Raw genomic sequence first — 56,450 nt, 5'->3', positions numbered from 1 at the left:
ACGGTTTCCTGCAGGGCAGCTGTCCCAACTCGGTGCACCCCTCGCTGTGGCGGCAGTCGCAGCTGGTGGTGAAACAGGGCCTCTACGAAGTGGTTCCGGGCATCTACCAGATCCGCGGCCTGGACCTGTCGAACATGACGATCATCGAGGGCGCCACCGGCGTCATCGTCATCGACCCGCTGATCTCCACCGAGACCGCCAAGGCGGGCATGGACCTGTACTTCGCCAACCGCGGGCACAAACCCGTCACCGGCATGATCTACACCCACTCGCACGTCGACCACTTCGGCGGCGCGCTGGGCGTCATCACCGCCGAAGACGCTGCCTCGGGCCGCATTCCGGTGCTCGCCCCGCAGGGCTTCGTCGAACACGCGGTCGCGGAGAACATCTTCGCGGGCACCGCCATGGCGCGCCGCTCGGCCTACATGTACGGCGCGGCCCTGCCGCGCGGGGACAAGGGCCAGGTCGGCGCGGGCCTGGGCATGACCACCTCCACCGGCACCGTGAGCCTGGTCCCGCCCAACCGCGACATCACCCGCACCGGGCAGGAGGAGACCATCGACGGGGTGCGCATGGTCTTCCAGATCACGCCCGGCACCGAGGCCCCCTCGGAGATGAACTTCTACTTCCCGGACTTCCGGGCTATGTGCATGGCCGAGAACGCCACCCACACCCTGCACAACCTGCTCACCCTGCGCGGCGCGCTGGTTCGCGACGCGCACGTGTGGTCGCAGTACCTGACCGAGACCATCACCATGTTCGCGGGCGTCTCCGATGTCGCCTTCGCCTCGCACCACTGGCCCACCTGGGGTTCGGACAAGCTCACCGAATGGCTGTCGCTGCAACGCGATACCTACGCCTACCTGCACGACCAGACCCTGCGCATGCTCAATCAGGGCTACACCGGCATCGAGATCGCCGAGCAGATCCAGATGCCGCCCGCCATCGAGCAGAAGTGGTACAACCACGGCTATTACGGGTCGGTCAGCCACGACGTGAAAGCCGTGTACCAGCGCTACATGGGCTGGTTCGACGGCAATCCCGCGCATCTGTGGGAGCACCCGCCGGTCGAGTCGGGCAAGCGGCACGTGGACGCCATGGGCGGCGCGAGCGGCGTGCTGAAGGTGGCTCGCAAGGCCTACTCCGACGGCGACTACCGCTGGTGCGTCCAGGTGCTCAACTACCTGATCTTCGCCGAGCCCGACAATCAGAAGGCGAAGATGTTGCAGGCCAGCGCCTTCGAGCAGCTCGGCTACGGCTCCGAGAACGGCACCTGGCGCAACTTCTTCCTCTCCGGCGCCTACGAGTTGCGCAACGGCAACTTCGGCACCCCGACCAAGGCCAACTCGGCGTCGATGATCAGCGCGCTGAGCGTGGACCAGGTCTTCGACGCCGCGGCCTTCCAGATCAACGGGCCCAAGGCGTGGGACCTGCACCTGGTCAACGACTGGGTGATCCCGGAGGAGAACAAGACCTACCGCACCGAACTGCGCAACGGCGTGCTCATCCACTACGTGGTGCCGCCGGACTTCAAGGGCCCGGCCGCCGACGCCACCTTCACCCTGCCGCGCCTCGAACTCATCGCGGTGATGACGCGCAGCAAGGACTTCGTGAAGGAGGTCGCCTCCGGGGCGATCAAGGCCACCGGTGATCCGGCCAAGCTGAAGCAGCTCGTGGACGTGATGGACAAGCCCGACCCCAACTTCAACATCGTCACGCCCTGATCGCGGGCGGATATGGCAGAGTCCCTCTCACTGCTCGACGAGAGTGGGAGTGGCTGTGCGGAATCGACTGCGGGACGCGGTGGTCGTCGGCTGTCTGGCGATCGCCGCGACCGTGCCGGGGGCGGCGGGCGCGGAGCCCGATGCGGCCGGTGGCGCCATCGCCGACACCGCGGCGCAGCTGACCGCCGCGACCACCGTCGACGCGTCGAAAGTGGTGAGCGCGGACATCGTCGACGACCGCAACCTGTCGCTCGAGGTGTACTCGGCGGCCATGGACAAGACGGTGCACCTGGACGCCTGATCTACGACGGCACCATCGAGGCCGCCACCGGTTACTGCACCCGCAACCTCGCCGCCAAGCTCACCGAACTCGGCATTCCGGCCACCGTGGACCTGCCGGCCAACGGCACCCACTCCTGGGGCGTATTCCGCGACGAACTGCTGAAGTCCTGGCCGGTGCCGGCCAAGGGACTGGACCTGCCCGCCTGATCAGGACCGCTGTGGGGCACCGGCCTTCGCGGCGTGCGGGTCGGATTCGGCTGCGACGGCGGCGCGTTCGACGGTCATCAGACTCTCGGAGTGGTGCTCGGCGTAGTACTTGGCCGCGCCGCCGTTCAGGCCGAACAGGGACTTGCTCCACAGCAGCCAGATCACCGCGGCCAGGTTCACCAGCAGCGCGGCCACCCGCAGGAAGGTGACCTTCTCGGTCAACTCGTACACCTCGAGCGGCAGGAACAGGCTGGTGGCCACCACCGCGAAGTACTCGCCCCAGCGCTTGACCAGCCACAGGCCCACGGCCTCGACGAGCTGGATGGTGGCGTAGGCGAACAGCGCGACCGCGATCCAGATCAGAATCGTCGGCGAGAGCGTGAAGGCGGTGTCGATGCCCCGGATGATCTTGGAATGGTCGGGGTTGAAACCGATCTGGTCGGCCAGCTGGCGGATGAGCGGAAGGTCCTTGTCCCAGCTGGCCTTCCAGTGCTCACGTGAACCGCGCAGCTTCAGCACGCCCGCGCCGAGCAGGATCAGCACCAGCGCGCGGCCGACCCGCTCGGCCGCCAGCAGTCGCATGATGATGCGGTCGCGCAGCAGGTGCCCGCGCGGCACCTCCGGCGCGTCGTCGGCGGGACCGCTGCGGCGCGGCTCGCCCGGCACGAAATCGCCGCAGCGCAGACAGCGCCAGGACTCGCCCGCCGGGGTGGCGACGTGGAGTCGTGCCTTCAGCTCGGGCTCGGTCGGGGCGTAGGTCTCGTGCCCTCGGGCAGCGCAGGTCCAGAGACTGAAGTCCATGCGCTGGAGCGTACCCAGGCCCCGCGACAGCCGCCGTGGAACACGGCCGGGGCGCGCGGTCAGCCCGCGAGCGAGCGCAGCTGGTCGAGATAGGTTCTGGTGCGCGGATCTCCGGGGAAGCGCGCGACCATCTCCCGCGCCGCCTCGCCCGCGATCCACATGAGCGAGGGCAGCGAGCGCCGCTTGCCGGTGAAGGCGCGCATGCCCTCGTCCACCGCGAGCTCCAGATTGCGATCGCGCACCGCGACCACGGCCAGGGTCAGATGCGCCTCGGACACCCGCATGGGTTTGCGGATACTGCCGTCGGGGCGGGTGGAGGTCGCGATCACCTGGCGGGCATAGGTTTCCGCGAGCCGGTCGTCCCCGGCGACCCGGCAGCAGTCCATGGCGTAGAAGTCGAACTTCTGCGGATCCACCACGAAGTGGTTCTCCAGATTGGCCGGGTGCTCGATCGCCTCGAGGATCGAACGGCCCTGGGTGAGCGCCTTTTCCACCTCGCGGCGGTCACCCAGGCGGGCCCAGGCCTTGGCGCGCTGGGCGGCCAGCTGGACACCCACGCCCAGGTGGCCGGTGGTGGCGTACGCGGCCTCGGCCGCGTCGATGGCGCCCTTGTAGTTGGCCTGGGTGAGGGCGAACCAGGCGGCCATTTCCGCTCCCCAGCCGATGATCTCGGCGTGGTCGGCCTCCTGGCCCAGCGACAGCGCGGCGCGGCGGGTGGCCTCGGCGGCGGTGCGCCAGCCCAGGTCGTAGTCGACACAGCCGACCAGCAGGGCGACCCATCCGGCCAGCACCAGCACCTCGCGGTGTTGGGCCAGTGTGAGTCTGCCGTCCAGCAGCGAGGTGATGCGGCGCAGCCAGGCGGTGCCCTCGGCGTGCAGTTCGTGCGGATCGGCGCACGGGTAGTCCGAGCAGAGCCGGTCGGCGGTGATGCGGATGGCGTCCAGTGTGGAAGCCGACACATCGGACATTCGTAGCCGCCCAATGAATTCCAGGGTGTCCAGTCCGGTTGCCGAGAGCATCTCGTCGTCCCGATTGGGCCGGGTCTTGGGGAAGAACGCCGCCGTCACAGTGTCGAAAGAGGCGGCGATGATCGGGGCGTAGAAATCGTCGGGCCGCGATTCGCCGGATTCCCAACGCCGCCAGTTACGTAACAGTGTGCTGTCGGTGGGGAGGTTGTGGCTCGACTTGGCGCGCATCGCGCGCACCGCGTCGGCTTGTGACCACCCCCGAGCATCACGTTCGGCACGCATTCGGACAGCCCAGACAGGTCGATCGTCACCGGCGGACACGAGTTGTAGTATCTCACCAGTTAACGGCGGATGGACCCGGATAGGGCATCTGGATGTCAGTGGGTTGACATCTGCAATTGCATTCGCAAAAACGCCAAACTGTTTACCAGGGCACACATCAGGACAGCGATCCCCAATCCAACGGAGGTTCGGGTGGAAGCGTTGATCTATGGGTACGTGCGTGACGATTTGGCCGACGGCCGCAGCGACGAGCTGGAGAACGCCATGTGCGGGCTCGCTCAGTCCGCGGGCCTCTGCTTCGCCGCGACCTTCCATGAATCGACCGCCGGCGATGGCACCGCGTTCGCGGAGCTGACCGCCGAACTCAAGCGGGCCGACGCGCACCACGTGGTGGTGCCATCGCTCGAACACCTTGCGGGGCAGACCATTCCGCGTGACTTATTGATCGCGAAACTGGCCCACGAGGCTTCCGCTCAGGTCTGGACCGTCGAGCACTAGCTCGGCACACCGCCCGAAACGCCGCCGCACCCGCGTCGAGAACGCGGGTGCGGCAATGATTTTCGAGCTATTTCGGGACATTCACCCTGAAGCGGACATAGTGGGATGAAGGGGTCAGAGGCCGAAGCCACCCCGACCACGACGGCGCAGGTACTTCTCGAACTCGGCGGCGATCGCGTCGCCGTCGATCTTGGCCATCGCGTCGTTGATGTCGACCTCGGCGTCGCCGCGCTCCTCGAGTGAGCGCACGTACTCCGCGATCTCCTCGTCGCCCGCGGTCATCTCGTTGACCGCGACCTCCCACTCCTCGGACTGCTCGGGCAGCGCGCCCAGTGGCACCTCCACATCGAGCACGTCCTCGACCCGGTGCAGCAGCGCGATGATCGCCTTCGGGTTGGGCGGCTGCGACACATAGTGCGGCACCGCGGCCCAGAAGGAGATGGCCGGCACACCCGCGCGCACGCAGGCGTCCTGCAGCACCCCGGTGATACCGGTCGGTCCCTCGTAGCGGGTCTGCTCGAGGTTGAAGCGCTCCGCGGCTTCCTTGTTATAGGCGGTCCCCGTGACCGGAACCGGCCGCGTGTGCGGGGTATCGGCCAGTAATGCGCCGAGGATCACCACCGTGGACACCCCGAGCTGTTCCACGAACTCGAGAATGTCATTGCAGAAGCTGCGCCACCGCATATTCGGTTCCACCCCGCGCAGCAGCACCACGTCCCGGTCACTGCCGGGGGGAGAGCAGACCGAGAGCATGGCCGAGGGCCAGACGATCTCGCGCGTCACACCGTCGACCTGGCGCACGGTCGGGCGGTTGACCTGATAGTCGTAGTAGTCCTCGGAATCGAGCTCGGCCAGCGGCTGGGAGTCCCAGATCAGTTCCAGATGTTCGACCGCGCCACTGGCGGCGTCGGCGGCATCGTTCCAGCCTTCGAAGGCGGCCACGAGCACCGGATCCCGCAGCGTGGGCAGGTCCGATTCGGGTGGCACCGGGGATTCACTGGCGTTCACCCGGTCAGCCTAATGTGTGGCAGGACCCCGTGTGCATGCGACGCACGGAGTTCGATCGCCCTCCGCCACGCTCCGGGCGGTTCGCGGCCCCGAACGTGTGAGTCGCGCCGCGACACCACACCGACGCGGGGATTGTCGCTGCTTCCCACTACTCTTGAGTACATGTCTGTACGCAGCCGCGCCGAATTCGACACCACCTTCTTGGACACGCTCAGACGGCGTGTCGTTATCGGGGACGGTGCGATGGGCACGATGCTACAGGCCGCGGATCTCACCCTCGACGATTTCCGCGGCCTCGAGGGTTGCAACGAAATTCTCAACGAAACCCGCCCCGACGTGCTGCGACACATCCACCGCGCCTACTTCGAGGCCGGTGCCGACGCCGTCGAGACGAACACCTTCGGCTGCAATCTGCCCAACCTCGCCGACTACGACATCGCCGACCGGATCCGCGATCTGTCCGAGCGCGGCACCCGCCTGGCCCGCGAGGTCGCCGACGAGATGGGCCCCTCCGGCGACGGCACCCCGCGCTACGTGCTGGGCTCCATGGGCCCGGGCACCAAGCTGCCCACCCTGGGTCACGCGCCTTACGTCTCGCTGCGTGACGCCTACACCGAGGCCGCGCTCGGCATGCTCGACGGCGGCGCCGACGCCATTCTCATCGAGACCTGCCAGGACCTGCTGCAGGTCAAGGCCGCGGTCACCGGTAGCCACAACGCCATGCTGAAGGCCGGTCGCCGGATTCCGATCATCACGCACGTGACGATGGAGACCACCGGCACCATGCTGGTCGGTTCCGAGATCGGGGCGGCGCTGACCGCGCTCGAGAAGCTCGGCATCGACATGATCGGGCTGAACTGCGCCACCGGTCCGGACGAGATGAGCGAGCACCTGCGCCATCTGTCCAAGCACGCGCAGCTGCCGGTGTCGGTGATGCCGAACGCCGGTCTGCCGGTGCTGGGCGCCAAGGGCGCGGAGTACCCGCTGAGCGCCGAGGATCTGGCCGTCTCGATGACCCAGTTCGTGTCCGAGTTCGGACTGTCGCTGGTCGGCGGCTGCTGCGGCACCACGCCCGAGCACATCCGGCAGATGGCCGAGGCGGTCCGCGAGGTCGAGCAGGCCAAGCGGAACCCGGTCCACGAGCCGAGCGTGTCCTCGATCTACTCCGCGGTCCCGTTCGAGCAGGACGCCTCGATTCTGATGATCGGTGAGCGCACCAATGCCAACGGCTCCAAGGCTTTCCGTGACGCCATGCTGGCCGGCGACTGGCAGAAGTGCCTCGACATCGCCAAGGACCAGACTCGCGACGGCGCGCACATGCTCGACCTGTGCGTGGACTACGTGGGCCGTGACGGCGCCGCCGACATGACCGAGCTGGCCTCCCGGCTGGCGACCTCCTCGACGCTGCCGATCATGCTGGACTCCACCGAAACCCCGGTGCTGAAGGCCGGTTTGGAGCATCTGGGTGGCCGCTGCGCCATCAACTCGGTCAACTACGAGGACGGCGCGCGACCGGATTCGCGGTTCCAGCAGACCATGGCGCTGGTCGCCGAGCACGGTGCGGCCGTGGTCGCGCTGACCATCGACGAAGAGGGCCAGGCGCGCACCGCCGAGCACAAGGTGGCCATCGCCGAGCGGCTGATCGAGGACATCACCCACAACTGGGGCCTCGAAGCGTCCGACATCATCATCGACACGCTGACCTTCACCCTGGGCACCGGTCAGGAGGAGTCGCGCCGCGACGGCATCGAAACCATCGAAGCCATTCGCGAACTCAAGAAGCGGCACCCGGATGTGCAGACCACGCTGGGTCTTTCGAACATCTCCTTCGGCCTGAACCCGGCCGCACGGCAGGTGCTGAACTCGGTGTTCATGCACGAGTGCGTCCAGGCCGGTCTGGATTCGGCGATCGTGCACGCCTCCAAGATCCTGCCGATGGCGCGGATTCCCGAGGAGCAGCGGCAGGTCGCGCTCGATCTGGTCTACGACCGCCGCACCGAGGACTACGACCCGCTGCAGAAGCTGATGGCGCTGTTCGAAGGCGTGTCGACCGCCTCCTCCAAGGCGTCACGCGCCGAGGAGCTGGCGGCGCTGCCGCTGTTCGAGCGGCTCGCGCGGCGCATCGTCGATGGCGAGAAGGCCGGGATGGAAGCCGATCTCGACGAGGCGATGGCGCAGGTGCCACCGCTGCAGATCATCAACGAGACGCTGCTGTCGGGCATGAAGACCGTCGGTGAGCTGTTCGGTTCGGGTCAGATGCAGCTGCCCTTCGTGCTGCAGTCCGCCGAGACCATGAAGACCGCGGTCGCCTACCTGGAACCGCACATGGAGGCCACCGACGACTCCGGCAAGGGCCGCATCGTGCTCGCCACTGTCAAGGGCGACGTGCACGACATCGGCAAGAACCTGGTCGACATCATCCTGTCCAACAATGGCTACGAGGTCGTCAATCTCGGCATCAAGCAGCCGATCTCGACCATCCTCGACGCCGCCGTGGACAAGAAGGCCGATGTGATCGGCATGTCCGGGCTGCTGGTGAAGTCCACCGTGGTGATGAAGGAGAACCTCGAGGAGCTCAACTCGCGCGGTGTCGCCGAGCAGTTCCCGGTGCTCCTCGGTGGTGCGGCGCTGACCCGCGCGTACGTGGAGAACGATCTCACCGAGGTCTACGCCGGCGACGTGCACTACGCGCGTGACGCCTTCGAGGGCCTGCACCTGATGGACGAGATCATGACTCGCAAGCGGGGCGGCGGGCTGGATCCGAACTCGCCCGAGGCCATCGCCGAACGGGAGAAGGCCGCCGAACGCAAGGCGCGGCACGAGCGTTCCAAGCGCATCGCCGCCGAACGCAAGGCCGCCGAGGCGCCGGTTGTGGTGCCCGAGCGCTCCGATGTGGCCGCGGACCTGCCGGTGCCGACGCCGCCGTTCTGGGGCTCGCGCATCATCAAGGGTTTGTCGCTGAGCGAGTACTCCGGCCTGCTCGACGAGCGGGCGCTGTTCCTGGGGCAGTGGGGCCTGCGCGGGCAGCGCGGCGTCGAGGGCCAGTCCTACGAGGACCTGGTGGAGACCGAAGGCCGTCCGCGCCTGCGGTATTGGCTGGACCGGCTGATCGCCGAGGGTGTGCTGCAACACGCCGCGGTGGTGTACGGGTACTTCCCGGCGGTGTCCGAGGGCGACGATGTGATTGTTCTCACCGAGCCGAAACCCGATGCGCCGGAACGCTTCCGGTTCACATTCCCGCGTCAGCAACGCGACCGGTTCCTCTGCATCGCCGACTTCATCCGCTCGCGTGAGCGCGCGCTGGAGACCGGCCAGGTCGATGTGATGCCGTTCCAGCTGGTCACCATGGGCCAGCCCATCGCGGACTTCGCCAATGTCCTGTTCAAGGAGGACAACTACCGCGACTACCTCGAGGTGCACGGCATCGGCGTGCAGCTCACCGAGGCGCTCGCGGAGTTTTGGCACCGCCGCATCCGGGAAGAACTGACTCTGGACGGACATTCCGTCGCGGACGAGGACCCCGCCGATGTACTCGACTACTTCAAACTCGGCTACCGTGGCGCACGGTACTCGTTCGGTTACGGGGCCTGCCCGGAACTGGAGGATCGGGCCAAGCTCGTGGAGTTGTTGGACGCCAACCGAATCGGCGTGATTCTCTCCGAGGAGCTGCAGCTGCATCCGGAGCAGTCGACCGACGCGTTCGTGCTGCTGCATCCGGAAGCCAAGTACTTCAACGCTTAATATCTTCACCAGGTTTCGGGCTTTCGCGCAGGGTGGCAGGGCGCCCGGCGCGACAGCCAGCAGGAGGGGTACAACCACATGAGCTCAGACCGGCTGATTGCGGGGCGGTACCGACTAACGGATCCGATCGGCACCGGTGCGATGGGGGTCGTGTGGCGCGCGACCGACGTTCGGCTGCGACGCACCGTCGCGGTCAAGCAGCTGCTGCTGACGCCGGGCCTGACCCGGTCGCAGGCCGTCGAGGCCAGGATGCGGGCGATGCGTGAGGGGCGCATCGCCGCGCGCCTGCACCACCCCAACGCCGTCACCGTGTTCGACGTGGCCGAGGAGGACGGCCAGCCCTGGCTGGTCATGGAGTACGTGAACGCGGCCAGCCTGGCCGCGCGCATGCGGGAGAAGGGGCAGCTGCCGCCGGTCGAGGTCGCGCGGATCGGGGCCAAGGTCGCCGAGGCGCTGGCCGCGGCCCACAAGGCCGGCATCGTGCACCGCGATGTGAAGCCCGCCAATATCCTTGTCGCCGACGACGGGACGGTGAAGATCACCGACTTCGGCATCTCCCGGGCCACCGGCGACGTGACCGTCACCTCGACGGGGTTCCTGGCGGGCACTCCCGCCTACCTCTCGCCCGAGGTGGCGCGCGGGGAGAACCCGGAACCGACCTCCGACGTCTTCGCCCTGGGCTCGACGCTGTACGCGGCCGTGGAAGGCAAGCCGCCCTTCGGCGAGGGCGACAACCCCCTCGCGGTACTGCATTCGGTGGCGCGGGCGCAGGTGCCGCGGCCCGCGCACGCCGCGACCCTCGCGCCGGTGTTGATGGATCTGCTCGCCGCCGACGGGGCCGACCGGCCCACCATGGAGCAGGCCGCCGAACGGCTGCACGCGGTCGCCGACGGGCGGGCTCCGGCGGTTCCGGTCCAGCCGACCAAGGTGCTGCCGTCGGTGAATGCCGTTGCCGCCGTGGACGCTTCGGCGGCCACGACCGTGCTGCCGGGCTCGCGGACGGGTGCGCCGAGCAATGCGGCCGACCCCACCATGCACGTCGACATGTCGACGGGTGGGCGTGGCACCGTGCCACCGCCGGGAATCGGCTCGGGTGTGCGGAGCGTTGGCGGGGAACGCAATCCGCGTCAGCTGGTGTTGGTGGCGGTCGGCGTCGTCGGCGCGATCGTGCTGGCCGTCGTGATCGCCCTGGCGGTCAACAACGGTGGTGGCGGCGGCACGCCGCAGGCGGACCAGGGCGGTTCGGCCCCGGCGTCGATCCCGGCCACCTCGCCGGAGAACCTGGGCCCGGCCGACGGCGGGCAGCAGCCCACCCGCAACAGCGGTGCGGCCACCCAGGCCCCGGCCACCACGCCCGCCGCGTCCTCGTCCGCGGCCCCGAGTTCCTCGGCGCATCCGACGACGACCCCGCCCACTACGACGCCGGCCGGTCCGCCGTCCGCCGCCTCGGTCGCCTCGTTCATCCAGGGCTACTACGGCATGCTGCCCGGCAATGTCAGCGGCGCGTGGTCGATGCTGTCGCCCGGCTATCAGGCGTCGACCGGCGGCTACAACAGCTACGCGCAGTTCTGGGGCGGCATTCGCGCGGTGAGCGTGGGCGCGGTGACGCCGCAGGGCGACAATCGCGCGGTGGTCGCGCTCACTTATGTGTCGAAGTCGGGGCAGGTGTCCTCCGAGAATCGCTGGATCCAGACCGACTCCTCGGGCGGGCATCTGACGATCGCGGCGTCGGGCCTGTAGACCGCGGGCCCGGGGCTGGTGATCGAGCCCCGATAGGCTGGACCGGCTCCGCGCGCGGCGGGGCCGGTGCGCCGCGTTCCGCGGTCGCTCCTGGATGTGGGTGTGCGGAAGGAGCTCGGGTCGGTGGCGCGGTTGGACGCGGTGTTGTGGGATATGGACGGAACGCTGCTGGACTCGGAGAAGCTCTGGGACATGGCACTGCGGGAGCTGGCGGGGGAGTACGGGCGCGAGCTGACCGACGCGGTGCGGCACGCGCTGATCGGGGCGTCCGGCCCGAACGCGTACCGCATCTTGTTCGAGGGGCTGGGCATCGAGCACACCCCCGAGGCGGTCGAACGGGCCTCGGAGTGGATGGAAGCGCGGGTGACCGAGCTGTTCCAGGGGCCGGTGCCGTGGCGGCCGGGTGCGCGGGAAGCCCTCGATCTGCTGCGGGCGGCCGGGGTGCCGATGGCCTTGGTGACCAATACCAAGCGGTCGCTGGCGGAGTACGGGCTCGACACCATCGGTCGTGAGTACTTCGGGGCCACCGTGTGCGCCGACGAGGTGCCGCACGGCAAACCCGCGCCGGACGTGTACCTGCGGGCCGCGCAACTGCTGAGTGTCACACCGGAATTCACCGTGGCCATCGAGGATTCGCCGACCGGATCGATCGCCGCGCAGGAAGCCGGATGTGCGCTGCTGGTGGTGCCGTGCGAGGTCCCGGTCCCGGACGCGCCCGGCCGCACCTTCCGCGACAGCCTGGTCGGGCTCGAACTCGCGCACCTGAAGGACCTCGTGCGCGCGAATTCCTGACCCGTTCCCATTCGTCCAAGGCGGGCCGGGCCGGGTCGCCTACCCTGCGGATATGGACAGGGTGCTGGAATCGCTGCGCGGCGTGTGCGCCGGGCTGCCCGAGGTGAGCGAACGCGTCAGCCACGGCGAACCCGCGTGGTTCGCGGGCGGGAAGAAGCTGTTCGTCATGTTCGCCGACCACCACCACGACGAACGGGTCGGATTCTGGTGCGCCGCACCGGCCGGGGTGCAGGCGGAACTGGTGGCGGCCGGGCCCGGACGGTTCTACCGGCCGCCGTACGTGGGCCATCGCGGATGGCTCGGGGTGTATCTGGACGTCGACGTGGACTGGGACGAGATCACCGAGATCGTCGATGACGCCTACCGGATGGTGGCGGCGAAACGCCTGATCGCGGAACTGGATCGGCGCATCGCCGCCACCTGAGCGGGCTCAGCGCAAGGGGCCGAAGAAGGCCTGGAGATCGGTGGCCAGGCCGGCCGGGTCCTCCATGGCCGGGAAGTGCAGGCCGCGTTCGAATTCCGACCAGTGGGCATCGGCCGGGGCCGGGACGACCCGGCGCACGGTCTCGTCCGCGCCGAAGATGGCGAAGCCCTGCGGCACCGCGGGCGGCGCACCCCACTCCGAGGAATGCGCCTGCTCGTAGAGCGTGTGCGCGGCCGAGACGCCCGAACCGGTGAACCAGTACAGGCTGATCGTGGTCAGCAGCTGATCGCGGTCGATCGGCAGATCGGTCCACGCCTCGAACTTCTCGGCGATCCAAGCCAATTGCAGCAGCGGCGAATCCACCAGGCCGTACCCGATGGTCTGCGGGCGGGAGTTCTGGATCGCCAGATAGCCCGAGCCCTCCCGGCGGAAGGCGTCCATCCGATCCAGGACCACCTTGTCCACCGGATCGTTCGGGTCCAGGCCCTCCGCCATGCCCGGCAGGAAGGTGGCGACATTCGCGGCGGTGAGCGGATCGGTGACCACGTGCACGCCGGTCACATGCTCGCCGTCCAGCGCCGCGACCAGACCCGACACCCCGCTGCCCACATCGCCGCCGTGCACCCCGTAGCGGTCGTAACCCAGGCGGGCCATCAGCTCGATCCACGCGCGGGCGGTGCGCGCCATGGTCCAGCCGGTTCCCGACAGCGGAGTGGACAGGGCGTATCCGGGCAGCGAGGGGGCGATCACGTGGAAGGCCGGGCCCTCGGCCGGATCGGTGAGCAGGCCGATCAGGCTCAGGAATTCGGCGACCGAGCTCGGGAATCCGTGGGTGATCAGCAGTGGGCGGGCATCCGGGCGCGGCGAGCGGACGTGCAGGAAGTGGATGTTCTGGCCGTCGATCTCGGTGGTGAACTGGGGGAAGGCGTTGAGCTTCGCTTCCTGTGCCCGCCAATCGAATTCGGTGCGCCAGTACCGGGCGAGCTCACGCAGCCGGGCCTCGGGGATGCCGCGCTCCCCGCCGGTGCCGGGCAGCTGGGCGGCCCAGCGGGCGCGATCCAGACGATCGTGCAGATAGTCGATCTCGGACTGGGGGACATCGAGGTGGAAGGGGTGAATCTCGGTGCTCATAAAGGTGTTCCGATCACTGGGAAGATCTCTTCCGAGGCTCTTCATCTTGCGCTTGGCACCCACGGTAGGAGCAATTGAGGAACGGTTCGTTCCGCAATAGGCGGATAGGATCGGCGCATGTTGGAAACCTCCGCCCGCCTGCTGCGACTGCTCTCGCTGCTGCAATCCCGCCGGGACTGGACCGGGTCCGAACTCGCCGCCCGCCTCGAGGTCACCGCGCGCACCATCCGCAAGGACATGGACCGGTTGCGCGAACTCGGGTATCCGGTGGAGGCGCGGCCCGGCGTGGACGGCGGCTACCGCCTCGGGCACGACGGGGCGCTGCCGCCGCTGCTGCTCGACGATGACGAGGCCGTCGCCGTGGCGATCGGATTACGCACCGCGGCAAGCGGTTCCATCCTCGGTATCGAGGAGATCTCACTGCGGGCGCTGACCAAACTCCAGCAGATCCTCCCGTCGCGACTGCGTCACCGTGTGAGCGCCTTCCAGCACGCCCTGTCCGTCCCGCTGCGCGGTCCGCGCGTGAGCCCCGACGCGCTCACCACGATCGCCGCCGCCTGCCGCGACCACGAACGCCTCCGCTTCGACTACCGCACCCACGGCGGCGCCGCCTCCCGCCGTTCGGTCGAGCCCTACCGCCTGGTCAACCACCGCCAGCGCTGGTACCTGCTGGCCTGGGACCTCGACCGCGACGACTGGCGCACCTTCCGTGTCGATCGCATGGACCCCCGCACCCCCGCGGGCCCCCGCTTCACCCCGCGCCCGCTGCCGCCCGATCCGGAGATCGCCGCCTTCGTCGAACGCGGAATCGGCTCCGCCACCTGGCATTTCCGTGCCCGTGTCATCGTGCACGCGCCCGCCGCCCACGTCCGCGCCCGCATCCCGATCCCCATCGACATCGAGGAACTCGACGAGCGGCGCTGCGCCTTCGAGCCCGGCTCCGACCACCCCGAGATGCTCGCCCTCTACCTGGGCCTGCTGGACGCCGACTTCGACATCGTCGACTCCCCGGAACTGGTCACCGCCCTGCGCACCCTGATCACCCGCTACCAGCGCGCCGTCACCACCGCCGGCTGACTCACTCCCCGCGAAAATGCGCGTCCAGCACCGGAACCGGATCCAACTCCGACACCAGATGCCCCGCATTGCAGTGATCGGTCAGATCCTTCCCGTCCCGCGCCTGCACCACGCGCACCCGGGCCACCGCATCGACCAGCGACTCCGCCACGCGCGCCGCGTGCCGATACCCGGGCGCATCGCGATCCGCCACCACCCACACCCGGCGCGCGCCCCGCAGCCACTCCGCGTGCTCCCGATACCACCCGCTCGCACCCCCGGCATTGCAGGTGGCCGTCAACCCCGCCCGCGTCGCGGTCAACACATCCGCCTCGCCCTCGCACACGAAGATGTCCCGCCCCTCCGCCACCGCCTCGATCACCTCCGGCAGATGGAACGGCAGCCGCGCGAAACCTCCGAATTCCCATCCGTTCTCGGTCAGCCGCCGCTGATAGAACGACTTCACATACCCCTGCCGATGCAACGTCCGCACCCGCACGACGCACCCGGCGGCACTCCCGTCCGGCCACCGATACACGTACGCCGCCATTCGCCGCGGCCTCCCGATCGGCGGCCCGACGTCCTTCCGATGCACCGAAAGCGCCAGCCCCGCAGCGAGAATCGCCCGATCCGCCACGGCCGGCTCCGGTGCGCTCCGCCGCTGTCCCGTCCTCGGCTCCGGGGGCGCGTCGAACAGATCCCGCACCCGCAATCCGATGCGCGCCAGCACCTCCACATCCGAGCATCCGGCGAAGCACCGCACGACCGTCCGTTGCCTCGACAGGTTGTAGACCACCCCCAGCGAGGCCCGATGCCGACGCCCGTCCGCCTCGTGCACCGGGCACAGATAGGTCGTCCACTCGGTCCCGCGCTTCCCCGGCCCGGACACCCGATTCAGTGCCCGGTTGACGGTCTCCCACGATCCGTGACTGCCCATGCGACCGGTCCTCTCACTAACCGGTGTACCCCTCTGAACGCGGTTGTCAAACGGTGTGCGACACGTTGCCCTGCGGTGCCAATACCACATCAAAACTGGTGGGGCGCAGGAAAAGTGGCAATTCACAATCGAGGAGCTTTTCGGGCGTGTCGGGCGGTCGGTTCGTAAGAATGGGCCCATGGTTGCGGTTGGGCAGGGGAGCGTACCGGGGGTGGATGTCGGGCGGTATCCACTGGATTCGCCGGGGAGTGACGGGTGGCTGCGGGCGGTGGAGGGGGCGCGGGCCGAGCTGGCGGCGGGGGGATGTTGCGTCCTGCGCGGGTTCATCCGGCCCGACCTGGTGGAGACGCTGCGGAGCGAAGGGGAGGAGCTGGCTCCGCGGGCGCACTACACCGTCGAGAACGTCAACGCGTACAACATTCCCTTCGACGCGGGGCTGCCCACCGATCATCCGGGGCGGATCGTGCTGCAGCGTGGAAACGCTTTCGTCGCACGGGATCTCATTCCGCGTGAGGCGCTGATCCATCGGCTCTACGTCGACACCCGGTTCCAGCGGTTCGTGGCCGACTGCTTCGGGCTGGCCGAACTACACGAGTACAGCGATCCGCTGGCGGGACTGTGCCTCAATGTGGTCGCGCCGGGCCAGTCGCATCCGTGGCACTTCGACACCAACGAATTCACCGTCAGCATGCTCACCCAGGAGCCGGAAGACGGTGGGGTGTTCGAGTACTGCCCGGGCATCCGGTCGCGGGAGGCGGAGAACTTCGCCGACGTGCGCGCCGTGCTCACCGGCGACGGGGAACGGTTCATCCGCCGGCTGGCCCTGCGGCCCGGCGACCTGCAGTTGTTCCAGGGAAGGTTCTCGTTGCACCGGGTCGCACCGGTACACGGTGCGGTGCAACGGCATTCGGCGATCTTCGCCTACAGCGACAGTCCGGGACTGATCGGCACCGCCGAACGGACCCGGCAGCTGTTCGGGCGGGTGACGCCGGATCATCTGGCGGTCGGCGAGATCCGCGGCGACCGATTGCTCGACTGAGAGGGGACCAGCGCGTGCCGGTTTCGTTGCACAGTTCCACCGGAAAAGCCTCCTTCGACGACATCTACGATCGGCCCGATCCCCGCCAGTACTACGCCCGCATGGCCGAATTGGACTACCAGATACCGGAATTGGCGAAGCCGCACTTCCAGAAACTGCTCGACGAATACCGGTCCGCCACCGGCATCGCAGCCCCCGCGGTCCTCGACCTCGGCTGCTCCTACGGCGTCAACGCGGCCCTGCTGCGTCTCGACACCACCATGACCGAACTGTCCGGGCACTACCGCGGCCGCGACGGCGACGACACCGCCGCCCTGATCGACCGGGACCGCACCCTGCTGCGCTCCGGCGACCGGCTGCCCGGAGTCCGCTTCATCGGCATGGACGCCTCCCGCCCCGCCCTCGACTACGGCCACGCCGCGGGCTTCCTCGACGAGGTCGTGCACGCCGACCTGGAATCGGCCGAACCCACCGAAGCCCAGCGGCAGACGCTGGCCGGGGCCGACCTGATCATCTCCACCGGCTGCGTCGGCTACATCACCGAGCACACCCTGCTGCGGGTGGCCCGCGCCCACGGCGGGAAACTCCCGTGGATGGCGCATTTCGTGCTGCGGATGTTCGCCTTCGACCCGATCGCCGCCCACCTGGAGACCCTCGGCTACCACACCGAACGGGCCCCCGGCGCGTACCGGCAGCGCCGCTTCGCCTCCCCGGACGAACAGGCGCGGGTGCTGAACGCCCTGGCGGACAAGGGAATCGACACCGCCGACGCCGAATCCGACGGCTGGCTCTACGCCCAGCTGTACCTGTCGCGGCCGAAACCCGGTACCGAGCGCGAAGACTGATCCCGCGGACCCGGAAATCGCGGGATTCACCTCGAAACGGGCGGGGCGAGCTACGGTGAAGTCGTGGCACCAGCGAAGATCGTGATCATCGGCGGTGGATTCGCGGGCGTGGAATGCGCCCGCTATCTGGAGCGACGCCTCCGGCCCGAGGAGGCGTTCGTCCAACTCGTCTCGCCGGACGCCGGACTGCTGTATCTGCCGCTGCTGCCGCAGGTCGCCTCCGGCACCCTCAACCCGCGCTCGGTGTCGGTGCCGCTGCGCCGGCTGCTGCGCCGCACCGAAGTGGTGCCCGGCATGGCCGTCGGCGTGGAGCCCGGCACCCGGCGGGTGGTGGTGCGCCGCACCCGCACCTCCGGTGTCGAAACCGCCCTCGAATACGACCATCTCGTCCTGGCGCCCGGCTCCATCACCCGCGTCATGGACGTTCCGGGGTTGCAGGAGCACGGGTTCGGCATGAAGACCTTGGCCGAGGCCATGTACCTGCGCGACCACGTACTGCGGCAGCTGGATATCGCCGCCATGCGCGGCGGCCTCGACGAGGACCAGGAACGGCTGAACTTCGTCACCATCGGCGCGGGCTACGCCGGAACCGAGACCGCCGCCGTCCTCAACAAGGTCTGCCGCGCCGCCGCCGGACGCTTCTTCCCCGAGGTCGAGTCGGGGATGGTGCGCTGGCACCTGGTCACCCGCGGCGACCGCATCATGCCCGAACTCGGCGACAAGCTCGGCGCGGAGGCGAAAAGGATTCTGGCCGAACGCGGCATCGAACTCATCACCGGCGCCTCCGCCGCGGAAGTCACCGCCAATGGCGTGAAACTCACCAACGGCCGATTCATCCCGTCCCGCACGGTGCTGTGGACCGCCGGGGTCGCGCCCAGCCCGCTGGCCGCGCATCTGGGCGCGGAAACCGACAAGGGCCGCATCGTCGCCCAGGCCGACCTGACGGTCCCGGGCCTGCCCGGCGTATGGGCGATGGGTGATGCGGCCGCCGTCCCCGACACCGTCGAAGGCGACGGTCAGGTCTGCGCGCCGACCGCGCAGCACGCCATGCGCCAAGGACGGCACCTGGGCAAGAACCTGGTCGCCACGCTGCGCGGCGAAACGCCCTCGCCCTACCGTCATCCGGACCTGGGCATGGTGGTCGATCTGGGCGGGCGCGACGCGCTGGCCCGGCCGCTCGGCCTCGGATTGCGTGGCGTGCCGGCACAATTCGTGGCGCGCGGCTACCACCTCATGGCGCTGCGCACCATCGTCGCCCGCGCCCGGGTGGCCTTCGACTGGGCCGTGCACGGTCTGGCCGGTGACGACTTCCTGCGCATCGGGTACGCCGACCACAAGGTCCACACCATCGGCGGCTTCGAACAATCCGGGTGCTACCTGCCCGCCGACGAGGTGCCGCGGGTGGTGAAGGAACTGGGCGACCCGGTGTGAACGAGACCGGTCGGTTCGGACGAACCGGATAGCCGCATGAAAACTGTTGTCGCGCAGTAAAACCACATCCTGGTCGGTCCGTGGCGGTTTCGCGCGAAAATGTGGCGCCCGGACGGCAACGATGGCAAGAATGGTGGCGTGACCGCCGGGGGACGGTGACACGTGTGCACAGCCAGGCTGCCCCAACCCCATCGACCATGAGGACACCCCTTGAGCGACAGCACCTTCGCCTTCGACGAGCAGCTGCCCCGCGTCCCGCTGCCCACCCTGGAGGAGAGCTGCACCCGCTTCCTGCACTGGTGCGCGCCGCTGCTGACCTCCGACGAGTACGCGGCCACCGCCGCCACCGTCGAGGACCTGCTGCGCCCCGAGGGCCCCGCCCGCACCCTGCACGCGGACCTGGAGCGCTTCGACGCCACCCCGGGCGTCGGCAGCTGGCTCGACGAGTTCTGGCCCTCCCGCTATCTGGGCCGCCGCGACCGAATCGCGTTGAACGCCAACTTCTTCTTCCTGTTCCGCGATGACACCGCGCTGGCCAGCTCCACCGGCGCCGAGCAGAGCGAACGAGCCGCGGCCCTGATCTCGGCGGCGGTGAACTACAAGCTGCGCCTGGACGCCGAGGAGATCCCGCCCGCCACCCAGCGCGGCACGCGACTCAATATGGCGCAGAACAAGTTCCTGTTCTCTGAAACGCGCATCCCCGGCGCACCGCAGGACACCGTGCGCGTGCCCTACAGCGACGACTGGCCCGGACACTCCGAAGCGCGCCACATCGTGGTCTTCTACCGCGGCAACATGTTCCGGATGGACGTCATCGGCGCCGGCGGCGTCCCGCACACCCCCGAGGACCTCACCGACGGCCTGCGCGCGGTCATGAAGGCCGGGGCGCGGCGGGCCGCCACCAACTCCGCCGCCGGGCACCTCACCACCATGGCGCGCGCCGACTGGGCCCCGCTGTACACCGCCCTGCGCCCCGCCAATGCCGCGGCCTTCGAGACCATCGAGACCGCGCTATTCTGCGTCTGCCTCGAGGACTTCGCGCCCCGCGACACCCTGCACGCCTGCGACCAGCTGCTGCACGGCGACAGCGGCAACCGCTGGTTCGACAAGGCGGTGTCGTTCATCGTCTTCGCCGACGGCGAGGCCGGCATCAATGTCGAGCACTGCGGCCTGGACGGCACCACCATCCTGTCCTTCGTCGACACCCTGCTCGAAGCGCCCGTCGGCGACCACGCCGCGCAATCCGGGGCGCAGGCGCAGGGTCTGCCCGCCGTCGAACCCGTCGAGTTCACCTTCGGCCCCGAGGCCCGCACCGAGATCGCCTCGGCCGCCGCCTCGTTCGCCCAGTTCGCCGCCGACACCGCCACCTCCACGGTGTCGTTCGACTTCGGCACCCAGCGCGCCAAGAAGCTCGGCATCTCCCCGGACGCGCTGGCCCAGCTGAGCTACCAGCTCGCGCACCGCCGCAGCAAGGGCCTCAACGGGGCGACCTACGAGTCCATCGCCACCCGCCAGTTCCGCAACGGCCGCACCGAGGCCATGCGCGTCATCACCCACGAGATGCTGGATTTCGTTGCCGCCATGGAGGATCCGTCCGTGGACCGGGACCGCAAACTGGTGGCCCTGCGCACCGCCGCCGAGGCGCACGTGCGCCGCGCTCAGGAATGCCAGCGCGGCGAGGCCCCCGAACAGCACCTGTGGGAGCTGCAGTGGATCCAGCGCCGCCGCGGCGAACAGCTCGGCGCGACCGAGGCGATGCCGTTCTTCGACAGCCCCGGCTGGACCATCACCCGCGACGACTACCTGAGCACCAGCTCCGCGCCGTCGGTGAACATCCAGTACTTCGGTTTCGGCTCCACCAGCCCCAAGTGCATCGGCATCGCCTACGTGCTGCTGCCCGACCGCTGGAACCTCTACCTGGCCACGCCCAAGCACGTCGCGCGGCAGATGCACGAGTTCGCCGACCAGCTGCGGGTGGCCGTGGCCGAACTCACCGAACTGCTCACCGTATAACCGATTGCGGGGAGTGTGCGCTCGTCTGAGAGAATCACTCCCCGTGAAATCTTTCGAAGCCCTGTTCGCCGAGCTGCAGGATCGTGCCGCCAACCGCCCCGAGGGGTCGGGCACCGTCGCCGCCCTGGACGCCGGCGTGCATGCGCAGGGCAAGAAGGTGCTCGAGGAAGCCGGCGAGGTCTGGATCGCGGCCGAGTACCAGAGCGACGACGAGCTCTCCGAGGAGATCTCGCAGCTGCTGTATTGGGTGCAGGTGCTGATGGTGGGCCGCGGGCTGCGGCTCGAGGACGTGTACCGACATCTGTGACGCACCGGTCGCTCCGCACACCCCGTGCGGAGCGACCGTTCCGTCCCCCGTCGGCCCCGTCTTCCCTTCCCATTCCGAAAGGACCTCCCCAATGCTTCGCGTCGCAGTCCCGAACAAGGGCGCCCTGTCCGAATCCGCCGTCGGCATCCTCACCGAGGCGGGCTACCGCAAGCGCACCGACTCCCGTGAACTGAGCGTGCTCGACCCGGTCAACCAGGTCGAGTTCTACTTCCTGCGGCCCAAGGACATCGCCATCTACGTCGGCTCCGGCGAGCTCGACCTCGGCATCACCGGCCGTGACCTGGCCCTGGATTCCGGTGCCCCGGTGCAGGAGCGCCTCGCCCTGGGCTTCGGCCGCTCCACCTTCCGCTACGCCGCCCCCGCCGGGCGCGAATGGAAGGTCGAGGACCTGCAGGGCAAGCGCATCGCCGCCTCCTACCCGAACCTGGTCCGGGGCGATCTGAAGGCGCGCGGCCTCGAGGCCGAGGTCATCCGCCTCGACGGCGCGGTCGAGATCTCCATCCAGCTCGGCGTCGCCGACGCCATCGCCGACGTGGTCGGCTCCGGCCGCACCCTGCGCCAGCACAACCTGGTCGCCTTCGGCGAGTCGCTGTGCGACTCCGAGGGCGTGCTGATCGAGGCCGAGGGCGCGGACCAGGACGACAAGGCCCGCAACCAGCTCGTCGCCCGCATCCAGGGCGTGGTCTTCGCCCAGCAGTACCTGATGCTGGACTACGACTGCCCCAAGGCGCTGCTGGACCGGGCCGTCGAGATCACCCCCGGCCTGGAGTCGCCGACCGTGTCCCCGCTCACCGACCCCGACTGGGTCGCGGTGCGCGCGCTGGTGCCGCGCAAGAACGGCAACGAGCTCATGGACCGGCTCGCCGACCTGGGCGCCAAGGCCATCCTGGCCACCGACATCCGGTCCTGCCGCGCCTTCTGATCCCGCAGCCGGGTCAGGCCGGGCCGGGTTCCGGCTCGTCCTGACCGGACGGGAAAGGCGGTGGCGTGCCGCCGAATTCGGGGCATAGTCGCTTGAAATCGCAGTACTGGCACATCCAGCCCGGGCTGGGCGGGAACTCGCCGGTCTCGGCGGCGGTGACGATGGCCGCCCACAGCGCCGACAGGATCCGCTCGAAGCGCAGCAGCTCCTCCGGATCCGGGGCGTAGGTCAGGGTGACGCCGTCGGCCAGGTACATCAGCCGCAGCTGCGCCGGGGCCCGGCCCTGGGTGCGGAGCAGGACCAGGGCGTAGAACTTCAGCTGGAACAGCGCCCGGGTCTCGTACGCCAGGCCCGGGGCGCGGCCGGTCTTGTAGTCGATGACGTGCAGCTCACCGTCGGCCGAGCGGTCGATGCGGTCCACGATGCCGCGCAGCGGGGTGCCGTCGGGCAGATCGGCCTCGATGAAGGTCTCGCAGGACTCGGGCTCGAACCCGGCCGGATCCTCCAGCCGGAAGTACACGTCCACCAGCTTGCGCACCTCGGCCAGGAACCCGGGCAGCTCCTCGTCCGGGATCAGCGACTCCACCTCGGGCCGGGACTGGCGCACCCCGGTCCAGGCGGGTTCGACGAGCGCGGCCGCGGCCGCCACGTCCCGCTCGGTGGAGGGCAGCCCGAACAGCGCCTCGAGCACGGCGTGCACCACCGTGCCGCGCACCGCCGCCCGCGAGGGCGGCTCGGGGATCTGATCGATCACCCGCAGCCGGTACTTGAGCGGGCACTGCTTGAAATCGATTGCGCGCGAAGGGGACAGCGCGGGTCCCCGCGGCGCGAACCGCTCTGTCTCCGGGGTACTGATCGCGTCGACCGACATACCTGGCAGGCTAAACGCAGGCACCGACAAGGTGCGCACGAATTCGCCGCAGCACAATCGCAGCGACGCACGTTTCACGACAACACGCAGAACGGAGTTTCATGACGGCCAGACGGACCGGCCCTTTCCAGATCGGTGACCGGGTACAGCTGACCGACGCCAAGGGGCGCAAGTTCACGGTGATCCTGGAGGAGGGCAAGGAGTTCCACACCCATGCCGGGCACATCAAGCACGACGACCTCATCGGTTCCGACGAGGGCTGTGTGGTGAACTCCGCCAAGAACACCCCCTACCTGGCGCTGCGCCCCCTGCTCACCGACTACGTGCTGTCCATGCCGCGCGGCGCGGCGGTCATCTACCCCAAGGACTCCGCCCAGATCGTGCACGAGGGCGACATGTTCCCCGGCGCGAAGGTGCTCGAGGCCGGGGCCGGGTCGGGCGCGCTGACCTGCTCGCTGCTGCGCGCGGTCGGCCCCGAGGGCAAGGTCATCTCCTGGGAGATCCGCGAGGACCACGCCGAGCACGCCGTCAAGAATGTCGAGCGATTCTTCGGCGAACGCCCCGAGAACTGGGAACTGACCCTGGGCGATGTGACCGAGTACGCCGGTGAGCAGGTCGACCGGGTGGTCCTGGACATGCTCAAGCCCTGGGAGGCCCTCGAGGCGGTCTCCAAGGCGCTCATCCCCGGCGGTGTCTTCCTGGCCTACGTGGCCACCACCACGCAGCTGTCCGAGGTGGTCGAGGGTCTGCGCCGCCAGGGCTGCTGGACCGAGCCCACCGCGTGGGAGTCCATGGTCCGCCCGTGGCACGTGGTCGGCCTGGCCGTGCGCCCCGAGCACCGCATGCAGGGCCACACCGCCTTCCTGGTGAAGGCCCGCCGCCTGGCCGAGGGCGTCACCGCGCCGCGCCCGCAGCGCCGCCCGTCCAAGGGCTGATTCGAACGCACGATGGCACCTCGGCGCGGGCATCACGTGATGCCCGCCCCGGGGTGCCATCGGTTTGCCGGCCTGCCGTTATTGGCAGGCGGCGCGGGCCATTCCGAGGACGGTGCAGGCGCCCGCGTCGGAGAGCTTCCAGGTGCCGTCGGAGTACTGGAAAGCCATCGGGACGTCGGGCATGGTGCCGTGCGGGGAGGTCACGCCGACCTTGGCGTCGGCCTTGGTGCCGTCCTGTTTGATCTCGCCGACGGCGAAACTGACCTGGTAATGCGCGAGTCCCTGGTTCATGGTCTCGATATTTCCGAGACGCTTGTCGCCGTCGACGACTAGTTTGGCTTTGTCGGCGGCCGGTTTTGCCGGGTCGGCGAAGGCCGTGAGGACGCTCTGCAGGCTCTCCGCGGTCGGCGCGGGCGCGGCGGCGACCGACGACACGGACGTATTCGTGGGCGACGAACCCTTGTCGTCGGAGCTACATGCGGTCACAGTTGCGGTAACGGCCGCGAGGGCCGCCACGGTAGCCAGGGAAACACGAAGCGTCCGGGAGACGTTGCGCATACCAGGAGTACGACTGGTGGGAAGGAGCATCAACGGCACCTTTCGGCTCGGGCCGGCGTTAACTCGCCGGAAACAGGTTAGGGCAGGCTAACATGCCTGTCCGGCCTGTGGGCCGCAGCCTAGATGTGATCACGACGAAACCATGTCGGAAAGCGGGAACGGTTAGAGCCCGGTAGCGTTGATAGACCGGGACTGGGAGGAGCAGCATCATGAGCCCCATCGAACATTCGGATTCGGCAGCCTGGAGGGAACTCGAGGCCGTACGTGCCGAGGCAGCTGCACTCCGGAGGCAACTCGCCGACACGCCCGATCGCACACGGGAATTGGAAGCGCGTGTTGATTCGCTGACGATTCGCAACACCAAGTTGATGGACACCCTCAAGGAAGCGCGCCAGCAACTGGTCGCTCTCCGTGAGGAAGTGGATCGCCTCGGCCAGCCACCCTCGGGCTACGGCGTTCTCATCGGTGTGTACGACGATCAGACGGTCGATGTGTTCACCTCCGGACGCAAGATGCGGCTGACCTGTTCGCCGAACATCGACACCACCACCCTCACCTACGGCCAGACCGTTCGCTTGAACGAGGCGCTGACCGTGGTGGAGGCTGGGCACTTCGACGCCATCGGCGAAATCGGCACGCTGCGTGAGATTCTCGACGACGGCCGCCGGGCCCTGGTCGTCGGGCACGCCGACGAGGAGCGCGTGGTCTGGCTCTCCGGTCCGCTGTCCGCGCTGGTGGACGTGGACGACCTCGAGGACCCGGATCGCCCGATTCGCAAACTGCGCCCGGGTGATTCGCTGCTGGTCGACACCAAGGCCGGCTTCGCCTTCGAGCGGATCCCCAAGGCCGAGGTCGAGGACCTGGTGCTGGAAGAGGTCCCGGATGTCAACTACGAGGACATCGGTGGCCTGTCCCGCCAGATCGAGCAGATCCGCGACGCCGTCGAATTGCCGTTCCTGCACAAGGATCTGTTCCGCGAATACGCGCTGCGCCCGCCCAAGGGCGTGCTGCTCTACGGTCCTCCCGGTTGCGGTAAGACGCTGATCGCCAAGGCCGTCGCCAACTCGCTCGCCAAGAAGATCGCCGAGGCGCGCGGTGAGGACGCCAAGGAAGCCAAGTCGTTCTTCCTCAACATCAAGGGCCCCGAGCTGCTCAACAAGTTCGTGGGTGAGACCGAGCGCCACATCCGGATCATCTTCCAGCGGGCCCGCGAGAAGGCGTCCGAGGGCACCCCGGTGATCGTGTTCTTCGACGAGATGGACTCCATCTTCCGCACCCGCGGTTCGGGCGTCTCCTCCGACGTGGAGACCACCGTTGTGCCGCAGCTGCTCTCGGAGATCGACGGTGTCGAGGGCCTGGAGAACGTCATCGTGATCGGCGCCTCCAACCGCGAGGACATGATCGACCCCGCGATCCTGCGGCCCGGCCGTCTGGACGTGAAGATCAAGATCGAGCGGCCCGATGCCGAAGCGGCGCAGGACATCTTCTCCAAGTACCTGACCGAGACGCTCCCGCTGCGCTCCGACGATCTCAACGAGTTCGACGGCGATCGCGGCAAGTGCGTGCAGGCCACCATCGAACGCGTGGTGGACCGCATGTACGCCGAGAGCGACGACAACCGCTTCCTGGAGGTCACCTACGCCAACGGTGACAAGGAAGTCCTGTACTTCAAGGACTTCAACTCCGGCGCCATGATCCAGAACATCGTGGACCGGGCCAAGAAGTACGCCATCAAGTCGGTCCTGGAAACCGGCAACCCGGGTCTGAGCATCCAGCATCTCTACGATTCGATCGTGGACGAGTTCTCCGAGAACGAGGACCTGCCCAACACCACGAATCCCGATGACTGGGCTCGCATCTCGGGTAAGAAGGGCGAGCGCATCGTCTACATCCGCACCTTGGTGACGGGGAAGAACGCCAGCGCCAGCCGTGCCATCGACACCGAGTCCAACACGGGTCAGTACCTGTAGGGTTCGGAAAAACCAAGAGGCCCGTCTCCTTTCGGAGGCGGGCCTCTTCGTCTGCGGGGAAGCCGAAGCCGCGGCTCAGCTTCCGGGGACGAAGCCCGGGTAGACCCAGTGGCTGACCCCGCCGCCGGGGGCCAGGTAGCCGGTGACATTGGGGAAGTTCATCGACAGCCGCTTGAGCTGGTGCGGGTTGCCGTCGGCGTCGGCCTGGAAGCAGCTGGTGGTGACGCCGTGGAAACCGGAGCAGACGATTCGGGTCGAGTTGCCGAAGGGCGAGGTCAGACGGGCGCGGTCGACCAGGGGGTTCCAGTAGTCGAGGTCGCTGGGGGTCAGGAAGCCCTTGGCTTCGAAGACGTAGATCGCGCTGTTCGGCTGCTGGACCGGCCAATCGTCGGCCGAGGCGGTGCCGGCGCCGAGGGTGAAGGCGGCTCCGGTGACGACGGCGGCCGTGGCCAGCCGGGTGACGCTGCGGGTGATCGTGTTCATGTACCCCTCCATGGAACGTCGATAGACACTGCGCGCATCAGTATCACACCAGCGCGCGATCCTCGGTCCAGTCCACGTGCAGGCGGCGTTCCCGGAAGAGCCACCGCTCGCCGTCGCGGGCGAAGGTGTCGGCGTAGCGGATGTTCATGACGAAAATCCGGGAACCGGTGGCGTCGTCGTAGACATGGGAGGCGGTGCAATACGTCTCGCCGCGAACCGCGTCGCCGGCGAAGTCCAGCAGCTGATTCGCGATGAGGTGCTGGGTGACGCGGTAGCGGTCGAGGGGTTTCATGGCCGCCTCGATCCCGGCGCGCCCGCGGACCGTGGTGGCGGGCCGGCCGGATCCCCAGTCGATGACCAATGTGCCGTCCTCGGTGAAGAGTTCGGCGATGGCGGCGTCGCGGCGGCGATCGGCATGGGCCGCATAACGCTCGGTCAGTTCGCGCAGGGCGAGGCGGTCGGGCAGATTGTCCATGTCCCTTCCTAACGCTCGTTCGGTCGCCCGGTATTCGATCCGGCCCACTGGCCGGGAAACTGTTCCCCAAATGTCGCCGTGTTTTACCTGCCCGCCATCGCGGGAGGTGGAACATCAGGAGATGGCGAATGTGCGAGCGGCGCTGGTGCAGACGAGCTGGACCGGCGACAAAGAGTCGATGATCAAGGCGCACGAGGATTACGCGCGTCAGGCGGCCGCGGCCGGGGCGAAGGTGATCTGCTTCCAGGAGTTGTTCTACGGGCCCTACTTCTGCCAATTGCAGGACACCAAGTTCTACGACTACGCCGAATCGGTGCCGGGCCCGACCGTGGAGCGATTCGCGGCGCTGGCCCGCGAACTCGGCCTGGTCATGGTGCTGCCGGTGTACGAACAGGAACAGCCCGGCCTGCTCTACAACACCGCGGCGGTGGTCGACGCCGACGGCAGCTATCTCGGCAAATACCGCAAACACCACATTCCACACGTGAACGGATTCTGGGAGAAGTTCTACTTCCGGCCCGGAAATCTGGGCTGGCCCGTCTTCGACACCGCGGTCGGCCGGATCGGCGTCTACATCTGCTACGACCGGCATTTCCCCGAGGGCTGGCGGGCGCTGGGCCTGGCGGGCGCGGAGATCGTGTTCAACCCCTCGGCCACCTCGCGTGGCCTGTCGAGTTATCTGTGGAAACTCGAGCAGCCCGCCTCGGCGGTGGCCAACGAATACTTCATCGGGGCCATCAACCGGGTGGGCATCGAGGAATACGGGGACGACGACTTCTACGGCACCAGCTACTTCGTCGACCCGGAGGGCCAATTCGTGGGGGAGGTGGCCTCCGGCACCGCGCCCGAACTCCTCGTGCGCGATCTGAACATGGACCTGATCAAGGTGGTGCGCGACCGCTGGGCCTTCTACCGCGACCGCCGACCCGACGCCTACGGAAAGCTGGTGGAGCCGTGAGCATCACCTTCATCCACGGCGGAACCGTGGTGTCCGCCACCGGAACCCAACCCCTCGACGTCCTCATCGACGGCGAGACCATTGCCGCGGTGGTCCGGCCGGGCTCCACCGCGCTGGGCGCCGACCTGGCCGCGGCCGCCGACACCGTCATCGACGCCACCGGCAAGTACGTGATCCCCGGCGGCGTCGACCCGCACACCCACATGCAGCTGCCCTTCGGCGGCACCGAGGCCTCCGACACCTTCGAGACCGGGACCCGCGCCGCGGCGTGGGGCGGCACCACCACCATCGTCGACTTCGCGGTGCAGAAACCGGGGGAGCGGGTGCAGGACAGCCTCGCGCTGTGGCACGAGAAGGCGGACGGGCGCTGCGCCATCGACTACGGGTTCCACCAGATCGTCGGCTCGGTGGACGCCGAATCCCTGAAGGGCATGAGCGAATTGGTGGCCGAGGGCGTCACCAGTTTCAAACTGTTCATGGCCTACCCGGGCGTCTTCTATTCCGACGACGGGCAGATCCTGCGCGCCATGCAAACCGCCGGTGACCTGGGCGCGATGCTGATGATGCACGCGGAGAACGGGATCGCCATCGACGTGCTCGTCGCGCAGGCCCTCGCCCGCGGCGAGACCGCCCCGGTGTATCACGGCCTGACCCGGCCGTGGCAGATGGAGGAGGAGGCGACGCACCGCGCGATCATGCTGGCGCAGTTGACGGGTGCGCCGCTCTACGTCGTGCACGTCTCCGCCAAACAGGCCCTGGAACAGATCGCCGAGGCGCGGGGCAAGGGGCAGAACGTGTTCGGCGAGACCTGCCCGCAGTACCTGTACCTGTCCCTGGAGGAGAACCTGGCCGCACCGGGATTCGAGGGCGCGAAATGGGTGTGCTCGACCCCGCTGCGCGCCCGCGCCGAAGGGCATCAGGACGAGCTGTGGCGCTACATCCGCACCGGCGACGTCTCCACCGTCGCGACCGACCACTGCCCGTTCTGCATGAAGGACCAGAAGGAACTCGGGCTCGGCGATTTCAGCAAGATCCCCAATGGGATCGGCGGCGTCGAACACCGCCTCGACCTGATGTTCCAGGGCGTGAAGGACGGTCGGATCTCGCTCGAGAAATGGGTGGAGGTGTGCTGCACCGCCCCGGCCCGGATGTTCGGGCTGTACCCGCGCAAGGGTGTGATCAGCCCCGGCGCGGACGCCGATGTGGTGATATATGACCCGAACGGGCACACCAGCATCGGGGTCGGCAAGACCCACCACATGAACATGGACCACTCGGCCTACGAGGGCTTCGAGATCGACGGCCACGTGGACACCGTGCTCGCGCGCGGCCGGGTGATCGTCGACGGCGGGCAGTACCTGGGCAGCGCCGGGCACGGCCGATTCCTGAAACGCGGTCTGTCGCAGAGTCTCATCTGACCCATCGGCTACGAGGGGAGAGTTCCGGCATGGACATCGGTGTGGTGTTGCAGTGCAACCCGCCCGCCTCCCGGGTGATCGAACTGGCCAGAATCGCGGAGACGCACGGATTCTCGCACGTGTGGACCTTCGATTCGCACCTGCTGTGGCAGGAGCCGTACGTCATCCACAGCCAGATCCTCGCCGCCACCCGGCGTGTCGTGGTCGGGCCCATGGTGACCAATCCTGCGACCCGCGACTGGACGGTCACCGCGTCCACCTTCGCCACCCTCAACGACATGTTCGGCAATCGCACCGTCTGCGGGATCGGCCGCGGCGATTCGGCCGTGCGCACCCTGGGCGGCCGGCCCGTGAACCTGGCGACGCTGCGCGAATCCATCGGGGTCATCCGGGAATTGGGCAATGGCCGCAGCGCGCGGATCGGGGACACGGTGATCCACTTCCCGTGGGCGAGCCGGTCGCGGCTGCCGGTGTGGGTGGCCGGATACGGGCCGCGCGCCCTGGAACTCGCCGGGGAGGTGGGCGACGGGTTCATCCTGCAGCTCGCCGATCCCGACATCACCGCCTGGACCATCGCCCGCGTGCGCGCGGCCGCCGAACGCGCGGGCCGCGATCCGGCCGAGATCACCCTCTGCGTGGCCGCCCCGGCCTACGTCACCGACGGCACGCCCGAGGCCCTGGCCCACGCGCGCGAGCAGTGCCGCTGGTTCGGCGGGATGGTCGGCAACCATGTTGCTGAGATCGTGGCCCGCTACGGCACGCACTCCGAGGTGCCCGCCGCGCTGACCGACTACATCGCGGGCCGCCACGGGTACGACTACAACGAGCACGGCCGCGCCGGGAACACCCACGCCGATTTCGTGCCCGACGAGATCGTGGACCGGTTCTGCGTGCTCGGCACCCCCGACCAGCACCTGGCCCGCCTGCGTGAACTCGAGGCGCTGGGCGTCGACCAGTTCGCGGTCTATCTGCAGCACGACGCCAAGACCGCGACCCTCGACGCGTACGGCGAATCGGTCCTGCCGCGCCTCGCGCCCGCGACCGATGCCACAGTCCACGACTGATTGTGATGTAGATCACACTTTTATCAAACCGATATAAACGCAGATGGAACACGTTCTACCGTGTAACTCCGGTCGGGTTGCTGAAAGTTCCCCGGACAAAGGCCTTCCCTTTGATTGTGAACCGTGGATGATTCACATGCCCGACATGTCATGGATAGATGAGGAGTAGCAAGTGACCGGATCCGCTGAGGATTTCCTGGCTGCAGTTCTGATCAAGACCATCACGGGTCTGTTCAGCGGCAGCGCCGGTGGTAGCACCCAGCCGACCGCCTGAACGTAGCAAGAAACCGAGGGCCCATCGAATCGCGCGGGATTCGGTGGGCTTTCGGCATTTCCGCGGCCGCCTCCCGCATTCTCGGGGTGTCATGTCGTAGTTTGATCACTCGTGAAGCAGCTGACCGCAGTGACAGTGGTTCTGGTTCTTTCGACAACCCTGGGGCAGGTCTCCGCGAGAGCGGAGACCGATCCGCCGCCGCCCGGGGTGGTGGCGCCGTCCGCCGGGGTGCCGAATCCGCTACAGCAGTGGATCGACGAGCACGTGCCCGCGCCGCTGAACATGGTTCCGCGCGCGTCGCGGCCGGTCGCGGCGCCGGAGGATCTGCCGCCCGAGCTGACGGCGTTGTGGAGCGCCGTGCAGTCCCCGCCGACCGGGGATCCGCTGTTCGACGCCTGGCCCGCCGATCTCGCCCGCTACGAGCCCGGTGAGATTCTGGATTCGCGGGACGTGACGGACTCGGCGCGGCCGACCATGCTGCTGCTGAACCTCACCGGCATCTCGCGCGCCACGCTCCTGAAGTTCCGCACCACCAACTCCGCGGGCGAGCCCTCGATCGGCACCGCCACCCTGGTCCTGCCGCCGAAGGAATGGGCCGGGCCCGGGCCGCAGCCGGTGCTGGTGAACGCGCCCGCCACCAATTCGCTCAACAAGCGGTGCACCCCCGGGTACGTGCTGGCCCACGGCATGGAGGTGCCGACCGGCAACGACTTCACGCCGTCACCGACCACCTGGGCGCTCGAGCACGGGTATGCGCTTATCATCCCCGACCACGAGGGGCCGCTGATGGCCTACTCGGAGCCGTCGGTCGCCGGGCACAATGTGCTGGACTCGATGCGCGCGGTGCGCGGCTTCGCCCCGGATCGGTTCGGCAGCAGTCGTTTCGCCTCGACCGGCTACTCCGGCGGGGCGATCGCGTCGAACGCCGCGGCCATGCTGGTGTCGGACTACGCGCCGGAGCTGCTCCCGTATTACGCGGGTGCGAGCTTCGGGGGACTGGTCAGCGACTATCGCCGCTTCGCCCACACCTTCGACGGCTCCTACATCTCCGCGTTCCTGCTCAGCACCGTGCTCGCGCTCGGCCGGGAGCACCCGGAGATCCTCGGCCTCATGAACCACGCGGCGCAGTGGCTGGCGACCTCGCCGATCAAGGACAACTGCAGCGGCAGTTTCGGTGCGCTCGGGATCGCGCCCATCCCGGTCGACATCATGGCCAAGGTCGACAAGCCCCTGGACAGCGCGGCGGCCGAATCGGTGTTCCAGCAGCTGAGCATGCAGGGCCGGAAATCGGGTGTGCCGCTGTTCATCTACCACGGCGTCCACGATCCGTGGGTCCCCGTGTCGGAGGCCGAGGAACTGTGGCGCGAGCAGTGTGGGCTGGGGGTGGCGGCGACGAAGAACATCGTCGGTGGTGAGCACCTCGCCGCCTATGTCAGCTCCTACGGCGCGACCATGGACTGGCTGGATCGACGCCTGCGCGGCGAGCCTGCCACGGGAGACTGCGCCGCGCCCGCGGGCGGCCGATGACGCCGGTTCAGCGCAGCAGATCTCCGATCAGCACCCGGGTGTCGGGGACGAACGGCCAGTGCGGGTCCTCCAGGTAGGAGCGCAGCTCCTCGTCGCTCCACCACCAGCCGTCCACGATCTCCTCGGGCTGATGGGTGATGGGGCCGTCGTAGCGCAGCTCGTAGGCGAACAGGTGGCAGCGCATCGGCCGTCCCTCCCACTCGCCGTCCCAGGCCGCGGCGGCCAGTGGCAGCGGCCGGTCGTCGTGCGGGCCCAGCACGATGCCCAGTTCCTCGCCCAGTTCGCGGACCGCGGCCTCGGCCGGATCCTCGCCCGGCCCCAGCACCCCGCCGGCCAGGCAGTCGTGCATGCCCGCGAAGACCGCCTTGGTGTCGGTCCGCTTGTGCACGTACACCTTCGACCCGTCGAGCGACCGCACCAGCACCCCCGCGCTGGCATGCCAGAGGCCCTGCTCGTACACCGCGGCGCGCTCCTGTGCGCCGACCTCGTGTCCGACCGCGTCGTACACCGCGATCATCTCCGGCATCTCCGGGCCCTCCTCGCTGCCGCGCCGCGGGACCCGGCGCTCTGAACAGCACTTTAGTGATGCCGCCGGGCGGGCGAGCGATACGGTCGGATATCCGGCGCGCCGCGGTTCCACCGGCTGTCGTGAGGGGGCCGCCGGGGCCCGGGCGGCGGCGTAGCCTCAGGGGCGCAACCGTTTTCGTCAGGGAGGACGAGACCATGCCACTGCCGCGGACACTGGCGAGGATTAATCGCCGGATCAGTAATCCGGTGCTGGGGATCGCGGCTCGCGTCACGCCGCTGTTCGGGGTCGTGGTGCACCGGGGACGCAAGTCGGGGCGGGTGTACCGGTCCCCGGTCATGGTCTTCCGGCGCGAGGACGGCTACCGGATCGCGCTGACCTACGGGCGGAACGCGGACTGGCTGAAGAACATTCGCGCCGCGGGCAGCTTCGAGTTCGAGACCCGCGGGCGCACCGTCACCCTCACCGATCCGGTGCTCGGGCACGACGCCAGCGCGTCCTGGGCGCCGCCGCTGGTGCGGCAGGTGCTGGTGGGCCTGAACGCCGCGGACTATGTCCAGGCCCGGCCCGTGGACCGCTGACGGGCGGCATGCTCGAAATTTGCCGGGGGTGGTTCGAGGCGGGTCGGCGACCGTTCAGCGCACCCGGAGCCGGATGATGACGCAGCCCTGCTGCCAGCTCTGGTAGGCGTCGGCCCGATTCGGATTGCCGTCGGCGTCGAATCCGATGCCGTTGAACTTCGCCCACTGCTTGTTGTGGCGGGCGATGGCCTCGGAGAGTCGGACGACGGTGTCCTCGTCAGCGAGCACCTCCGCGTCGGCGATGCGCTTCGGGCCCCCGAACGACACTTTCAGGGGGACGTCCTTGCGGATATTGCTCACCCACGGATGCTTGGCGGTGCCGATCAGGATGTCGCCCTCGTGGCGGGTGTAAGCCAGCGGCACGTCGTATTGCCTGCCCGACTTGCGGCCCACCACGTGCAGCACGCACAACCGCTTGCCGACCTGACCCGACAGGACCGGCACGCGCAGCAGGCCGCGGATGAAGGCATTGAGCAGGTTCTGATGCCCGCGGATGGGCTCGGGGCCGGTGGTGCTCGGGGTTCCGTAGGGATCGGTGGCAGGCTTCTGGTCGGTCATGCCGACCTCCTTCGCTGAAATGCGTTGCACGGCAGTCACACCCGGCATCGAGTATAGGCGGCGCGGCCGAGTGGGCCGGACCATCGTCGCTCGGCTCCACCTTGACAAGATCTTTTGCGAGGACGCCCGCTGTGCGACGATCTACCTCTGAGCAATAGCCGAACCGATCGACTGTGATGACGGTTGGTGATGGGTATGCGCGGCCGACAATCGATCCGAATCATCGTGCTCGCCGTGGCCCTGACGCTCCCGGCCTGCGGCGGCACCCCGCCGTCACCGCCGGCGACCGGCGGCCAGGTTCCCGCACGATTCGAAGCCGGGCCCTGCGCGCCCACCTCGCGGCCCGTGCCGTTGCTCACGGGGGCGCGTTGCGGGCAATTGACCGTCCCGCTGAACCGCGAGACATTCGACGACCGGACCCTGCGGCTGTCCGTCGCGGTCGTGCCCTCGCAAACACAGCCGCCGGCCAAGGAGCCGATCGTGTTCCTCACCGGCGGCCCCGGCCAGGACGCGATCGCCGATCCGCCGGTACCGGCCGACGTGGGCATCAACCGCGACCGCGACCTGATCCTGATGGGGCAGCGCGGGGACATCACCTCGAGCCGGAACATGATCTGCCCGGAGCTGGACCGGTTCATCGCGGGGTGACACCGCCGTCGGTGGCGGCCCTGGGCTGGACATGGGCCAGCGCCCGGCAGGCTCTCGACGCCATGGTGCGGGCGTGCACCGATCAGCCGGGCTGCGCGCAGCGCTATCCCGACCTGGAGGCCACCTTCGTGCGGCTGGTCGGCGAGGTCGAGGCGAATCCCGTCACCACGACCGTCGGTGACACGCAAGTCGTCATCGACGGGGGCTCGATGCTCGCGTGGTTCGTACCGGTGGCGACGCACCTGCCCGCGGACTTCCCGTTCGTGATCGACGAACTGGCACACGGCAATCCGCGGCCGATGGCCGAGCAGATGGCCATGGCGTTCGCCACCCCCGTACCCGTCAGCGTCTTCGCCTGGGGCCTGGCCCTGAGCATCTGGTGCCGGGAATGGGTGCCGTTCGAGACTCGGGACGACCAGTTGGCGCAAGCGAACAAGGCGTTCCCGAGCTTCCCGGACTCGGTGAAAGCCCAAGCGCCGCAACTGCCTTTCCTGCGCGAGGCCTGCGACGCCTGGAACGTGCCGAGGGGCCCGGCCTCCATCCGCGACATCACCGTGAGCGACCTGCCCGCCCTCGTGCTGTCCGGCAGTTACGACGCTCAGACCGCCGCCCTCAGTGCAGGAGTCTGTTCGATTCGTGCGACTCTTCGCCGCAGGGGATTGCCACTCAGAGCGTCCGGCTATTTCACGTAACCACGGTACCCAGAGAGCGGGCATTGCGACACGGTCGCGTTTCTGAAACAGGCGAACGGCGCGGTGCCACGTCCGAAATTTGCTGTAAAGAAGCTGTAGATTTCGAGTGTTCGCAGCTTGATCCGGTGGCGAGGAGCGCGCGGTGACCGATGTGGTGGATCGACCGGCCCGGTCGAACGGTGGTGGACGGCATGCCAAGCCCGCGGAGCGGCCGCCGTTCGCGTGGCTGAGCGTGGCCGCGGTCGCGGTGCCCGCCGCCGTGGTGCTGTTGCTGTCGGCGCGGCGCTACGGCTACTTCGGCGACGAGCTGTACTTCCTGGCCGCGGGCCGCCGCCCGGCGTTCGGCTATGCCGACCAGGGTCCGGTGCTGCCCCTGCTGGCGCGGTTGATGGACACCATCGCGCCGGAGTCCTATTTCGTGCTGCGGCTGCCCGCGGTCGCGCTGACGGTGACCGCGATCGTGTTGTGCGCCCTGCTGGCCCGTGAATTCGACGGCGGCCGCTGGGCGCAGCTGCTGGCGGCCATCGGCTACGCGAGCTCACCATTCCTGCTGTTGCAGGGCACCATGCTCACCACCAATGCCGTCGATACCGCGCTGTGGGTCATCATCACCTGGCTGGTGGTGCGCTGGGTGCGGACCCGCAACGATTGGCTGCTGCTGGCCGCCGCCCTCGTCACCGCCGTGGACATGCAGGTGAAGTGGCTGATCCCGTTCTTCTGGATCGCGGTCGTGATCAGCAGCATGCTGTGCGGGCCGCGGGAATTGGTGCGCCGGCCGCTGTTGTGGACCGGTGGCGCGATCGTGGTGCTGGCAACCGTGCCCGAACTCGTCTGGCAGGAACGCCATGCGTGGCCGCAGCTGAAGATGGGCGGGGTGATCGGTTCCGAACAGGGGATCCTGGGCGGTCGGCTGCTGTTCCTGCCCATGTCGATCAGCCTGGCCGGATACCTCGGAGCGCTGCTGCTGTTGTGGGGATTGTGGGTGCTGCTGCGCTGGGATGTGCTGCGGCCCTACCGGTTCCTGGGCGTGACGCTGTTGCTGTTGTTCGCGGCCTTCCTGGTCACCGGCGGGCGGATCTACTACGCGGCGGGCATGTACGCGGTCATGCTCGCGGCGGGCGCGGTCGGCGTGGTCGGCACCGCCGAGCGCATCGCACCGCTGTGGCGGCGGGTGCTGACCGCGGGCATCGCCGTACTCGCCGTGGGCGCAACGGCTTTCACGCTGTACTCGACGCCGTGGCGGCCCGCCGAGGAGGTGCATCCGCCCAAGGACGATGCCGAGGCGGCGATCAATATCGGCGTCTACGGGTCCTTCGGCTGGCACGAGCTCACCGACGAGGTGACCCGCGCCCACGAGGCGCTCAGCCCCGCCGAGCGTGAGCGCGCCGTCATCATCACCGACACCTATTGGCAGGCCAGCGCTCTGGACGAGTTCGGCCGCACGCACCTGCCGCCGCTCTACAGTCCCAGCCGCGGCTTCGGCTACTTCGGGACCCCGCCCGGCGACGCCTCGGCGGTGCTGGCCGTCGGCGGCTACGAGGCGGTGCTGCGCAGCCAGTTCGAGCACGTCGACCCGGTCGGCAAGGTCGACACCCGCCTCGGATTCAAGGGCAACACCCAGGACGTCACCATCTGGAAGTGCTCGGGCCGGAAGAAGCCGTGGTCACAGGTGTGGCCGCAGTGGATGCACCTCTGATCGGCCGGACCACCGCCGCCGCGGCCGCCTCGCGTTCGCGGCAGGTGCGCACCGCCGCCGCCAATCGCGGGAGCGGAGCGACCAGTTCGTCACTCAGCGGACCGTGCAGACCGAGCTGACAGAGCACGCCGGTGGCAGCCAGGATGGTGCGCCCGATCGGCGCGTACTCCGGCGGCGTGGTGAGGTGGCGCGACACATTGGACAGGCTCGGCTCGGTGGCGCGCCGCACCTGGGCGCGCAGCCACGCCTGGGTCAGGTGCGCGTCGCGGTGCCGGTACAGGTCCACGATCGGGTCGACCATGCCGACCAGGTCGGCGATCGCGAATTCCCGTTCCGGGCGCACGAATCCGTGCGTGCGCAGCGCCGCCTCCAGATCGGCGGGGCCGCCGTTGAGGGCCGCCTCGCCGATATCGCCCACCAGCGTGGGGAATTCGGCCGGGAACGGTGAGCACGCGCCGAAGTCCAGCACGCCCAGGCGGCCGTCGGGCAGCATCCGGAAATTGCCCGGGTGCGGATCGGTGTAGAGCAGCCCGGTCCGCGCGAAGCTCGCCATGACGAAACGCGTCACCAGCAGTCCCGCCCGGGTGCGCTCGGCGGGGGTGCCGGAGGCGATCACCCGGTGCAGCGGGATGCCGTCGAGCCATTCGGTGACCAGCACGTCGCCCTGCTGATCCACCACCGCCGGGATGTGGAAGTCGGGGTCGTCGGCGAAGGCGGCGGCGAAGATCCGTTGGGCGGCGGCCTCTTCGGCGTAGTCGAGTTCCGCGCCGATGCAGGCGGCGAACGCCTCGGTCACCGCCCGGGTGTCGAGGTCCGGGGCGAAGACCTTGGCCAGCGGCGCGAGCCGGCGCATGTGCTCGAGATCCGCCGCGACCGCCGCCCGCGCCCCGGGATACATGAGCTTCACCGCGACCCGCCGCCCATCCGGCCACACCGCGCGATGCACCTGGCCCACCGAGGCGGCGGCCGCCGCGCGAGTGTCGAACTCGGCGAACCGATCCCGCCACTCGTCGCCCATGGACGCCGCCATGGCCCGCTCGACCGCGGCGGGCAGCATCGCGGGCACCGAATCCTGCAGCCGCGTCAACGCCTCCCGATACGGCTCGCCCAGCTCCGGCGGCAACGCCAGTTCGTAGAGCGCCAGCAGCTGACCCAGCTTGGCCGCGACGCCCTTGAGCTCGCCCAGCACCTCGAACATGTGCTGCGCGGTGCGCGCCTGGATATCGAGTTCGACCTCGCGGGACGGTGTTCCGAGCGCCCGCCGCCCGAGCCCGCCCACCCGGCGCGCGGCATAGGCCACCGGCAGTGCGGTGATCTTGGCGGTGCGGGCCGCGGAACGGGTCGGCAGGCCGTCGGCCGAGCCGGTCGAGCGGCGGCGCGCCCGCTGGAAACCGCCCTGGCGCGGTTCGAGCATCGAGAACCTCCGAAACGTCGAGAGCCTCACTGTGTCACGGTGTCGATCTTCGCGGCTGGGCGGCGGTGACCGCAAGGACCGGACCGGCCACCGCGACGGGCCTAGTGCCCGAACGCCGCGGCCGGACCGAGCGGCACCACCAGCGCGGACGGGTACGCGGCGGTCCGCTGGATCTGCTGCGAGGTGCCCAGCAGGCGGCCCAGATCGGCCGGGTTCGGGATGGTCGACGGGAACGTGCCGCTGGTGATGCGCAGACGCAGCGCGTGGCCGGGTTCCAGGCGGTGGAAGGCGGGGCGGATCTTGATCTCCATCCGCACCACGTCGCCGGGGGAGAGCGGCTGCTCGTTCTCCTTCAGCACGGTGTGCTCGGGCGCGTACACCGTGCCGTCGCCACTGCGCCAGGTCTTGCCGTCGTCGAGGGTGCGCTGACTGGCCAATTGCGAACCGCCGGTGATGTTCACGGCCGTCCCGTCCGGCGCGACATCGTCGAGCCACACCTGGAAGGCGGCGTCGGAACCGGTCGAGGAGGCGTACAGGGTGACGGCCGACGGCCCGGCCAGCATGGTCGGCTCGGTCACCGGGTCCATGGTGTAGCGCAGCCCGGCGGTCGGGTTCTGCACCCACTCGGTGCACGGATTGGAGACGGTGAAGACCCGGAACACGAAGTCTAACAGCCCCGCCGCCCACTGACCCAGCGTCTCGCGATTGCAGATGGTGTCGATGCCGGTGTAGTTCAGTCGATCCGAGGCGTCGACGGCCGTCGGTCTGTCCGCGACGAGGCGGTCGCCGTCGAAGTAGCGCTGCTCGACGGAGGTCTGCTCGAACGGGTAGCGCGCGGTGTCGGCGGCGGTGTTGTTCGCGTCGATGACGTGCAACGGCGTGCGGGTCTGGTCGACGCCGTTGGGAATGTCCTTGAGCCACCGGTCGAACCAGGCCAGGGTGATCTGGTCGGTGTCCATCCGCGAGCCCGGGCCCAGGCCGAGGCCCACGTGATACCAAGGGCCCATGAGCAACTGGTAGCGCCCATCGGCCGGCTGGTCGGCGGCCATCGGGGCGAACTGGTCGCGTCCGGCGGCCAGGTTCTGCAACTGCGCGTAATTGCGCACCGCGCCTTCCTGATACAGGTCCCACCAGCCGTCCACCTGGTACATGGCGATGCCGTTGTCCACCAGGTTGTGCAGGTCGGTCTCGAAACGCCGCTCGCGCCACCAGGAGTTGTCGTAGGCGGTGGGGCCGCCGGTGTAGGCGTCGAAGAGCAGTTTCACGGTGCTGGTGTCGGGGCCGACCAGCGCGGCGAGGTGATCGCCGAGGGACTTCAGGAAGGTCTGCGGCGACAGCGGCGCGGTCAGGAACGGGCCGATCAGGCTCAGGTACGGGACCATGAGCGAGATGACGGTCAGCAGCAGCGGGCTCATCATGCCGTCGTGATTGAGCACCTCGTCGAAGATATTGTTGGGCACCGCGAACGGCACGATCGCCTTCAACGGTGAATCCGGTCCGATGGTCTCGGCGGTGCGCATGGCCGACAGGCCCGGGAACGAGTAGCCGTACATGCCGACCTTGCCGTTGGAGCCGGGCAGCTTGGCCGCCCAGTCCACCAGCTCCACACCGTCCTTGCCGTCCTGCTGCGACGCCGGACTCCATGCCCCGGTCGAGCCGCCGGTGCCGCGCACGTCCGCGGTCACCTCGATGTAGCCGTGCCGGACCAGCACGTCCTGCATGGAGGTGGCCTGATTGACGACCCGGCGGGCGTCCTTCAGCTGATCGGGCAGCTGGATGTGCAGTTCGTCGATGACCGATGTGATGGCGGCGGTCAGCGCGCTGGCGACCGCGCCGTAGGTGGTGAAATTGACGACCACCGGGAACTCGCCGGCGGCCCGCTGCCCGGTCGCCGGATCGGTCGGATACCGCACCTCGGCCTGTAACTGGGTGCCGTCGGACAGCGAAACCACCTGTCCCAGTTGATAACCCACCCCGTACCGCGCCGGCGTGGGCTGGTAGTCCGAGGGCAGGCCGAAATTGGCGGGCGCGTCGGGCACCGGCCCGAACACGGGCGCGGCCCCCGTCGGCGTGGTGGCGGCGATGGTCATGGCCAGCGCGGAGAAGCCGCCCACTGCCCAGGGGGCGAGGCGGCAGCGGCGCGGCCGGAAGGTGCTACTCAACGAAGTACCTCTGCGGATGGTCGGGAGGTCCCGGCGGGCGCGGACCGGATGCCGCGCCGCATGACCTCGTCGTCGGTGTTCAGCACACCGCACAGAGCCCGCGCGCCGGTATCGGCAATCGCCAAGAGTGTGGACGAGGGCATTGTGCAGCCGACCAAACCCCGGGCCGACCGCCACCCGGGCGTGCCGGGGCAGGCGAGCAGGACGCGGCGCGCCGCGGGCAGTGGCCAACGCGGCGCGTGAGGAGCGGGCGGTCGCGAACTACGGTGCGAAGCAGGCGGTTTCGAGGCGCCGGGCGATGCGGGCGGCCGAGAGGGTCATGGCATCGGTCGGGCGGTGCGGATCCAGACCGGTCAGCTCGTGCACGCGCGCCAGGCGGTAGGTGACGGTGTTGCGGTGGACGTTGAGCAGGCGAGCCGTGGCCAGCTGGTTGAAGCCGGTGTCGACGAAGACGTCCAGGGTTTCGGTCAGCACCGTCTGGCTGTCGAGCGGCTCGAGCACCGCCGCCAGCCCGGGGCGCGCGGAACCGCCCGCGGCGACGGTGTATTCGAACATCAGGTCCGCGCGTCGGCAGACCGGCTGTGGGCGGCCCAGGCAGCGGCCGAGCTCGGCCAGCGTGCGCGCCTCGGCGAACACCTCGGGGATCGCGGCGCGGCTCACCGCGGTGGCGACGCCGACCCAGAAGGAGGCGGGCGCGGCCGAACGCGGCTGCTCGGTTTGTGCAGTCTGCCCGAGGGCGAGCCGGCCGGGCCCGGGCAGGCGCGCGGCGAGCGCCGCCAGGGTCGCCGTGCCGTCGTCGCCGGAGTGCAGCGGCAGCAGGGCCGTCCAGCCGCCGCTGTCCAGGCGCAGGAACACGCCCGGGATGGCTTCGATGCGGTGCCGCAGTTCGCTCGTGTCGCCGCCGCGGGCGGACCCGAGCCGGAAGGCGGCGAGCAGGAACGCGTCGGGCACCGCCACCGCGGGTTCGCCCGCCCACTCGACGGGGTCGCGGCCGGTGAGCAGCGCGTCGGCAATGGCGCGGCGGCGTTCCAGCAACTCCCAGCGCGGGTCGTGGGCGCGCTGCACGCAGGCGGTGGCGATGCGGGTGGTGAGCAGGGTGATGTAGCGCAGCAGCGAGATCGCGGCATCGTCGAGGAGTTCGCGTTCGGGTCCGTGGGCGGTCTCGCGCACCCGCGACCAGATCAGCTCCGCGCCCAGGCTGTAGCGGTTGAGCACTTCCTCGAGGGTCTCGCCGTCGCGGATACGGCTCAACGCGATCTGCACGACCTCGGCGGTGTCCTCGGGCGAGGGCGGCACACCGGTGCGCAAGAACTCGAAGAACAGGTCCACATTCAAGGCCGTGCCGCGCTCGAAACCGCTGGTCACCAGGGATTCCGGGAGCTTCGGGTAGGGCGGCGCGAGAGCGGGGAATTCCGCGCGCGCCACGACGGCGCGTTGGTACAGCTCCTCGAGCGTCCGATCCCGTAATCGCGCGTGCATAACTCTCCTACTACCCGTACAGCGACTCGATAGTAGCGGCGTAGGTGATAGCTATCGGTTTGCGCCTGAGTTTTCCGGTCGCCGTGAGGTGATCGGAGCCCGGGGCCCACACATCCGGCAGCACCGCGAACTTCTTGATCTGCTCCACCCGTGAGAGCTTGTCGTTCGCCGCGTCCACGCCGTCCTGCAGGGTGGCGAGCACGCGCGGATCGCGGGCCAGGGCCGCGATGTCCCGCTCGGTTAGCTGGTGGCGTTCGGCGAACGCGGCGGCCAGGTCGGGGTCCAGGCAGATGAGCGCGGTGTTGTAGGCGCGGCCCTCGCCGATCGCCACCACCGCACCCGCCAGGGGCGTGTGCTCGGTGACGGTGTTCTCGATATTGGTCGGCGACATGTTCTTGCCGGCCGCGTTGATGATGAGCTCCTTCTTGCGGTCCACGATCCGCAGGAAGCCCTCGGCGTCGAGTTCGCCGATATCGCCGGTGTGCAGCCAGCCGTCGGCGTCCACGGTCTCGGCGGTCTTGGCGGGCTCGCCGCGATAGCCGCGCATCACGCTTCCGCCGCGCACCAGCACCTCGCCGTCCTCGGCGATGGCGACCTCGGTGCCGGGGAACACGGTGCCGACCGTGCCGATCTTGATGCGCGCCGGGCGGTCCATGGTCGCGCCCGCGGTGCACTCGGTCATGCCGTAGCCCTCGCACAGCGGCAGGCCCAGACCGAGGAAGAACTCGTGGGTGTCCTTCGGGATCGGGGCGGAGCCGGTGACGGCGATGCGAATCCGGTCCAGTCCCAGCTGCTCTCGAACGGCGGACAGCACCAGGCGATCCGCCAGCCGGAACCGCCAGGTGTCGAGGATGTTCAGCGTGAGTCCGTCCGATGCCGCGCGGGCTCGTGCCCGGCCGCTCGCGATCGCCCAGGCGATGAGGCGGCGTTTGATCGGGCTCGGTTCGGCGGCGAAGCGTTCCTCCAGCGCCGCTTTGACTTTCACCCACACCCGCGGCACACCCAGGAACACCGTCGGATGCACCTCCGAGAGCGCGGCCGCGACCTGTGTGAGGTTCGGGCAGGTGGTGATCTGGCCGCCGGTCAGGATCGAGAGATAGTGCGAGAGCCAGCGATTGGCGGCGTGCGCGTCGGGCAGATAGGAGATCACCCGGTCGGCGGGGGAGCCGCCGCCGAATTCGTCCACCACGCGGGCGTTCTCGAGGAAGTTGGTGTGGGTGAGCTCCACGCCCTTGGGCGGGCCGGTGGTGCCCGAGGTGTAGACGATGGTGAGCAGATCCCCGGGAGCCACGGCGCGCCAGGCGGATTCGAAGTCGACGTCGCCCGGCTCGGTGGCCTCGATCTCCGTCAGCGCGACGCACCCCGCGAGCGCCTCGTCGACACAGATCACGTGCTCCACGGTCGCGCCCCGCTCGGCGGCCAGTGCCACCGCGGCGCGGACCTGCGGTGCGAACTGCGCCTCGCAGATCACGGCCCGGTTGCCCGCATTGGTGAACTGGTAAGCCAGCACCTCCACCGGATTGGTGTTGTACACCGAGAACGGGGTCGCGCCGGTGTGCAGGATCGCGGTGTCGCACAGGTGGAATTCGGGCCGGTTGGTCAGCATCAGCGCCACCGTGTCGCCCCGGCCGACGCCGAGCGCGGCGAGGCCGGTGGCGATGGCGCGTACCCGGTCGGCGTACTCGCGCCAGGTGATGGAGACCGCGCCGCCGAGCGTGCGCAACGCGACCGCGTCCGGATAGCGGGCAGCGGTGGCCTGGAACGCCTCGACCATGGTGCGCGGGGTCGTTCCCGCTACCGATGTTGAACTCACGGTTCCAGCAGATCGCACAACATATGGGGCGGACCAGGGGCAATGGAGAAGAACTGTGACAGGCGATTTGTGCAGTGTGCCAAAGCGGGGGGAGCGGGCAGGGCGGGTCGGAGCCGTGAATCCCGCGTCACCGTCCGCGCGCCGATCATGGTGTCGAATGATCTTGGTACACAAGCGCATTCGTGTCCGTGCGGGTATCTCCGCGACGTATCGTGTTTAGCACGAACAGGACCGCCGGACCCCGACCGGGCCGTCCGATCGGGTAGGCGTGCGCGGCCACGAGGAGGCAGCGGTGATCACCCCTACCACCAATGGAGTACAGGACTACATCGACGCCGAGGAAGTCGAGTACGTCGACGTCCGCTTCTGCGACGTCCCCGGCATCCAGCAGCATTTCTCGATCCCGGCGAGCATGTTCGGCCCGGAACTGGTCGAGGACGGCATCGCCTTCGACGGCTCCTCGGTGCGAGGCTTCCAGGCCATCCACGAATCCGACATGCTGCTGCTGCCGGATCTGCGGACCGCGCAACTGGATTCGTTCCGCACCGCCAAGACCCTCAATATCAGTTGTTTCGTGCACGACCCGCACACCCGCGCCGCCTACAGCCGTGATCCCCGCAATGTGGCCCGCAAGGCCGAGGAATACCTGCGCTCCACCGGAATCGCCGACACCGCCTATTTCGGCCCCGAGGCCGAGTTCTACATTTTCGACACGGTCCGTTACGACACCACCATGAACCGGGCCTTCTACGAAGTGGATTCGTCGTCGGCGGACTGGAATACCGGCGCGAAAATCAATCCCGACGGAACTCCCAACCGCGGCTACAAAGTCCGGCCCAAGGGCGGCTATTTCCCCGTCGCCCCCTATGACGCCGACGTCGATCTGCGCGACCGCATGTGCACGCACCTGCAACAGGCCGGATTCGAATTGGAGAAGGGCCACCACGAGGTCGGCACCGCCGGACAGGCCGAGATCAACTACCGGTTCAACACCCTGCTCGCCGCCGCCGACGACCTGATGCTCTACAAGTACATCATCAAGAACACCGCCTGGGCGGGCGGCAAGACCGTCACCTTCATGCCCAAACCGCTCTTCGGCGACAACGGGTCCGGCATGCACGTGCACCAATCCCTGTGGAAGGACGGCGCCCCGCTGTTCTACGACGAGGCGGGCTACGCCGGACTGTCGGACCTGGCCCGGCACTACATCGGCGGGCTGCTGCACCACGCGCCCTCACTGCTGGCCTTCACCAACCCGACGGTGAACTCCTACAAGCGTCTCGTCCCCGGCTACGAGGCCCCGGTGAATCTGGTCTACAGCCAGCGCAATCGCTCCGCCGCCGTGCGAATCCCGGTGACCGGCACCAATGCCCGCGCCAAACGCCTCGAATTCCGCTGCCCCGACTCCTCGGGCAACCCGTACCTGTCCTTCGCCGCCATGATGATGGCCGGACTCGACGGCATCACCAACAAGATCGAGCCCGCCCTGCCCGTCGACAAGGACCTCTACGAACTCACCCCCGAGGAATCCGCCGAGGTCACCCAGACCCCCGCGAGCCTCGAAGCGGTCATCGACCGCCTCGAGGCCGACCACGACTACCTCACCCAGGGCGGGGTGTTCACCGAGGACCTCATCGACACCTGGATCCGCCTCAAGCGCGACACCGAGATCGCCGAAATCAACCTGCGCCCCCACCCGTACGAATTCGAGCTCTACTTCGACGTGTGAGCCCGACCCGCGCGAACCTGGTCGAACCCCGGAAGTGGTGGTCTGTTCGGGTGATGGCCGGGGCCGATCAGGTTCTGCGCGAGATGATCATGATGTATTCGCAGGGCGCGTTCGTTCGGTTGGCGAAGCCGTGGTCCGCGTCGGCCTGGAAGAACAGGGAGTCGCCCGCGTTCAAGGTCTCGTTGATCCCGCCGATCGCGACGGTCAGTGTCCCTTCGAGCACCACGAGTTGTTTCTCGGTACCCGGTGGATACGCGGGCAGGAGCCCGGTGGAGACCTGTGCGGGGAGATAGTGGACAACCATCTCGGCTCCGCCCACGCCCGGGGCCGCTGACACCATGTGCCGCTCGAAGCCGGTTTCCGGGTCGCGGAAAACGGGGCGATCGTTCTTGCGCATGACAACGGCCACGCCCGATGCGGTCGCCGTCGCGCCACCGATCAGGTCCGAGAGCGACGCGTCGAGCGCGTGGGCGATCCTGGACGCGACGCCGATCGTCGGGCTCTTCTCACCGCGTTCGACCTTGGACAGCATCGCCCGGCTGACCGACGACTGTAGGGACAGCTGCTCCAGCGTCAGGCCCACTTCCTCGCGGCGTCGCCGCACGTTACCGCCGAACGCGCCGGCCAGGTCGTCACCGTGCTGTGGTTCGGATCCGTCTTGCTCGACCACCGTGCTCCTCGATCGATGGGTATCTCGTCGCCCACAGTGTATGTTTCTCCTATAGAAGATGATGTCTTCTATAGGAGACGGGCGATATGCGCCCGACATGACGGAGGTTCCATGCGTTTGATCTCGAGTGGCCGGCACCACGCCACCTTCGAATTCGGCGATCTGCGGGTGATCTCGTTGCGAGACGGGTACATCGACATGCCGCCGACCCGGCTCCGCGACGAGGATGGATGCGCGTTCGAAGAGCTGCCGGCCGGCGTGCCGCTGGCCGGCGACAACTTGCGGCTGTCGGTCAACGCCTTCTTCGTCACCGACGGCGCACGGTCGGTGCTCATCGACACCGGCGCGTCCAACGTCTGGCACGACCCCACCATGGGATTGATCTACGAAGCACTCGGCGAAGCGGGAATCGACCGTGCGCAAGTCACCGATGTGGCCATCACCCACAACCACGAAGACCATGTGAGCGGCCTGATCGCGCCGGACGGTTCCGAGGCGTTCACCGAACTCGAACGGGTATGGATCGGCGCAGGCGACACCTCGGTGTTCACGGGGCGGCTCGAACCGATCCGCGACCGAATCGTCCCCGTGACGGAACAGGTCGCGATCAACGACTGGACCACCGCGATCCCGACACCGGGCCACACCCCCGGTCACACCGTCTACGAGGTCAGGAGCGGCACCGGCCACCTCCTCGTCTGGGGCGACACCGTTCACGTTCCCACGCTGCAATTCGATCGGCCGACCGTGTCCTGGGAGTTCGACGGCAACCAGTCCCAGGCCCGCGCCGCGCGCGCGGCCCTCCTCGAACAACTGACCCGGCCACGCCATTTCGTAGCCGGCGCCCACCTCGATTCACCCGGCATCGCCCGCGTAACCCCCTCCGGCGAGGGGTATGCGCTGGAATACCTCGCACCACCGATCGGCTGATCGAGCCTGCCCGCTCCGGGGCGCGCTCGCGATGGCTGCCCGAGGAGGGCAGGCTCGATCAGAACGTGGTCCAGCCGATCAGGCGCTTCCCGGGCGCAAAGAAGCAGTGTCTCAACGCTTCTGTGCAGAACCCGATGGAAGTGGCTCTACTTCGACGTGTAGAGACCGGCCAGGGCGCGGGGGAGCGGGCCCCGGTGCAGGACGCCGAGGCGCTGGGTGGCGCGGGTGAGGGCGACGTACAGTTCGGCCGCGCCGCGCGGGCCGTCGGCGAGGATGTGCTCGGGTTCGACCACCAGGACGGCGTCGAACTCGAGGCCCTTGGTCTCCGAGGCGGGGACCGTGCCCGGCATGCCGGGCGGGCCGATCACGATGCTGGTGCCCTCGCGGCCGGCCTCGTCGCGGACGAATTCCTCGATGGCCGAAGGCATGTCGTCGGTGGAGAGCTGCCGGGCCCACGGCTGGACGCCGCAGGCTCGGACCGAATCCGGTGGGGTGACGTCGGGGGAGAAGTCGGCGAGCACGGCGGCGGCGACGGCCATGATCTCCGCGGGGGTGCGGTAGTTCACGGTGAGCGAGCGGTACTGCCAGCGGCCCGGAACGTACGGGTCCAGCATCTCGGCCCACGACGTCGCGCCCGCCGCGGAACGACGCTGCGCGAGATCGCCCACCACGGTGAAGGAATGGCCGGGGCAGCGGCGCATCAGCACCCGCCAGTCCATGGCCGACAGCTCCTGGGCCTCGTCGACCACGATGTGCCGGTAGGTCCAATCCCGGTCCGCGGCAGCGCGTTCGGCGAGTTCGCGGGTGTCGCGTTCGATGAAACGCTCGGCCAGGTCCTCGCCGTACAGCATGTCGGTGGCGAACAGGTGGTCCTCGTCGTCCATGTGGTCGGCGCGGTTCACCAGCAGATCCAGCACGCCCTCGGCGTAGGCGGCCTGCGCCTTGCGTTCCCGCTCGGCCGCGGCCTCCTCGGCGGAGGTGTCGCGGCCCAGCAGGTCGGCCAGCTCGTCGAGCAGCGGGACATCCGAGACCGTCCACGCCTCGCCCCCGGCCCGCCAGAGCGACTGGTCGGCGCCCGCCGCGCGCAGACGGTCGGTCGACGACAACAGTTCCGCCAGTAGCTGTTCCGGCGTGAGCGCGGGCCACAGCTCGTCGAGCAGCGCGGTGAAGCCCTCGTGCTCGGCGAGTTCGGTGCGCAGGTCGGTGCGCATGTTCTCCCACGCCTCGCGGTCCTCGCGGGTGAGCCAGCCCTGACCGATGCGGGCGATCGCGCGCTCGGTCAGCGCCCAGGTGAGCACCTCCACGAACGTGGCGCGGGCCAGATTGTGCGGCAGGCCGCTCTCGCGAGCCTCCGACCGCGCCCAGTCCGCGATATCCGCGCCGATGCGGACCGTCACATCCGACAGTTCGAGGGACACGGGCTCCGCGGGCACTTGCTGCCGGTCCGCGATCGCCGCCTTCAGCACCGCGAAAATGCCCAATGCGCCCTTGAGCCGAGCCACCTCCGGAATGTCCTCGGCGGTTGCGTGCACGCCGGGCATGAGATCCGCGGTGGTGGTGAACACCACGTTGGTCTCGCCCAGCGACGGCAGCACCCGCCCGATGTGCCTGAGGAAAGCCGTATTCGGGCCCACCACGAGCACGCCGTTGCGTTCCATCTGCTCCCGCTGCGTGTACAGCAGATACGCCACCCGGTGCAGCGCCACCACCGTCTTGCCGGTGCCCGGCCCGCCCTCGATCACCAGCACACCGGGGTGATCGAGGCGGATGATCCGGTCCTGCTCGGCCTGGATCGTCGCCACGATGTCGCGCATGCCCTCGCCGCGCGGCGCGTTGACCGCCGCCAGCAACGCCGCGTCACCGCGCTCCCCGTCCCCGGGACGACCAAACACCTCATCGGTGAAATCCACCACATCCCGGCCCCGCGTGTGGAATTGGCGACGCCGGCGCATGTGCTCCGGGGTCGCGGCGGTCGCGGTGTAGAACGCCTGCGACGCCGGGGCGCGCCAATCCTGCAGCAGCGGCTCGAATTCGTTGGTCTCGTCGTAGATGCCGATCCGGCCGATGTAGGCGTGCTCGCCGGTCTCGCTGTCGAGACGGCCGAAGCACAGGCCGTTGTCGGCCACACCCAGCCGGGTCATCTCCTTGGCCAGCGCCCGCGCTTCGGCATCCCGCTCCACCAGCACCGTCGCATTGCCGCGGACGGTCAGCGTCTCGCCGTACCGGCCGCGCACCCGCGCCCGCTCGGCGTCCAACCGCGCGTACAGCCCGGCCACGTACTCGCGCTCGGAGCGCAGTTCGTTCTCGTACCCCTGATCAGACATCAGCACCACACCTTCCGCCCAGCCGGTCCCCGGCCGCCGCCCACGCGCCATTCGCGCAGGCCGCAGCCCTCGGCCAGCGATTGTGCGCCACCACGGGGGTCTTGCCGCAAGCCCCCCACTGCGCTATATGTTGAAAGGGGAGAGAGATACAGTCCTCCCCGATTCCCCTTCCCGCAGCCGCTACGCGCCGGTCGGCCGTGGTGAACTCTCGCCACCGAGCCTGCTCGCCCGTGCCGGTGGCAACCAGTGCACGCCGTGCCTCGTACCCCCGGGGCCACCCGGTTCCTGTGTCACACTGCGGACATGGCCGTGCGCGAGGATCTGGCGGAATTCCTGAAGTCCCGGCGGGCGCGCGTCGATCCGCGGGACACCGGACTGCCGCCCTCGGGGCCGCGCCGGGTCCCGAACTGCTGCGCATGCTCGACCTGATCGACAAGGCCCCCGCCGCGCTCATCGCCGACCTGTTCGACGTGCTGGCCGCGAATCCGCTGGCGCACTACGTCTTCGGCGACCTGATCGGCGACAATATGGCCCGCTCACTGTTCTTCGACCCCGCCGCCCGCGCCTTCTACCTCGACTGGGACGACGTGGCCGCCGCCACCGTCGCCCAGCTGCGCCGCGTCGCGGGCCGCTACCCCGACGACCCCGCCACCACCGCCCGCATCGACGAACTCGCCACCGGCAGCACCGTATTCGCCACCCTCTGGCGCGCGGGCGACGTCGAACACCGCACCCATGGCGGCAAACGCGTCCGCCACCCCCACTCCGGCGATCTCACCTTCGCCTACGAGAACCTCGAACTGCCCGGCGATCCCCGCCGCCGCATCGTCACCTTCACCCCCGCCTCGGACACCACCCTGCCGGTCCTGTGACGGACCGCGCGGTCACTCCGCGGTTCCGCGCGGAACGATCCACCGGTGTCGCAGGGTCGGGAAGACGCCGGCGATCAGTTCGAAATGCCTGTCGTAGTGCAGAACCGTGGCGTCGTAATGGACCGCGGTCGCCGCGATCAGGACATCCGGCGCCTGGGCGGAACGGCCGTGGCCGTGCGCCCAGAGTTGTTGCCGGATCGTGCGTACCAACCGGTCGATCGCGGGATCCATCGGGAGGAAACGGAACACTCCCGTATAGATCGTGATGATGCGTTCCAGGTCCTGGGCACTGCGGGCGCTGTAGCAGGCCTCGTCCAGCGTGACGGCATTCGAGCACAGGACACCGACGGCGGCGTTCAGGCGGTCGAATGCCACGCGCACGGCCGGGCGGGTTTGAATTCGGGATACCGCACTGTGATCGGCGAGGTACAGCGCGAGACTTCCGCCGCCGGTCATCGCGGCTGCGGCGGCTCGGCCTCCCCGGTCGGCTCGGCCTCGGGTAGGAAGGGCGCCGAGTCGGCGAACCACGCGATGGCGTCGTGCTGCTGACGCTGCTGGACCAGGAGGCGCAGCGCCGTGCGAACGGTCTCGGTTTTCGTGGCCCCACCGGTGACCCGCCGGGCCTGTTCCATGAGGTCATCCGGAATGTCGATCAGGGTTTTCGTCATGGTCACCTCCACGGGGATATATAAATCGTCCCTGAAGTATGTCCGCGCCGGTGCGCGGCGGCTCGCCGATCCGGAATCGCCCAACGAGACGCGCCGAGGGTGGTTGCGGGTTCGTTCGGTGTGTTGTCGTTAGATTGGGGGCAGGACGGATCGGCCGCGACGCGAGAGTGGCCCGCAGGGAGGCGGGTTCGTGTCGAGGTGCGGGAATATCGTTGTGACACAACGTGCCACGCGAATGACAACGCGTGGTCATGTGGGGTGGCGTCAAACTATGACCTTGACCTCAGTGACCGCGCGGGGTCGTGGTGCGGTCATACGATCCGGGGCTGACATATGCGGGAAGGCGAGTAGGCCATGGATCGAAATGCGTTCGTCGAGGTGATGAACGAGGCGAGCGGCATGCTGGAGACCGGCCGGGCCGAGGAGGCGCTGGCGCGGTTGTCGGCGTTCGACGATGAGCTGGCCGGGGTCCCCGATCCCAAGGAATACGGCTGGATCGTCTCCTACCGCTTCCGATCCGCCTTCGCCGCGGGCGATTACGCCCAGGCCCTGCACCTGGCCGAACACGGCCCGGCCCGCTACCCGGCCGACATCCCGCCGGCCACCCTCGCCACCATGTACTCCATGGCCGTCGAGGCAGCCACCCAGCAGGACCTGCCCGACAGCGCCGTCCTCATGGCCGACCGTTGCATCGACCTGCGCCGCGCCCACGGCGAACACGCCGAAGTACTGATGGCGGCCATGACCGCCTGCACCCTGCTCGGCGACATCGAAAGACACGACCTGGCAAGTAGATATGCGCAACTGCTGATCACCGAGGGCGTCGGCCACGACGACTACCGCGGCTACGGGTACTACGCGCTGTGCGCCGCCATCGAACAGGGCGTCGGCGGACACCTGATCGACACCCTGCGGGCCGGGCGCGAATGGCTCGAGACCCAGGACAACGAATTCGCCCGGGTGGCACTGGAATATCTGCAGACCGCCCCCGCCCTGCGCGACCCGCTCGCCATCGACCTCGGCCTCGCGGACCCGCTCCGCAACGGCGCGCCGCTGATCGAACCCGGCGCCATACTGCCCGAACCGGGCGCACCCTTCCCGGAATCGAACGCACTGTTCCCCGAACCGGGTGCACTGTTCCCGGATCCGGGTGCACTGTTCCCCGAACCCGGCCCGGCTTTCCCCGAACCCAGCTCGGCACAGCCTGATCAGGCGTTCTCGCCGCTGGAACCCGCTGGCGCGCAGCTCGAACCCGGTGCGCCGGGAGCCGATTTCGGTGCCGCGCAGTCCGGCCCGGTGCCCGGCCTGCCGCCGCTCGACCCGGCCGCCGGGCTCGACGCCATGGCGACCCAGTACCTGCGGGTCGGCGACGGCGCGCCGCAGCTCGCCGCCGGTCCGGCGCAGCCGCCCGCCGAGCAGCTCGCCGGCGGTGCGACCGCCGACGCGCTGATGGACGCCAACCGCCCGGGGATCGCCGCCTCCGCCTACCGGGCGCTGATCGATGACGCCGTCGGCACCGGGCGGCCGGACCCGCTCATCATGGGCAAGGCCACCCTGGGCCTGCTCACCGCGCTCATCTTCGACAATCGGGTCGGCGAAGCGCATTCGGTGTGGATCGACGAGCAGGGGCCCACCTACCTGGGCATCTGGTCGCTCGAGAACGGCCAGACCTCGGTGCACGACGCCATCGCCTACAACCTGGTGGCCGCGTTCCTGCACTCGCTGAGCACCGGCGACCCGAACGCCGCCAACCACGCGGTCGACAGCCTCATGACCCGAAACGTGGAGTGGGCCTACGAGAACGACCGCCAGGTCGTCCCCGCCATGATCGGCAGCTGGCGGCGGCACCTGCTCGAGATCCACGGCGGCGAACCCGCTCCCGAATACCGCTGGCAGCTGACCCAGGCCGAACAGCGCTGGGGCGCGCCGATTCCCGACGGTGGTCTGTACTGGATGCGCCCCTACCGCTGGGTCGTCGACTGGCTCTGAACGGCGGGTCGCCCGGCGCCTGAGCGTGCCGGTCGGTACGTCCTGACCGTGCCGGTGACCGGGGGAGTCGGCGCCGCGGCCTAGGCTGGCGGCATGGTGACCGAAATCTGGCACAACCCGCAGTGCTCCAAGAGCCGCACGGCCAAAGCGGTGCTCGAGGAAACCGGCTCGGACTACGTCGAGCGCCGCTACCTCGACAATCCGCCCTCGGCCGACGAAATCCGCGCCGCGCTGACCAAACTCGGCCTCGAACCGTGGGACATCACCCGCACCGCCGAGGCCCAGGCCAAGGAACTCGGCGTCGCCTCCTGGGGGCGCACCCCCGCCGACCGCGACCGCTGGATCGAAGCCCTGGCCACCCACCCCCGCCTCATCCAGCGCCCCATCGTCTTCACCGCCGACGGCCGCGCCTTCGTCGCCCGCGACGACGAAACCCTCGACGAACTGCGCTGACGGCCCACCAGCCCGCACCGATCCGGAGCCCGTGATCGGCGCGCGCGGATTCGCATCGGGACAGCGAAACGCCCCGGCAAGGCAGCGGCCTTGCCGGGGCGTTTCGTATAGGGGTGACCGGTCAGTTCAGGACGAAGACAGGGAATCCCGGTGCGATATCGGCCAATTGGGCGTCGGTGGCGTCCTTGGTGACGCCCTCGAAGAAGCGGCCGACCTCCCAGCCCCAGCGGTCGAGGTAGGCGCGCAGGACGGGGATCTTGTCGGCGTCGGGGAGTTCGATGGCGGTGAAGGTCTCGGACTTGCGGCCCAGGCGCAGTTCGCCGGTCTTCGCGACGCGCAGGTTGCGGACCCACTGGGTGTGGCCGCGCGGGGCGACCAGGTAGCGGGTGCCGTCGACGGTCAGGAGATTGACCATGGTGGTGCGCCATTCGCCGGACTTGCGGCCGCGCACCGCCAGCAGCCGCGAGCCCGCGACGCTGATGCCGAGCTTGGGGAGCATGTTGAAGAAGCGGTTCATGTAGGGGTCGAGACCGGTCGGGCCGATGTAGCGGGTGGCGGCGGTGTGGGCGTCCATGGGATCTTCCTTCACTCTACGAGAGCGGTGCTCTCTGTTGTGATCAGTGTGCATGCACGCCTCACGGAATGTCAAGAGCGGTGCTCTCGAAATATTCTGGTGATCCGAAACGTGGCACACTATCGGGATGAGCGTCCCCCGAACCGCCCGCGCCCGGGCCAGAGCCGAGATCACCCGCGAGATCACCGACGCCGCGCGCCGGCAGCTCGCCGAATCCGGCGCCCCCGCGCTGTCGCTGCGGGCCATCGCCCGCGAACTGGGCATGGTGTCCTCGGCGCTGTACCGCTACTTCCCCAGCCGCGACGACCTGCTGACCACGCTCATCATCGAGGCGTACGACAGCATCGCGGACGCGGTCGAGAACGCGGTCGCGGCCGCGGACACGCCCCGAGCGCAATGGCGGGGGATCTCGCACGCGGTGCGCGACTGGGCCAAGGCCCACCCGCACGAATACGCCCTGGTCTACGGTTCGCCGGTGCCCGGATACCGGGCCCCGGAATCCACGGTCGGCCCTGCCTCCCGGGTGCCGGTGGCCGCGCTGGGCGTGGTCAACCGGGCGTGGAAGTCGGCCAGTCTCACGCTGCCCGAGGGTCCCGTCGATCCGGTGCTGGCCGCCCAGTCCGCAGGCATCGCCGAGCAGGTCGCGCCCGGCCTGCCCGAGGTCGCGGTCGTCCGCGCGGTCATGGCGTGGACGCAGCTCTACGGCACGGTCACCTTCGAACTGTTCGGCCAGCTCGACAACAGCATGGACCCGGCCGGACCGTTCTTCGCCTACTCCGTCGAGGCCATGGCCGACTTCATCGGCCTGACCCGCTAGCGAGTCGAACAGTGTTGCGCTACAACGTGAACGGCGGCGCGCCGATCCCGGCGATGCGCAGATTGCCCCACGGATCGCGCTCCTGGAGGACGCCGGGCGCCGGCGCCCGGCCCGGGACGGTCAGGAAGACCTGACCCCGCCCGGGTTCAGGGAGCGCCGCGCCGTCGTCGGCGGAAACCCGCCCGTACCAATGGAACTGGCCGTCGGTCGGATCCAGATGCCCGGTCAGCGCGACCCGCACCACGACCTCGATGCCCGGCGCGTCCAGGAGCGCCGGACCCGAATAGTCCGCCGCCGGTTCGGGTTCGGTGAAGTCGTCCGGCTCGGCCGCAGGCCGGGGATCGCGGCGGCCCCGCCGGGATCTCACAGCAGCCCCCGGCGCCGCCACACGCGCTTCCCGATCGGCCCCATCAGGCCCTGTTTGTCCAGGAACGCACCGAGATTCGCCGCACCCAGCCCGAGCGCGCGCCGCGAATGCGGGTTGGCGCGGGCCATCCGGCGCGCCGCCCGCCCGTCCTCGATGCCCGCGCGGGCGTACATGTGCCAGTTGGTCATCAGATGCACGAACAGGGGAGCGGCCACCGCGACGCACAGTCGCGTGTAATGCATTTCGGTCTTCGACATCCCCGGCGCCCGGTGTGCCAGGGCGTCGCGCGCGAACCCGATGTGCCGCGCCTCCTCGGTGACGTGGATGCGCATGGCCCGCGCCACCAGCGGCTGCAACTGCGGATCGTCGAGGGTGCGGCGCTGCAGCGCGTCGAAGATCTCCTCGCCGACCAGCGCCCCCACCCACACCATGGATCCGCGCAGCACCTGCTGCAATGCGCTGATGATCCAGCGCTCGAACCGGTTGGGCCAGTAGGGCCGCGCCTCGATGCGGTCGATGAGCTTGCCGAACATCATCATGTGCCGGCATTCGTCGCCCATCTCGGTGAGCGTGTAGTGCGCGTGCCGTGAGGTCGGGTCACCGGCCATGAGCTCGCGCAGCAGCAGGCGATTGAGCAGGTTCTCGAACCAGATGCCGACCGAGAGCACATTGGCGAGTTCCTGGCGGGAGAGTTCGCGGCGCTGCTCGGGGGTCATGGCGTCCCAGAGTGGGGTGCCGTAGAGGGAGACGACCTCGGGTGGCAGGAAGAGCTTGTCCGGATCCAGC

The 56,450-nt window shown here is 68.8% G+C and carries 53 protein-coding genes (2 of these 53 only partly in view); 31 read left to right on the top strand and 22 right to left on the bottom strand.

Annotated elements, in window-relative coordinates; all coding sequences use genetic code 11:
* Positions 1–1,724 carry the 3' portion of an alkyl/aryl-sulfatase gene (locus ACWEOI_RS14155; protein ID WP_452359850.1) on the top strand. 349 nt of this gene lie to the left of the window's left edge, so the window shows 1,724 of its 2,073 coding nt (coding positions 350–2,073); the start codon falls outside the window, past its left edge; the stop codon is at positions 1,722–1,724.
* A gap of 55 nt (positions 1,725–1,779) precedes the next feature.
* Positions 1,780–2,025 carry a hypothetical protein gene (locus ACWEOI_RS14150; RefSeq protein WP_452359849.1) on the top strand — a complete coding sequence of 82 codons (246 nt, stop codon included), beginning with the start codon at positions 1,780–1,782 and terminating at the stop codon, positions 2,023–2,025.
* Positions 2,026–2,213: 188 nt separating this feature from the next.
* Here the strand turns inward: ACWEOI_RS14150 and ACWEOI_RS14145 are convergent, their stop codons facing one another.
* Both ACWEOI_RS14145 and ACWEOI_RS14140 read right to left on the bottom strand, forming a co-directional pair.
* Positions 2,214–3,014, bottom strand: coding sequence for a DUF2127 domain-containing protein (locus ACWEOI_RS14145; protein WP_433666106.1), 801 nt, complete (start codon positions 3,012–3,014; stop codon positions 2,214–2,216).
* A 59-nt stretch (positions 3,015–3,073) separates the two neighbouring features.
* Positions 3,074–4,210: an XRE family transcriptional regulator gene (locus tag ACWEOI_RS14140; protein ID WP_452359848.1), complete on the bottom strand. Its 1,137-nt coding sequence runs from the start codon at positions 4,208–4,210 to the stop codon at positions 3,074–3,076.
* Positions 4,211–4,456: 246 nt separating this feature from the next.
* Here ACWEOI_RS14140 and ACWEOI_RS14135 point away from each other — a divergent pair, with 246 nt between their 5' ends.
* On the top strand, positions 4,457–4,762 hold the full coding sequence (locus ACWEOI_RS14135; RefSeq protein ID WP_357284077.1) for a hypothetical protein: 306 nt from the start codon (positions 4,457–4,459) through the stop codon (positions 4,760–4,762).
* 114 nt (positions 4,763–4,876) lie between these two features.
* On the opposite strand, the gene ACWEOI_RS14130 is transcribed toward ACWEOI_RS14135, so the two are convergent.
* A complete protein-coding gene (locus ACWEOI_RS14130; protein ID WP_357085358.1) occupies positions 4,877–5,770 on the bottom strand; it encodes a PAC2 family protein in 894 nt (297 codons plus the stop codon).
* A 162-nt stretch (positions 5,771–5,932) separates the two neighbouring features.
* Here ACWEOI_RS14130 and metH point away from each other — a divergent pair, with 162 nt between their 5' ends.
* The 4 genes from metH (at position 5,933) to ACWEOI_RS14110 (ending at position 12,467) form a co-directional block, all read left to right on the top strand.
* Positions 5,933–9,511 carry a methionine synthase gene (gene metH / locus ACWEOI_RS14125; RefSeq protein ID WP_452359847.1) on the top strand — a complete coding sequence of 1,193 codons (3,579 nt, stop codon included), beginning with the start codon at positions 5,933–5,935 and terminating at the stop codon, positions 9,509–9,511.
* Between the two features lie 78 nt (positions 9,512–9,589).
* Positions 9,590–11,251, top strand: coding sequence for a serine/threonine-protein kinase (locus ACWEOI_RS14120; protein WP_452359846.1), 1,662 nt, complete (start codon positions 9,590–9,592; stop codon positions 11,249–11,251).
* Positions 11,252–11,353: 102 nt separating this feature from the next.
* Entirely contained in the window at positions 11,354–12,043 is a 690-nt protein-coding gene (locus ACWEOI_RS14115) for an HAD family hydrolase (RefSeq protein ID WP_452359845.1), read from the top strand.
* A 52-nt stretch (positions 12,044–12,095) separates the two neighbouring features.
* A complete protein-coding gene (locus tag ACWEOI_RS14110; RefSeq protein WP_452359844.1) occupies positions 12,096–12,467 on the top strand; it encodes an MmcQ/YjbR family DNA-binding protein in 372 nt (123 codons plus the stop codon).
* 6 nt (positions 12,468–12,473) lie between these two features.
* Here the strand turns inward: ACWEOI_RS14110 and ACWEOI_RS14105 are convergent, their stop codons facing one another.
* Positions 12,474–13,598 (bottom strand): epoxide hydrolase family protein, encoded by a 1,125-nt coding sequence (locus ACWEOI_RS14105; protein WP_452359843.1) that lies wholly within the window; start codon positions 13,596–13,598, stop codon positions 12,474–12,476.
* 117 nt (positions 13,599–13,715) lie between these two features.
* On the opposite strand from ACWEOI_RS14105, the gene ACWEOI_RS14100 reads away from it, so the two are divergent.
* A complete protein-coding gene (locus ACWEOI_RS14100) occupies positions 13,716–14,675 on the top strand; it encodes a helix-turn-helix transcriptional regulator (RefSeq protein WP_452359842.1) in 960 nt (319 codons plus the stop codon).
* Position 14,676: 1 nt separating this feature from the next.
* Here the strand turns inward: ACWEOI_RS14100 and ACWEOI_RS14095 are convergent, their stop codons facing one another.
* A complete protein-coding gene (locus ACWEOI_RS14095) occupies positions 14,677–15,591 on the bottom strand; it encodes a toprim domain-containing protein (protein ID WP_452359841.1) in 915 nt (304 codons plus the stop codon).
* A 178-nt stretch (positions 15,592–15,769) separates the two neighbouring features.
* Here ACWEOI_RS14095 and ACWEOI_RS14090 point away from each other — a divergent pair, with 178 nt between their 5' ends.
* The 6 genes from ACWEOI_RS14090 (at position 15,770) to hisG (ending at position 22,169) form a co-directional block, all read left to right on the top strand.
* Positions 15,770–16,630 (top strand): HalD/BesD family halogenase, encoded by an 861-nt coding sequence (locus ACWEOI_RS14090; RefSeq protein ID WP_452359840.1) that lies wholly within the window; start codon positions 15,770–15,772, stop codon positions 16,628–16,630.
* A gap of 14 nt (positions 16,631–16,644) precedes the next feature.
* Entirely contained in the window at positions 16,645–17,475 is an 831-nt protein-coding gene (locus tag ACWEOI_RS14085; protein WP_452359839.1) for a class I SAM-dependent methyltransferase, read from the top strand.
* Between the two features lie 63 nt (positions 17,476–17,538).
* Positions 17,539–18,906 carry an FAD-dependent oxidoreductase gene (locus tag ACWEOI_RS14080; RefSeq protein WP_433666095.1) on the top strand — a complete coding sequence of 456 codons (1,368 nt, stop codon included), beginning with the start codon at positions 17,539–17,541 and terminating at the stop codon, positions 18,904–18,906.
* A 210-nt stretch (positions 18,907–19,116) separates the two neighbouring features.
* Complete coding sequence (locus tag ACWEOI_RS14075; RefSeq protein WP_433666094.1) at positions 19,117–20,919, top strand: choline/carnitine O-acyltransferase; 1,803 nt, start codon at positions 19,117–19,119, stop codon at positions 20,917–20,919.
* A 43-nt stretch (positions 20,920–20,962) separates the two neighbouring features.
* Positions 20,963–21,226 (top strand): phosphoribosyl-ATP diphosphatase, encoded by a 264-nt coding sequence (locus tag ACWEOI_RS14070; protein WP_357085381.1) that lies wholly within the window; start codon positions 20,963–20,965, stop codon positions 21,224–21,226.
* Positions 21,227–21,317: 91 nt separating this feature from the next.
* Positions 21,318–22,169 (top strand): ATP phosphoribosyltransferase, encoded by an 852-nt coding sequence (gene hisG / locus ACWEOI_RS14065; protein WP_433666093.1) that lies wholly within the window; start codon positions 21,318–21,320, stop codon positions 22,167–22,169.
* A 13-nt stretch (positions 22,170–22,182) separates the two neighbouring features.
* Here the strand turns inward: hisG and ACWEOI_RS14060 are convergent, their stop codons facing one another.
* Positions 22,183–23,040 carry a RecB family exonuclease gene (locus tag ACWEOI_RS14060; protein ID WP_452359838.1) on the bottom strand — a complete coding sequence of 286 codons (858 nt, stop codon included), beginning with the start codon at positions 23,038–23,040 and terminating at the stop codon, positions 22,183–22,185.
* A gap of 101 nt (positions 23,041–23,141) precedes the next feature.
* Between ACWEOI_RS14060 and ACWEOI_RS14055 the strand changes: the two genes are divergently transcribed.
* Positions 23,142–23,975, top strand: a complete 834-nt coding sequence (locus tag ACWEOI_RS14055; RefSeq protein WP_433666091.1) for a methyltransferase domain-containing protein — start codon at positions 23,142–23,144, stop codon at positions 23,973–23,975.
* Positions 23,976–24,053: 78 nt separating this feature from the next.
* Here ACWEOI_RS14055 and ACWEOI_RS14050 read toward each other — a convergent pair whose 3' ends face one another.
* On the bottom strand, positions 24,054–24,410 hold the full coding sequence (locus ACWEOI_RS14050; protein WP_452359837.1) for a hypothetical protein: 357 nt from the start codon (positions 24,408–24,410) through the stop codon (positions 24,054–24,056).
* Between the two features lie 332 nt (positions 24,411–24,742).
* Between ACWEOI_RS14050 and arc the strand changes: the two genes are divergently transcribed.
* The gene (arc, locus tag ACWEOI_RS14045; RefSeq protein ID WP_357085391.1) at positions 24,743–26,503 is read left to right on the top strand and encodes a proteasome ATPase; all 1,761 of its coding nucleotides are present in this window, start codon (positions 24,743–24,745) and stop codon (positions 26,501–26,503) included.
* A 75-nt stretch (positions 26,504–26,578) separates the two neighbouring features.
* Here the strand turns inward: arc and ACWEOI_RS14040 are convergent, their stop codons facing one another.
* Positions 26,579–26,986 carry a hypothetical protein gene (locus tag ACWEOI_RS14040; protein WP_433666089.1) on the bottom strand — a complete coding sequence of 136 codons (408 nt, stop codon included), beginning with the start codon at positions 26,984–26,986 and terminating at the stop codon, positions 26,579–26,581.
* Positions 26,987–27,029: 43 nt separating this feature from the next.
* Positions 27,030–27,461 carry a nuclear transport factor 2 family protein gene (locus tag ACWEOI_RS14035; protein ID WP_452359836.1) on the bottom strand — a complete coding sequence of 144 codons (432 nt, stop codon included), beginning with the start codon at positions 27,459–27,461 and terminating at the stop codon, positions 27,030–27,032.
* Positions 27,462–27,582: 121 nt separating this feature from the next.
* On the opposite strand from ACWEOI_RS14035, the gene ACWEOI_RS14030 reads away from it, so the two are divergent.
* The 4 genes from ACWEOI_RS14030 (at position 27,583) to ACWEOI_RS14015 (ending at position 32,702) form a co-directional block, all read left to right on the top strand.
* Positions 27,583–28,419 carry a nitrilase-related carbon-nitrogen hydrolase gene (locus tag ACWEOI_RS14030; RefSeq protein ID WP_452359835.1) on the top strand — a complete coding sequence of 279 codons (837 nt, stop codon included), beginning with the start codon at positions 27,583–27,585 and terminating at the stop codon, positions 28,417–28,419.
* Positions 28,416–29,837, top strand: a complete 1,422-nt coding sequence (gene hydA, locus ACWEOI_RS14025; protein WP_452359834.1) for a dihydropyrimidinase — start codon at positions 28,416–28,418, stop codon at positions 29,835–29,837. The genes ACWEOI_RS14030 and hydA overlap by 4 nt, the downstream gene beginning before the upstream one ends.
* A gap of 29 nt (positions 29,838–29,866) precedes the next feature.
* Entirely contained in the window at positions 29,867–30,901 is a 1,035-nt protein-coding gene (locus ACWEOI_RS14020) for a TIGR03842 family LLM class F420-dependent oxidoreductase (protein ID WP_433666085.1), read from the top strand.
* Between the two features lie 403 nt (positions 30,902–31,304).
* Complete coding sequence (locus tag ACWEOI_RS14015; protein WP_452359833.1) at positions 31,305–32,702, top strand: lipase family protein; 1,398 nt, start codon at positions 31,305–31,307, stop codon at positions 32,700–32,702.
* A gap of 7 nt (positions 32,703–32,709) precedes the next feature.
* Here ACWEOI_RS14015 and ACWEOI_RS14010 read toward each other — a convergent pair whose 3' ends face one another.
* Positions 32,710–33,228 (bottom strand): NUDIX domain-containing protein, encoded by a 519-nt coding sequence (locus ACWEOI_RS14010; RefSeq protein WP_433666083.1) that lies wholly within the window; start codon positions 33,226–33,228, stop codon positions 32,710–32,712.
* A gap of 197 nt (positions 33,229–33,425) precedes the next feature.
* Here ACWEOI_RS14010 and ACWEOI_RS14005 point away from each other — a divergent pair, with 197 nt between their 5' ends.
* Positions 33,426–33,809, top strand: a complete 384-nt coding sequence (locus tag ACWEOI_RS14005) for a nitroreductase family deazaflavin-dependent oxidoreductase (RefSeq protein ID WP_433666082.1) — start codon at positions 33,426–33,428, stop codon at positions 33,807–33,809.
* A gap of 54 nt (positions 33,810–33,863) precedes the next feature.
* On the opposite strand, the gene ACWEOI_RS14000 is transcribed toward ACWEOI_RS14005, so the two are convergent.
* Entirely contained in the window at positions 33,864–34,367 is a 504-nt protein-coding gene (locus ACWEOI_RS14000) for a nitroreductase/quinone reductase family protein (RefSeq protein ID WP_452359832.1), read from the bottom strand.
* Positions 34,368–34,562: 195 nt separating this feature from the next.
* On the opposite strand from ACWEOI_RS14000, the gene ACWEOI_RS13995 reads away from it, so the two are divergent.
* From ACWEOI_RS13995 to ACWEOI_RS13985, 3 genes are all read left to right on the top strand, one after another.
* The gene (locus ACWEOI_RS13995; protein ID WP_452359831.1) at positions 34,563–35,015 is read left to right on the top strand and encodes a hypothetical protein; all 453 of its coding nucleotides are present in this window, start codon (positions 34,563–34,565) and stop codon (positions 35,013–35,015) included.
* Complete coding sequence (locus ACWEOI_RS13990) at positions 35,012–35,707, top strand: hypothetical protein (protein ID WP_452359830.1); 696 nt, start codon at positions 35,012–35,014, stop codon at positions 35,705–35,707. The genes ACWEOI_RS13995 and ACWEOI_RS13990 overlap by 4 nt, the downstream gene beginning before the upstream one ends.
* 142 nt (positions 35,708–35,849) lie before the next feature.
* Positions 35,850–37,403 carry a glycosyltransferase family 39 protein gene (locus tag ACWEOI_RS13985; RefSeq protein WP_452359829.1) on the top strand — a complete coding sequence of 518 codons (1,554 nt, stop codon included), beginning with the start codon at positions 35,850–35,852 and terminating at the stop codon, positions 37,401–37,403.
* Here the strand turns inward: ACWEOI_RS13985 and ACWEOI_RS13980 are convergent.
* The 4 genes from ACWEOI_RS13980 to ACWEOI_RS13965 form a co-directional block, all read right to left on the bottom strand.
* A complete protein-coding gene (locus ACWEOI_RS13980) occupies positions 37,333–38,817 on the bottom strand; it encodes an ABC1 kinase family protein (RefSeq protein WP_452359828.1) in 1,485 nt (494 codons plus the stop codon). The two genes, ACWEOI_RS13985 and ACWEOI_RS13980, sit on opposite strands and share 71 nt — an antisense overlap.
* Before the next feature lie 101 nt (positions 38,818–38,918).
* Complete coding sequence (locus ACWEOI_RS13975; RefSeq protein ID WP_452359827.1) at positions 38,919–40,979, bottom strand: CocE/NonD family hydrolase; 2,061 nt, start codon at positions 40,977–40,979, stop codon at positions 38,919–38,921.
* A gap of 261 nt (positions 40,980–41,240) precedes the next feature.
* Positions 41,241–42,458 carry a PucR family transcriptional regulator gene (locus tag ACWEOI_RS13970; RefSeq protein WP_452359826.1) on the bottom strand — a complete coding sequence of 406 codons (1,218 nt, stop codon included), beginning with the start codon at positions 42,456–42,458 and terminating at the stop codon, positions 41,241–41,243.
* A 10-nt stretch (positions 42,459–42,468) separates the two neighbouring features.
* A complete protein-coding gene (locus ACWEOI_RS13965) occupies positions 42,469–44,232 on the bottom strand; it encodes an AMP-dependent synthetase/ligase (protein ID WP_452360143.1) in 1,764 nt (587 codons plus the stop codon).
* A gap of 331 nt (positions 44,233–44,563) precedes the next feature.
* Between ACWEOI_RS13965 and glnA the strand changes: the two genes are divergently transcribed.
* Positions 44,564–46,000, top strand: coding sequence for a type I glutamate--ammonia ligase (gene glnA, locus ACWEOI_RS13960; RefSeq protein WP_452359825.1), 1,437 nt, complete (start codon positions 44,564–44,566; stop codon positions 45,998–46,000).
* Positions 46,001–46,067: 67 nt separating this feature from the next.
* On the opposite strand, the gene ACWEOI_RS13955 is transcribed toward glnA, so the two are convergent.
* The gene (locus ACWEOI_RS13955; protein WP_452359824.1) at positions 46,068–46,769 is read right to left on the bottom strand and encodes a helix-turn-helix domain-containing protein; all 702 of its coding nucleotides are present in this window, start codon (positions 46,767–46,769) and stop codon (positions 46,068–46,070) included.
* Here ACWEOI_RS13955 and ACWEOI_RS13950 point away from each other — a divergent pair.
* Entirely contained in the window at positions 46,686–47,600 is a 915-nt protein-coding gene (locus ACWEOI_RS13950; RefSeq protein ID WP_452360142.1) for an MBL fold metallo-hydrolase, read from the top strand. The genes ACWEOI_RS13955 and ACWEOI_RS13950 overlap by 84 nt on opposite strands.
* A 146-nt stretch (positions 47,601–47,746) precedes the next feature.
* On the opposite strand, the gene helR is transcribed toward ACWEOI_RS13950, so the two are convergent.
* A complete protein-coding gene (gene helR / locus ACWEOI_RS13945; RefSeq protein WP_452359823.1) occupies positions 47,747–49,924 on the bottom strand; it encodes an RNA polymerase recycling motor ATPase HelR in 2,178 nt (725 codons plus the stop codon).
* A 303-nt stretch (positions 49,925–50,227) separates the two neighbouring features.
* Here helR and ACWEOI_RS13940 point away from each other — a divergent pair, with 303 nt between their 5' ends.
* A complete protein-coding gene (locus ACWEOI_RS13940) occupies positions 50,228–50,353 on the top strand; it encodes a hypothetical protein (RefSeq protein WP_452359822.1) in 126 nt (41 codons plus the stop codon).
* The gene (locus ACWEOI_RS13935; RefSeq protein WP_452359821.1) at positions 50,341–50,796 is read left to right on the top strand and encodes an MmyB family transcriptional regulator; all 456 of its coding nucleotides are present in this window, start codon (positions 50,341–50,343) and stop codon (positions 50,794–50,796) included. Before ACWEOI_RS13940 ends, ACWEOI_RS13935 begins: the two co-directional genes overlap by 13 nt.
* Before the next feature lie 12 nt (positions 50,797–50,808).
* Here ACWEOI_RS13935 and ACWEOI_RS13930 read toward each other — a convergent pair whose 3' ends face one another.
* Together ACWEOI_RS13930 and ACWEOI_RS13925 are read right to left on the bottom strand one after the other, a co-directional pair.
* Positions 50,809–51,252 carry a PIN domain-containing protein gene (locus ACWEOI_RS13930; protein WP_452359820.1) on the bottom strand — a complete coding sequence of 148 codons (444 nt, stop codon included), beginning with the start codon at positions 51,250–51,252 and terminating at the stop codon, positions 50,809–50,811.
* The gene (locus ACWEOI_RS13925; protein WP_433590425.1) at positions 51,249–51,464 is read right to left on the bottom strand and encodes a type II toxin-antitoxin system VapB family antitoxin; all 216 of its coding nucleotides are present in this window, start codon (positions 51,462–51,464) and stop codon (positions 51,249–51,251) included. The genes ACWEOI_RS13930 and ACWEOI_RS13925 overlap by 4 nt, the downstream gene beginning before the upstream one ends.
* Before the next feature lie 354 nt (positions 51,465–51,818).
* Here ACWEOI_RS13925 and ACWEOI_RS13920 point away from each other — a divergent pair, with 354 nt between their 5' ends.
* Together ACWEOI_RS13920 and ACWEOI_RS13915 are read left to right on the top strand one after the other, a co-directional pair.
* Entirely contained in the window at positions 51,819–53,453 is a 1,635-nt protein-coding gene (locus tag ACWEOI_RS13920; protein WP_452359819.1) for a hypothetical protein, read from the top strand.
* A gap of 93 nt (positions 53,454–53,546) precedes the next feature.
* Positions 53,547–53,906: an arsenate reductase family protein gene (locus ACWEOI_RS13915; protein WP_452359818.1), complete on the top strand. Its 360-nt coding sequence runs from the start codon at positions 53,547–53,549 to the stop codon at positions 53,904–53,906.
* A 121-nt stretch (positions 53,907–54,027) separates the two neighbouring features.
* Here ACWEOI_RS13915 and ACWEOI_RS13910 read toward each other — a convergent pair whose 3' ends face one another.
* Positions 54,028–54,480 (bottom strand): nitroreductase/quinone reductase family protein, encoded by a 453-nt coding sequence (locus tag ACWEOI_RS13910; protein WP_452359817.1) that lies wholly within the window; start codon positions 54,478–54,480, stop codon positions 54,028–54,030.
* Between the two features lie 127 nt (positions 54,481–54,607).
* Here ACWEOI_RS13910 and ACWEOI_RS13905 point away from each other — a divergent pair, with 127 nt between their 5' ends.
* Positions 54,608–55,297, top strand: a complete 690-nt coding sequence (locus ACWEOI_RS13905) for a WHG domain-containing protein (protein ID WP_433666060.1) — start codon at positions 54,608–54,610, stop codon at positions 55,295–55,297.
* Positions 55,298–55,316: 19 nt separating this feature from the next.
* Here the strand turns inward: ACWEOI_RS13905 and ACWEOI_RS13900 are convergent, their stop codons facing one another.
* Together ACWEOI_RS13900 and ACWEOI_RS13895 are read right to left on the bottom strand one after the other, a co-directional pair.
* On the bottom strand, positions 55,317–55,664 hold the full coding sequence (locus ACWEOI_RS13900) for a DUF4873 domain-containing protein (protein WP_452359816.1): 348 nt from the start codon (positions 55,662–55,664) through the stop codon (positions 55,317–55,319).
* Positions 55,661–56,450, bottom strand: the 3' portion of a protein-coding gene (locus ACWEOI_RS13895) for an AurF N-oxygenase family protein (protein ID WP_452359815.1). Its footprint extends 128 nt past the window's final position; only the last 790 of its 918 coding nucleotides appear in the window; the start codon falls outside the window, past its right edge; it ends in the stop codon at positions 55,661–55,663. The genes ACWEOI_RS13900 and ACWEOI_RS13895 overlap by 4 nt, the downstream gene beginning before the upstream one ends.

Source organism: Nocardia sp. NPDC004340, from assembly GCF_053602575.1.
The sequence above is the reverse complement of the archived record's forward strand: the minus strand, read 5'-3'. Positions and strand labels throughout refer to the sequence as shown.

Excerpts from the sequence above, each read along its gene's own strand:
- ACWEOI_RS14145 (WP_433666106.1), bottom strand. The coding sequence starts at position 3,014 with ATGGACTTCAGTCTCTGGACCTGCGCTGCCCGAGGGCACGAGACCTAC.
- ACWEOI_RS14140 (WP_452359848.1), bottom strand. The coding sequence starts at position 4,210 with ATGCGCGCCAAGTCGAGCCACAACCTCCCCACCGACAGCACACTGTTA.
- metH (WP_452359847.1), top strand. The coding sequence starts at position 5,933 with ATGTCTGTACGCAGCCGCGCCGAATTCGACACCACCTTCTTGGACACG.
- ACWEOI_RS14120 (WP_452359846.1), top strand. The coding sequence starts at position 9,590 with ATGAGCTCAGACCGGCTGATTGCGGGGCGGTACCGACTAACGGATCCG.
- ACWEOI_RS14110 (WP_452359844.1), top strand. The coding sequence starts at position 12,096 with ATGGACAGGGTGCTGGAATCGCTGCGCGGCGTGTGCGCCGGGCTGCCC.
- ACWEOI_RS14105 (WP_452359843.1), bottom strand. The coding sequence starts at position 13,598 with ATGAGCACCGAGATTCACCCCTTCCACCTCGATGTCCCCCAGTCCGAG.
- ACWEOI_RS14100 (WP_452359842.1), top strand. The coding sequence starts at position 13,716 with ATGTTGGAAACCTCCGCCCGCCTGCTGCGACTGCTCTCGCTGCTGCAA.
- ACWEOI_RS14095 (WP_452359841.1), bottom strand. The coding sequence starts at position 15,591 with ATGGGCAGTCACGGATCGTGGGAGACCGTCAACCGGGCACTGAATCGG.
- ACWEOI_RS14090 (WP_452359840.1), top strand. The coding sequence starts at position 15,770 with ATGGTTGCGGTTGGGCAGGGGAGCGTACCGGGGGTGGATGTCGGGCGG.
- hisG (WP_433666093.1), top strand. The coding sequence starts at position 21,318 with ATGCTTCGCGTCGCAGTCCCGAACAAGGGCGCCCTGTCCGAATCCGCC.
- ACWEOI_RS14060 (WP_452359838.1), bottom strand. The coding sequence starts at position 23,040 with ATGTCGGTCGACGCGATCAGTACCCCGGAGACAGAGCGGTTCGCGCCG.
- ACWEOI_RS14055 (WP_433666091.1), top strand. The coding sequence starts at position 23,142 with ATGACGGCCAGACGGACCGGCCCTTTCCAGATCGGTGACCGGGTACAG.
- arc (WP_357085391.1), top strand. The coding sequence starts at position 24,743 with ATGAGCCCCATCGAACATTCGGATTCGGCAGCCTGGAGGGAACTCGAG.
- ACWEOI_RS14040 (WP_433666089.1), bottom strand. The coding sequence starts at position 26,986 with ATGAACACGATCACCCGCAGCGTCACCCGGCTGGCCACGGCCGCCGTC.
- ACWEOI_RS14035 (WP_452359836.1), bottom strand. The coding sequence starts at position 27,461 with ATGGACAATCTGCCCGACCGCCTCGCCCTGCGCGAACTGACCGAGCGT.
- ACWEOI_RS14030 (WP_452359835.1), top strand. The coding sequence starts at position 27,583 with ATGGCGAATGTGCGAGCGGCGCTGGTGCAGACGAGCTGGACCGGCGAC.
- ACWEOI_RS14020 (WP_433666085.1), top strand. The coding sequence starts at position 29,867 with ATGGACATCGGTGTGGTGTTGCAGTGCAACCCGCCCGCCTCCCGGGTG.
- ACWEOI_RS14010 (WP_433666083.1), bottom strand. The coding sequence starts at position 33,228 with ATGCCGGAGATGATCGCGGTGTACGACGCGGTCGGACACGAGGTCGGC.
- ACWEOI_RS14005 (WP_433666082.1), top strand. The coding sequence starts at position 33,426 with ATGCCACTGCCGCGGACACTGGCGAGGATTAATCGCCGGATCAGTAAT.
- ACWEOI_RS14000 (WP_452359832.1), bottom strand. The coding sequence starts at position 34,367 with ATGACCGACCAGAAGCCTGCCACCGATCCCTACGGAACCCCGAGCACC.
- ACWEOI_RS13995 (WP_452359831.1), top strand. The coding sequence starts at position 34,563 with ATGCGCGGCCGACAATCGATCCGAATCATCGTGCTCGCCGTGGCCCTG.
- ACWEOI_RS13980 (WP_452359828.1), bottom strand. The coding sequence starts at position 38,817 with ATGCTCGAACCGCGCCAGGGCGGTTTCCAGCGGGCGCGCCGCCGCTCG.
- ACWEOI_RS13970 (WP_452359826.1), bottom strand. The coding sequence starts at position 42,458 with ATGCACGCGCGATTACGGGATCGGACGCTCGAGGAGCTGTACCAACGC.
- ACWEOI_RS13965 (WP_452360143.1), bottom strand. The coding sequence starts at position 44,232 with ATGGTCGAGGCGTTCCAGGCCACCGCTGCCCGCTATCCGGACGCGGTC.
- ACWEOI_RS13950 (WP_452360142.1), top strand. The coding sequence starts at position 46,686 with ATGGGTATCTCGTCGCCCACAGTGTATGTTTCTCCTATAGAAGATGAT.
- ACWEOI_RS13955 (WP_452359824.1), bottom strand. The coding sequence starts at position 46,769 with ATGTCGGGCGCATATCGCCCGTCTCCTATAGAAGACATCATCTTCTAT.
- helR (WP_452359823.1), bottom strand. The coding sequence starts at position 49,924 with ATGTCTGATCAGGGGTACGAGAACGAACTGCGCTCCGAGCGCGAGTAC.
- ACWEOI_RS13940 (WP_452359822.1), top strand. The coding sequence starts at position 50,228 with ATGGCCGTGCGCGAGGATCTGGCGGAATTCCTGAAGTCCCGGCGGGCG.
- ACWEOI_RS13935 (WP_452359821.1), top strand. The coding sequence starts at position 50,341 with ATGCTCGACCTGATCGACAAGGCCCCCGCCGCGCTCATCGCCGACCTG.
- ACWEOI_RS13930 (WP_452359820.1), bottom strand. The coding sequence starts at position 51,252 with ATGACCGGCGGCGGAAGTCTCGCGCTGTACCTCGCCGATCACAGTGCG.
- ACWEOI_RS13925 (WP_433590425.1), bottom strand. The coding sequence starts at position 51,464 with ATGACGAAAACCCTGATCGACATTCCGGATGACCTCATGGAACAGGCC.
- ACWEOI_RS13920 (WP_452359819.1), top strand. The coding sequence starts at position 51,819 with ATGGATCGAAATGCGTTCGTCGAGGTGATGAACGAGGCGAGCGGCATG.
- ACWEOI_RS13915 (WP_452359818.1), top strand. The coding sequence starts at position 53,547 with ATGGTGACCGAAATCTGGCACAACCCGCAGTGCTCCAAGAGCCGCACG.
- ACWEOI_RS13910 (WP_452359817.1), bottom strand. The coding sequence starts at position 54,480 with ATGGACGCCCACACCGCCGCCACCCGCTACATCGGCCCGACCGGTCTC.
- ACWEOI_RS13905 (WP_433666060.1), top strand. The coding sequence starts at position 54,608 with ATGAGCGTCCCCCGAACCGCCCGCGCCCGGGCCAGAGCCGAGATCACC.